Genomic DNA, 56,817 nt, shown 5'->3' with positions numbered 1-56,817 from the left:
CGCGTCCCGTCCGCTTCCAGCGCTATCGCACCTTCCGCGCCGAGTGTGCACACGGCCAGACGGGGGCCCTGTGCAAGGCAGGCGCTCATGAGCTCCCAAGGATCGTCTGTCCGGTCGCCGTTCATGAAGACCGTGTCGGCCGCCCGAAGGAATGGCTCATGGAACGCGGACGAGCCGTCGTAGTCATGAAGGTCCACCCATAACGGTGTTTGCCGGACCTCGTCGCGTTCGAGCAGCGCCAAGCCAAGTTCGCTCAGGTCCATCACGGCGAGATCCGCCGCAGCCACTATTGCCGCGACAGCGTCAAGGTCATCCCGCGGCGGCGGCGAAGCCACCGAAACGTAAAGCGATACACGGCCTCCGCCGTCGGTCATGAGGTTGACGTGGCGTTCCGTGTGGTCAGACGCAATCGCTTCGATCCTGACGCCGGCCTTGGCGAGGGCGCCGCGTACCCGGTCGCCGGCTTCGTCCTCGCCTAAAGGCGTGCATAAGCGCACGTCGACGCCGATATCCGCCAGGTGCAAAGCCTTGCCGGCTGAGGTGCCCCCGACCGTGTGCCAGGAGCGCCGGGCGAATTGCATGTGCGGGACTGGTTCCGGGAGATGGTCAAGGAGGATGAGGTGGTTCCACGAGGCGGGGCCACAGACAGCGACCATCGGCGAGACAGGCATTTCGTCAGCATATCCGGCCGACTTCTCATGGGCACCCGCTACGGCCCGCCGGTCAGGGGCGCGGGATGTCCATCTGGAACCCGCACCGGCACCGCAGGACGCGGGTCCGGAGGTAATCGCCCAGAAAATCCTGGGTTCCGGCGTGAGTGGAAACCGGCAGGTGCGCGCTGCGCCGCTCAGGGTCCACCGCGGACATCGGCTCCTGGCAGTGGCGGTAGGCGTCGTCGCGGGGCACGGCGGCGCCCGCGTTCCCGGTCCGCCCCGGAATGGTTGCGAGGAGGGCCGCGGTGGTGGCCATCACGTGCGAATTGCCGCACTTGGTGCAGCTGATGGCGGCGGCCAGGGTTTCCTGCTGCAGATTCATCATGGCGACGGAGTCCACGAGGAGGTGCCGGTCGGTGTCGCAAGTCGCGCACCATGGCCGGCGTCCCCGGGGCTGGTGCGCGTCCCTGGGCAGATACGTGTTGGACGTGATGGTCACTGTGTCAGACCAGACCCGGGTAGCTGGCCAGGATGTAATCCGCCGCGGCCGGCCCTTTCATGCGCAGACCGGTGCGCTTGGGATGGATCTGCTTCTTCTTCATGGCCGCCCAGAAGGCATTTTCGGGCCGGGGTGCAGCCCGGCCCAGGAAGCACCAGCTGGTGTAAAGGCCGTAGAGCGGGTCGCGGCCCAGGCCGCGGTCGGATGCAGGATCATCGGACGTGGCTTCCTGCAGGAATTGGTCATAGTGAGAAGTTGCCATGAGTGGCTCGTTTCCTCGCGGTGCATCGTGTGCCGCCATGTGGCTACAGCAGCTAACCTCTAGGCCGTGCACGCGGCGCTGAAGGATGTTTCCGGACGGCTGCGTCACCGCAGATCCGGGATAGAGCGTTGTAAGGCCGGACTCCACGTGCTGCGGAGACCGGCCAAAGCAAAAGCTCTACGTTGTAGACTCTAGGCGTAGACTACTTAATAAGCAACCTCCCTATTTTCCTGGGAGGGTGGCTTGTCCGCACCGATCCGAACGGAAGACCATGTCGCCCGAAGCCAATCCGGCGCCCCCAGCAGCGGCTCCCGCACCCCCAGCGGTTCCCGGCAAGAAGCGGCTCAGCCGCGAGATTGTTCTTTGCGCTGCCCTGGCCCTGGTGGACGCCGAAGGACTGGACGCACTCACGATGCGCAGGCTCGGGCAGGAGCTCGGACGGGACCCCATGGGCCTGTACCGCTACGCCGAAAACCGCGCAGCACTGCTGGACGGAGTCTCCGAGCTCGTCCTGAATGAACTGGCCATCATCCCCGATGACCCCGACTGGCAGGCCCAGCTCCGCCGCATTGCCCACGACCTGCGGCACCTGGCCCTCCGGCACCCCAACGTCGTGCCCCTACTGGTCACCCGCCCCCTGTCAACGCCCCTGGGCCTGCGGCCGCTGGGGACGCTGCGGCCGCTGGAACAGATCCTGTCCCTGCTGATCGATGCCGGGTTTGGCCCCGAGGACGCGCTGCACATTTACCGCGCCTACTACGGATACCTTTACGGGCACATCCTCAACGAGTTGCAGGAGTTCATCGTCGACCCCGACGAAAACGAGGCCCTGCTGCGGCTGGGCCTGCACCGTTTGCCGCCGAAGGAGTTCCCGCGCCTCCGCGCCCTTGCCCCGGTCCTGGCCGACTACGACGGGATGGCCGAGCTGGACGAAGGCATCACCATCCTGCTCTCGGGCCTCGCAGCCCGCCTCCCCCACCCGGGAGCCCAGACCAAACCCTGATCCGGACATCCCCTGGAAAGGCACCCGCCATTTTTCTCCTCTTCGGCCTTAAGACCGTCCTGCGCGACCTTCCCGGGCGGGCGGCCACGTGTCAGCGCTGCCGCCAACTCGTCCAGCACCGGCTCCAGGAACGCGCAACAAAATTCACCCTGTTTTTCATCCCCGTCTTCACGGCCTCCAGGGCCTTCAACATCACCTGTTCCAATTGCGGGCAGCACTCAATGGTCAAGGCCCGGCTGAAGAACGCCCTTTTGCGCTAGGAAGGCGGCGCGGCAGGCCGCACGCCCTAGACGGTGTTGTGCCAGGGTACGACGGCAGCCAGCAGCAGGTGCCGGGCGTCTAGATCGGTGGACGAACGGCGCCGTAGGGATTCGGCACCGCATAAGGATTGACCGGCCGATCCTCGTTGGATGAGGAGGCCTCCCTGGTGTCGTACGTGCGCGCCGTGCGCAGGTTCCGCGACTGCTTGCGCAGACCCACGGCGATAAAACCGAGGCCACCAACGAGAAGACCGAGCCCGACGACGAACATCACCGCCGCGCCCTGTCCTGCGATACCCGTAAACACCTCAGCCAACGGCATGGGCAGGACGAACATCGTCGCCGCCAGCAATATCGAGCCGACCGTAATTTGCCATGTCCTCTTGGACTGCATGGTTCCCCCTCCATGATTTGCACCTCAGTGTTGCAGCCCAGTAAACCGACGCGGGCTCCTATAGAAAGAGCGGCACCGGGCCCCGGGCGGACGACGGCGGGGCTCCCGCCGTCGTCCGTTTGCGTTTGTTGCCGTTTACCTAGGGAGCGCCCGCGCCCGAGTGGTTGTGACGGTTTCGGTTTCGTCCGAGTTCAAGATGCGAGCACCGCCGGCACCGCCACCTCCGCCGCCGCCGCCGCCCTCATTAGTCAGAACATCGCTAATTGCGTCCCAAGCGCGACCGGTGAGGTTCTCAGCCGCGTCCCATATACCCGACAGACTGAACGCAACTGCGTCAAACCCAGGACCCGCTGCCCCTGGGAGACCTGGCGTCTTGCCTTCCGCATCGCATTCGGCTGTCAATAGTGCGGTCCGAGCGTGCACCATTGCACGAATTCGATCGCACTGGCCGGACGCTAAAGGTTCAGATGTAAAAACACCGGGCGCATCCGCAACCGGCTCAAAGGAAATGTTAATCATCTTCTCTCCGTTAATCCCCAGCTTCGGAGTTGTTTAACAGATGCGAAAGCATGAGCTCCGCATACTCGACATTCCGCCGCAGCCCAATATTTGGCGCGGGAATAATCGGCACACATGCATATTTTCGGCAGGTCAGTCTCTGAGATATGCCCCCCATCCATCGACTTTCACTCGCCATGGTCCTCGCCGGAGAAACGGAAGTCAACGGCCATTAGTCCTTATTGACCCGCGTGTCCAGAGCGAAATGGCGGAAGGGGGCAGCGCGTGGAACCGAAACTGGGCCGCCGCTCTCCCGGAGGCCACTCGGTTATCGAACCCGACGACGATGTTCAATGAAGGTTATTGGTGGTTATGATTCGGTCATGCCGAATCCGCGATTGCAGCTCGCTCTGGAAAGGATTGGCCGGGGAGACTGGGAGATATTCGAAAACTTCGCATCGGAGTTCCTAGCCGTCGAATACCCGGCCCTGCGGACGATGGCAGCCCCGAACGGAGACAAAGGCCGGGACGCCGAAATATTCACAATTGACGGCGTGCCGAGAGTTGCTTTTCAGTACTCCGTCACGGCGAACTGGAAGACAAAAATTACGAGCACGCTAGACACCCTCCAAAAGAACTGCCCTTCGGTCAGCACCATGATCTACGTGACCAACCAGGTGATTGGTCCGGCTGCCGATGAACTCAAGGAAGAGTCCCGCCGTGACCGGAACATCACCGTAGATATCCGGGACCGGTCGTGGTTTGTGGACCGCGAGTCGTCCCATCCGCAGCGACGAGTGGCAAGTGAAGAGCTGGCAAAGAGATTCGTCGATCCGCTCCTGTCCAAACGCGGGGTCATCGACAGAACAGCGACCCTGACCGCGGATGAGAGCAAGGTCGCCGTGCTGCACCTGGCACTCGACGGCGAGGATCAGGCAACCGATCAGAGCCTTACCAAGAGCTGCTTCGATTCATTGGTCTTGGCGGCCCTTCACGATTCGGACGCAGATAACAGGCTCAGCCTGGGCGAAATCCAGGACGGCGTCGCCCTCCGCATGCCCGTGGGGAAGCGGGGGCAGGTCGATGCCCTGACCCTGAGCGCATTGACCCGCCTGTCCCGGAAGGGACCGGTCAAACAACACAAATCAGCGTCCGGATCTGAGGACACGTACCATCTGAGTTTTGAGGAGGCCAAGAGGATAAACGATCAGACCGCCGGATTCCTTCTCGATGAGGCTGCCCTGGATGCGAAACTCACTGCGGCGGTTCGGGCCCTCGAAGTACCGGAGGCACTGGGCGACGCCCAGGTGACGGAGGTTTCCCGGCAACTGCGCACGGTGTTGGAAGAAACGCTCCTGGAACGGGGTGAGTCGTTTGCCGAAGCCGTGGAAACAGGAGAACCGTTCCAGCTCAGCCCGGTAGCCATAGCCGACAGAATCACCGCAAACGGCGGCATCCATGGGCTCAGTTCTGATGCCGCGGCCGCGGCCATCATGCATGTGTGGTGGAGCAGCCTTCGCCCCAAACACAGTCCCACCTCCGCCGGCTGGCCGACGCCTACACGCTGTTTGCGTTCCTGAAACAGACCCCGGACGTCCAGAAAGTCATGCTGAACGTCTTCAGTGAAGGCGACATATGGATGGACACCACCGCGATCCTGCCGCTTATTGGCGAGAGCCTGGTGGACGATCCGGAAGAGCGCCACTTTACGATTCTGATGCGAGCAGCGGTGGACGCCGGGTTGCTGCTGTTCGTGACGGACGGCGTCGTGGAAGAAGTTGAAAGACATCTCAACCTGGCCGTGGCTTACGGCCACAACAGAACGTCGGCGTGGACGGGACGGGTCCCGTTCCTCTACTCGGCCTTCGTGCTCTCGGGCCGGCCGGAGAATGAATTCTTGGACTGGCAACGGAACATCTGTGGACGCGAACAGCCGTTGCAGGACGTCAGTGACTACCTCGCCGACGAATTCTCCATCGAGACCAAGAGCCTCCTGGAGTACTCCGACGCCGCATCGCTCGAACTTCGGGGCGCGGTTCAGGAGCTGTGGAATGAGACTCACGAGCGAAGGCGTCAACGCGGTGATTACGGGGCCGAGCAAGGGACGCGTTCCCGGCTGGTTGCCCACGACGTTGAAAACTCGGTCGGCGTCATCGAGTATCGGCGGGCGGTTGGACCATCCCCCATGGGCTACCTCGCGTGGTGGCTGACGTTCGATGGGACCGCAATGAAAATGAAGGACCATCTGCGGGAGCGCCTTGGCCCCCAAGCGCCCGCGTCGCCGGTCCTGAGTCCGGATTTCCTCACTCAATTGCTTCGCCTGGGCCCACTCCGGACTGCCATCGAGCAGGACCTGAGAGTGCAGTTGCCCCTGCTCACGGACATGAGCGTCAATCACTACGCGCCGCACGCTCTGCTCGACTTGGCCAGGGAAACGAGAGAAAAGTCGTCGAGTCAGAATGAACGGGTGGTGCGGCGCGAAGTCCGCGACGCCGTGAACCGCGCCAGGCAGCAGATGGGTCCGGCGGCGGTAGGTGGCGTTCGAGCCATGGAGGACCGAATTTCGGCTTCCATCAAGCGCCAGTCACCGGGCTGACTCCGGCAGACGGACACCCCGGCCGGCGCAGGCGTTGAAGCGGTAGAAGGCCTATCCGGTTGCGCCCGGCACGCGGGTATCCTGCGCTTTCCGGTCCCGCAGCCACGGGATCAGGCCACCGGCCAGGAGCATCTCAACCTGACGCGTTGAGAGCGTGTGCCGGACGGCATAGTCCTGGTCCCGGGTCTCGTTGCGCACGCGGATCTCCTTACCGGTCCGGAGCGCGTCCCGCAGCCCTGTCAGCAGGAGCACATCGCCTTGCTGGATACGGCGATGATCGGCCGCATCCGTGAACTCCAGCGCCAGCACCCCGAAGTTGGCCAGGTTCTGCCAGTGGATCCGGGCGAACGAGACGGCCAGAACCACCCGCAGCCCGAGGAACTTCGGCGTGATCGCGGCGTGCTCCCGGGAGGACCCCTGGCCGTAGTTCGTGCCGGCAACCACAATGTGGCCGGACGTATCCCGGGTTTCGAGGACCCGTGCCACATAGGTTTCGTCGATCTGGGCAAAGGTGAATTCGGCCAGCTTCGGGATGTTGCTGCGATAGGGCAGTGCGCGCGCCCCGGCCTGCAGGATCTCGTCCGTGGAGACGTCGTCGCCCAGGACCAGCGCGACCGGTGCCTCGATGCGGTCCTCGAGCGGCTCGAACACCGGAAGCGAGGAGATGTTTTCGCCCTTGACCAAGGTCACCTCGGCAGCCTCCTCCGGAGCCAGCGGCGCCTCAAGCATCGAGGTGTTCACGCTCGACACCGCGGGTAGTTCAAGCTTCGGATACTCAAGGCCGAAAAGTTCCGTCAGGTCCCGCGGGTCCGTGATGGATCCCGTCAGGGCGGCGGCCGCCGCCGTCTCAGGCGAGCACAGGTAGACCGAGTCTTCCTTGGTACCCGAGCGGCCCGGAAAATTGCGCGGCATGGTGCGCAGGCTGTTGGTGCCGTGAGCCGGGGCCTGGCCCATCCCGATGCAGCCCATGCATCCGGTCTGGTGCAGCCGGGCGCCCGCGCGGACCAGATCGAAGGTGGAGCCCATCTTGGTGAGGTCCTGCAGGATCTGGCGGGAGCTCGGGTTGACGTCGAAGGAAAGCCCGGGCGCCGACTGCCGTCCCTTGACCATCGCGGCCACCATCGCGAAGTCCCGCAGCCCGGGATTCGCGGATGAGCCGATCACCACTTGTGCTACCGGCCTGCCTGCGACCTCCCTCACCGGAACCACATTGCCCGGCGAGCTGGGGGCGGCGATGAGCGGCTCGACCGTGGAGAGGTCGATCTCCTCGGTGAGGTCGTAGCTGGCATCGGCGTCGGCGAGGAGTTCGGTGAAGTCGGCCTCCCGCTGTTCGGACCGTAGGAAGGCCCGGACCTGCTCATCTGCAGGGAAGACCGTGGAGGTCGCCCCCAGTTCGGCGCCCATGTTGGCGATCACATGCCGGTCCATCGCGGTCAACGTCGCCAGGCCGGGGCCGAAGTACTCGAGAATGCGATTTGTGGCGCCGTGGACACCGTGCCGGCGCAGCATTTCGAGAATCACGTCCTTTGCGCTCGTCCACGGAGGCAATTCGCCGGTGAGCCGTACACCCCAGATCTGCGGCATTTTGAGGTAGAGCGGCTCCCCCGCGATGGCCGTGGCAACCTCGGTGCCCCCGACGCCGATGGCGAGCATCCCGAGTGATCCTGCGGCCGGGGTGTGGCTGTCCGAGCCGACCATGGTCTTGCCCGGGACGCCGAACCGCTGCATGTGGGTCGGATGGGATACCCCGTTGCCGGCCTTCGAGTACCACAGGCCGAACCGGCGGCAAGCGGAACGAAGAAATTCATGGTCCTCCGCGTTCTTACTGTCGGCCTGCAAAAGGTTGTGGTCGACGTATTGCACAGACACTTCGGTCCGTGCCCTGTCGAGTCCGAGTGCCTCCAGCTCCAGCATGACCAGGGTTCCGGTCGCATCCTGGGTGAGTGTCTGGTCAATCTGCAGACCAATCTCGGACCCCGGAATCATGCTGCCGGAAACCAGATGGGAGGCGATGAGCTTCTGCGCGACGTTGTATGCCACGGTGATCTTCCTTAACTCAATGGCACTGGACCTCAATGGCACTGGGCAGACGCCTGAGCCGGCAACGAACCGGCCTCCGGGGGCAATCCGCTTACTTCAAAACTAACCCCGCGCAGGCGCCGGGAACAGAGCCGGATTCGCCGTCGCAGGTTCTTGACCGCGCTGTCGTCGTCCGTGATGCTTGGCGCATGCCAACTCGAGACGTTCTGGGCATCGCCACTGCGGCCACCGCTTTGGCGGTGTTGAGTGGATGCGCGGCCCCGGCAGCGCCGCAAAGCAACGTCCCGACCAGCCCGACAACCACCACCGTCTCGAGTATCCCTTTCGCCCTCTTCACGCACTGTGGCATCCACGAGGCACGGGTGCGGGACACATTCTTCGCCGCCGATCAGCCGCTGGACGACGGCCACGGCAATCCCCCGGCAGGCTGGGGCAATCCCTACCAGTCGGGAACCATCACCGTCGAAGGCTCACGGGCGGTCTTCCGTGACGGTAGTGGTCACACCGTGGCCTTCCACGAACGGCGCGGTGCCACGAGCTTCCTCAAGACTTGCTCCTGAGACGCAGGCAAGGGTTCGGGCAAAGAAGAGCCCCGCTGCTATTGGGGGATGCAGCGGGGCTCTTCAGGTATAAACCTTTCCATCTGTGGGAGGACTCCGCAAATCGTGACGGTTGAGGCGTCAGCCGCGCAGGGCTGCCAAGGCCGCGGCGAGGGGCATGGCCAACGCGGGGCCGTGCCCCGGAAGGATGATCGATGCCTCTACACCGTCCAGGGCATGCGTTGCGGACAATGCGGTGTCCGGCTCGGAATGGTACATCGGATGGAGCATCTGCGGGCCTACATGTCCGCTCAGCGGGTGTCCTGTAACAAGGGAATCGCCGGTGGCGATCACCCCGGCGTCCCGGAAATAGATGGAGGCGTTGCCCGGCGTGTGGCCGGCCACCAGAATGGCCTCAGGGGCGCCCGGGAGATCCCGGAGCCTCTCCGCAGTCCAGGCCCGGGCCTCGGTGGCCGGATCGGCGTTCAGCGCCCCCGCGCGGATCGCGTGCCTCATCCAGCACAGGACGCGTGGGCGCCAGGCACGGACCATAACCTCGCCCAGGCCGACCTGGTGTTTTTCATGTCCCTGGACGTGTGCCAGTTCTTCGGGGCTGCACAGGATCGGGGTCCCGAACGTGCGGGAAAACAGGGCCGCCTGTCCGGTGTGGTCGACGTGGCCGTGGGTGATGAGGATGGCGCGGGCATTGGCCGGCTTCAGCCCGGCATGCTCGATGGATTTCAGGACGAGGTCAGTGTCTCCGGGGTAACCGCTGTCAATGAGGATGAAACCGGATCCGTCCCGGACGATGATCCAGTTCGATGCCGGGCCTTCGACAAAGAAGAAGCCCGGGGCCGGTTCGGAAACCTGCAGTGAAGGCTGCCACGCAGCATGGCCGTTGTGCGGAAGGTGGTCGGGCAAAGGACTGTACTCCTGAAGATATTGATCAGATGAAGCGTTGTACAGCCGGCCGGGCATCCGCCAGATGGGCTTGGTACAGACATACTGCCAAGTGCTTCAGGCAAACTCAAATCGGCAAATCAGATGTGACATTCACGTATCGCGACCTATATCCCGGGCGCCGTGGATACCCCGGAAAATATGACTTAATCCAATGAATGGTGGAAGATGGCCCGGTCCTCTGCTAGAGGAACGCGTTCCGGCGTCATGATGGGACGGCGACACGATCCCAACCTGAACGACGGGCTCACCAGTCATGAACACGATCAGCAGCACACAAAATCGATGGGTCCTGGTGGACTACCTCAACCAGGACCAGCCATGCCTCCTGAGCATCGGTCCGGTGAACTATTCCGGATCCAGTGTCCGCAAAAACCTTGATCTCCTGGGCCGCGAGCTGCTGATGGACCGGATCAAAGCTGTCGCTGAGACGGGACACGAAATCCATGACGCTGTCCATCACCGGGGCGTCAATTACCGTGTTCTCGCCTTGCCGATTAACTCTCCGATGACCAACACCGTCCTTGCGGTGCTGGCCATTTACACCGCGGACGGCGAGGGCCTGCCGCCGCGCCCGCCGATCGGCGCCCTGGAGTGGACGGTCTCAAAAACCGGGCACATTGAAACGTCGTGGAACGATGACCTGTTCGCCATCTACGAGATCGACCGTTCAGGGCAGAGCCCCACCGGGGACATGAACCAATGGGTCAGTGAACTGATCTCCCCCGAGGACAGAACCCGGATGAAGGTGACCATCGACGCGGCCATAACTTCGATGAACGCACAGCGGTATCTGGTGCCGTACAAGATCATCACCCGCTTCGCGACTGCTGTGCCCGGGTTCAAGAACCTGGAGGTCTCCGGCCGCGTGATCCCGGACGAACGGCGGCAGGGCAAGTGGCTGCGCGCCATCACGCGTGAGGTCCACGAGATCACGCCGGCCCCGATCACGCCGGGCTTCGGGGACTTCCACTCCAGCAGTCTCCTTCGCGCCGTCTTCGAACTCGCCGAAGAGCAGGTGCTGATGGCCGTCGACACCAGCTGCTGGCAGACCTTCATGACCTCCAGCACCTGGCAGCGGTTCGGCATCCAGTCACCGAGATTCGGCTACCTCCCCCACGTCATCCACCCCGACGATTACCGCATCTTCAGGGACACCGTTGAAGAGTCCCGGCCCTCCAGGCGTACGATGGTGCGCCTATTGCACACGGACAGCACCTACAGGCTGTACACCGTGCGTGCCAGCAGCGGCCACGATGAAGACGGCACCCCGGGCCGCTACGCCGTTGTCATGATGTCCCCCATCACGGGCCCATGAGGCGGCCCCGTGGGGGTTTCGGGCTCGTCGCAGGACATTGGAACTTTTTGGCCACGGGCAGGTTCACATCAAGCGGACGGCGGCGGGACTGCCCGACGTCGTCCGCTTGCGTTGGGTGCCGCTCCCCTACCGCGCACGGACCGGCCGCCGTCGGACGCGAGGTTGGCGCCGTCGACGCTGAGCGGCTTTCCTGCACAATTTTGGCTAGCGAAATTGTGCAAAGACGCGGATGGGTTCCGGACTGAAGTTCGACCCCTCGGTGAAGCCCAGCTCTTCATAGAAGGCGCGCTGTCCTGGCTCATCGTCGGTGATGAGCACGGTCTGGCGGACATGCCGGTACTTCTCGAGGACCCGTGTCAGCAAAGCCCGGCCCACTCCGTCCTTCTGGAATCCCGGCCGCACCAGGATGTCCTGGAGGAAGCAGATGGTCGCGTCGTCGGAGACTGCCCGGGCGAGGCCGATCAGATCACCGGCATCATTCCGGGCCGTGACGACGAACGCGGAGTTTCGGATCGCTCTCACGAGCAGCTCCGGGTCCTTGGTATAGGCGGACCAGCTCACGGATTCGTACAAGGAAAGAACTTCGGCATCGGAGAACTCGCTGGAGCGGAGATGTTAAACCCGGGCATCGGACCAGTGTTGCATGGCCCGCGTTCTCACAACCGGAATCACTCCTCCGGCGCCGTTCGCCGTTCAGTACTACGCCTTGGCCTGTAAGGCGGATTCGGCCCGATCGAGGCGGCGTAACCGGGCCGCGACGGCAAATATCCAGGCCATGATCGTGACCAGGATGACGCGTTGCACCAGGCCCTTCCACTCGAACAGCCCGCTCCCCGGCTGCTGGCTGACCTTAAGCAGGCCAATCCCGACCGTCAGGAGAACGCCCGCAGCCAGTGTCCATCCCGCCAAAGGGCGCCAGGCCCGGTCGCTGCGGAAGCGCCGGTAGAAAACGAAACAGCTGACGGGCGCGAGCGTGAAGAAGATGGCCCCGAAGATGCCGTGCACAACCCCGTGCGCGCTGGCCTGGTCGAACATCGCAGACGGGTCGGTGGCAAACAGTCCGGACACGATCAGGCTGACCCCCATGCACTGCACCAGTACCGGCCCGGTCCGGGACGCCGCCCCGGCGGTGAAGTGCGCTGCGAGGCCGCGGCCGAAGACGACTACCAACGCACCGGTCAGCAGGAAATTGAGCATCTGGACCCAGCCGTAGGGGCCAAGGGACAGCTCGCTGACAAACATGCTCGCCGGGGAATATCCCGGGCACAGCCACCCGTAAACGGTGAAAACGGAGACAAAAAGGACAGAGCCTGCCATCCCCGCCGCGGCCCCCTGTCCGACGCGCCGGCGTCTGGTCGCTGCATTGCCGGGGACTGAACTCGAGATCACAACCGAAGCCTAGTGCGTCAAGGGCGGAGGCAGCACCGCAAGCCAAAAGGCGGCGTACCTTTCGAACCTTTCATTGGATGGGGATGCGCCGCATGATAGGCGCATGACTGAAACCGCATCCGCCGACGAATCCGCTGTTGCCAAGGCACAACGCGAACTCGAAGCGGCGGGCGTCCGCAGCGTGATCGGCACGGTGGTGAATGCTTCGGGCATCACCCTGGCGAAGAGCGTTCCCTTAGTCCGGCTCAAAGCCTTTCACCAGGCCGGGATGGGCGCTGCCCCGGTCTGGCATGTGTTCGCCATCGACGGCGGAATAGCGTTCACGGACACCATCACCACCGTTGGCGATATGCGTCTCAAGATCGGTCTCGCGGGACTCCGCATCCTGCCGGGCGGCCGGGCCTGGGCACCAGGCAGCCTTTTCGAACAAGATGGAACCGCGTCTCCGGCCTGTGCCCGCGGTATTCTGGCCGACGTCGACGGCAGCCTCCTTGAGGCCGGATACGAGGCACTCGTGGGCCACGAACTTGAATTCTTCCTCGTCGCCCCGGACGGGTCGGCGCTGGAAACCACACCCTGGGTTCCCTACGGGGCAACCGGACTCCTGGACCAATCGGCATTCCTCGATGACCTGCTATCAACGCTGAACCATGCCGGCATTCCGATGGAGCAGATCCACGCCGAGTACGGCAGAAACCAGTTCGAGTTTTCCCTTCCCCCTGCTTCGCCGGTTCACGCCGCGGACACCGTGGTCCTTTCCAAAGTCATCGTTGGCATCGTCGCCCGGGCCCACGGCATGCAGGCCTCGTTCTCCCCGTTGCCCTTTCCCGGCACGGTCGGAAACGGTGCCCACCAGCACCTTTCGCTCCACAAGAACGGCCTGCCGCTGTTCTCCGGCGGCAGCGGACCGCACGGGATCCGCGCCGAGGGAGGCGCGGCCATTGGCGGAATCATTGCCGGACTCCCCGATATTCAGGGTTTCCTGACCGGATCAGTCTTGTCCGGAACCCGCTTGACGCCCGGCACGTGGTCGGGTGCCTACTTATGCTGGGGCCTGGAGAACCGGGAAGCCTCGGTGCGCTTTCTGAGCGAGGGCCAGAGCAACCCCCACGGAGCCAACGTCGAGGTGAAAATCATCGACCCGTCGGCCAACGTGTATCTGGCCTCCGCATCCATCCTCGCGCTGGCCCTTGACGGCATCAGCGGCGGGCGGAGGCTGCCGGAAGAGATCCCGGGTGATCCCGGACGGCTTTCAGAGGGCGAGCGGCAGCGGGCCAACGTCCTGCTGCTCTCAGACTCCCCCGCCGCCATTATCGACACGCTGGACAAGTCACGCCTTGCACGCGGGCTTCTGGGAGACGCCGCCGTCGATGCCACGGTGGCCGTCCGGCGCTACGAACAGCGAATCTCCGCCGACCTCGCGCCGGACGAACTTGCTGAACGCTTTCGACTTGCCTGGTCCGTCTGATGGCGGCCGGCGCTTTCCCGGACTTCGTCGAACAGGTCGGCCTGATTGATCACCACGTGCATGGCGCGTTTCGCTCCGACGGTGATGAGGCACGCTTTCAGAACTCGCTCAACGAGGGAAACACCGAACCACTCGCACACCCCGAGGACACCTACAACACCCAAATCGGGCTCGCCATCCGGCGGTGGTGCAGCGGCATTCTTGACCTGCCGCGGCACGCCTCGCCGTCGGACTACTGGAACCGGCGCTCCGAGCTTGGAGAACTCGAGGTCAGCCGGCGCATGACCCGCGCTGCCGGCGTGGGCGACTGGCTGATCGATACAGGACTGGATGCCGCTGACTACCTCAGCAGGGCCGACATGGCCGAGGTCTCCGGCGGGCGAACCCACGAGATCGTTCGGCTGGAAATGGTCGCCGAGTCACTGATCCAGGAGATAGCCAACCCGTCGGAATACGTCGACGAGTTCGGTCAGCGGCTTCAAGAGCTCACCCGCAGCGCCGTGGGCTTCAAGACAGTTCTCGCCTACCGCGCAGGATTCGACCAGAATCTCAGCCGGCCTGCACCGGCTGCGGTGGTTGAAGCAGCCCGCCGCTGGCAGGAGAACACCCGCGCCGGCACCCACGCCAAGCTCACCGACTTGACACTCATTGCCCACGGCATCTACACGGCGACGTCGATGAAGCTTCCGCTGCAATTCCATGTTGGATTCGGTGACCGCGACCTGGACCTCCACAAGACCAATCCCCTGCACCTCTTGGATTTTCTGCGGTCCCCCGAAGTCCGGGAGACACCCATCATGCTGCTCCACTGCTATCCGTTCGAACGCGAAGCCGGCTATTTGGCCCACGCCTTCGAAAACGTCTACATCGATGTGGGCCTTGCCGTGAACTTCACCGGGTCACGGAGCCGGGATCTGGTGGCCCGCTCATTCGAACTGGCTCCCTTCACAAAGATTCTGTACTCCTCCGACGCCTTCGGCCCGGCCGAACTCCACTACTTGGGCGCGCGATTGTGGCGGACCGCAATCACCAAGGTCATGAGCGGATGGATCGACGACGACGACTGTTCCGAGGCGGACGCCCGCAAGATCGTGCAACTCGTCGCGCACGAGAACGCCCGCCGCGTGTACGCGCTCCCCTGAGCGCCGGCCCGTTGCCTTGCCGCTGAGCAGGAAGGTGACGGAAGGGCGCAGGGCAGCGGGCCGGAACTCGGAGCGCCCATCCTACGCCGCGATGAACAGTGCCCAGTCGGGAAAGGGATCCACCGGTAATGGCGGCCCGGCCTCGCCGCGTCCGACGGCACCTGCAACTACGTCCGGCCAGTCGGGCGGTTCCGTTTCACACTCGGGCGGTTCCGGCTCCCAGCCTTCAACGGCGCCGCCGAGCTGAAGCGGCCAGTGCGGTGGTTCCCAGTCTTGTTGTTCGCCGGGATACGAGCGTCCCGCAGGTGAGATCCAGCCGGGCGGCTGGTCCCGGGTGGCGTCAACCGGTCTCCATGCTGTGGTGTGTTTGAGCCGGTGGTGCCGCCGGCATGGCTGGCCCAGGTTGGTGATGCCGGTGCCCCCTCCCTCGGACCAGGCCAACAGATGATCCGCGTCGTTATCCAGGGAATGGTTATTGCAGCCCGGAAAATTGCACCGGGCATCCCGGAGCCGCAACCATTGGCGCATCGCCTTCGGAACCCTGTAGCTGGTCCGTCCGATCTCCAGCGGCGCTCCGCTGCGCGGATCGATCAGCACCCGCAGGAAGGACGGGGCGCCATCCCCCACAATCCGGCGGGCCATGCTCGGCGGAATGGGACCATAACCGTCCAGTGTGGCCGGTTCCGAGCCGGTGCCCAAGAGAGACAGCACCGGCACGGTCACCAGGACCTGGGCCTTAGGTGACGGGGTTCCTTCCGCCACCCCCGCCAGCAGCCATTCAGCGGCGACGTCCGCACGGAGCTGGGTCAGGGTCCGGGATTCGTCCGGCTCCTGCAGGGCACGCGCCGCCTCCGTGGCACGGGACCAAACACCCACCGCCACATCCGCAGTCAGATAGGCCGAGAGCCAGGCCATGCCGTCCCGGTCCGGCACATATTCCAGCCGACGGTCCTCCACACCCTTGCGGTGGCGCGCCTCGATGCTGACAGGATGGTGCAGCTCACGCCATCGGCGCGCTTTGGCCCGGAACCTGCCCGGCACCAGCTCCCCCGCCGGGCAGCCACGCGCGGCAAAGGCAGCTTCGGGGTCCAGGAAATGAGCCTCCAAAGCAGCCGCCCCGGCGGGGTCCAGACCGGACGTTTCATCACACATCACCCGCGCGTGTTGCCAGGAAATGCTTCCTGCGTGCAGCGCAGACAGCGTGAGGGGCAACCCGGTGGTCAATTTGGCTGACTCCGCCAGGAGCGCGGCCGCCGATCTTTCACTCACTGTCAGGACACAGGCCACCTCTGCTGTCATCGCCATTTCCTGGGCGGTGCGCTCCTGCGGGGAAACGGCCGGAGGCGCCATGGCGGCGGCAGCGCGGGAATAACCGGCGGCGAAGTGCACCTTCAGCGCGGCAAGCCTGGCCTCCATGCGGCCCACCTCAGCCATGCCGTCCAGGCACGCGTCCGCCTCGTCGCGAAGAAGGTCAGCGCCGGTCGAGGCCGTGTTCCTGTCTCCGCGACCGGCAAACACAGCCACCGCAGCGAGGGAGGCCTCCATGGCCTCCAACGTCTCGGCAACTGCTCTGCCTTCCATACCCACAGAATGGCAGGAGGCACTGACATTTAACGCCGGTAACGCCGCCGTCAGCGTCAGCGTCAGCGTCTCAGGCTAAGACCGTCACCCAGGATCTGCCTGATCCCAAACTTCCCTACGGCGAGCATCCGCGGATTATCGTCGGAGTTGCTCAGCATGGCGGTGGACAGGATGAGAGCCCAGCCGCGCGCCCTCATCCAGGTGTCCCCGTCCACTGCGGAGCCAAAGGCGCCCATGAAGCGGCGGCGAGTGCCGGCGTCGAACATCAGCCACCCCACCGCAAGATCGACAGCCGGGTCCCCTACCCCGACGTCGCCGAAATCGATGACGCCGGCCAGGGAGCCGTCGTCCGCCAGCAGGATGTTGCCGGGGTGGAGGTCCCCGTGGAGCATCATCGGCGGCCCTTCCCAGGCCTTGGCGGCAAGGGCCTGCGCCCACACTGCTCTCAGCGCTGCCGCCTGCGGGTAGCGTTCGTGGTCCCCGAGCCGTTCCACCAGCACAGCGTCACGGCCTGTCAGCGGCACACCCCGGAAAGGGTTCACCGGGACGCCGGATTCGGCCGGCAAGTGAAGGGACAGCAGGAAATCGGCCAGGCCTTGAGCCGCCTGCCCGCGGCCTGCCGGACCGACGTCGGCTGCAGCGGCTCCGGGAACCCACCGCACGATGCTCCACGGCCAGGGAAAGTCCGGCGTCGGCCGGCCGGCATGGACGGGGACGGGAACCGCGACCGGGGAGCGGCGAGCTTTGTCGGGAAGGTAACGCTGCTCATGCAGTATCAGCGGAACGGCCTCCGCCCTGCGCGGCAGCCGGACGGCCAGGCCGTCACCGAGCCGGAAGGTGGCGTTGTCCCAGCCGTTCGCAACCCGCGCTAAAGGACAATCGCCGAGGTCGGGCCGCTGGTCCCGGACGAGGCGCCGGACCACGCTGGCACTCACTTCCACCGTGGCGCGCGGCATTTCCGCCATCCAGAAACCCGCCTTCCTTGTGCCTGCAATGCAGTCCGAGCCATTCCCTTGTCCGAATATAGTTCAAGACCCCCAAGTGCGAACGGGGAGCGGAACGAGGTCAACGTCTATCGGTGCGAGGTGACCGATGCGGCGTCAGGGACTGACACGGTGTTGCGGCGCAGGGATTCCCGGCTCCGTTCAAGCCCGGGCCGGCACTTCACGTCAACGCGGTGGCGTTCGCGGGTGACCCGGTTCCTCCGGTGATGTTGAGCGGTTTGATGGTGATGAAGGCGTCCCAGTTGCCGGTGGTCTTCATGTGCCGGCTGAGGGGTCCGAGCCGCCACAATTCGCCTAAGGGCATGCCGAGTTTGGCCAAGAGTTGTTGGTGCATCATGCCGTGGTCGCTCGGCGCGCTGTTCAGGAAGGGGCTTCCGGGTACGGCGGGCAGGCACTCGAGGGCGAAGTTATCAGCCGCAAGCAGCGCGACGCGGTGGTCCCAGGCCCATGCGACGAAGTCCTGTGATTGGGCGATGCCGGTGGCACGGCGGTTGTCGCGGGTCTGTTGCTTCTCCTCCAACGTCAGGGCAAGGAACCATTCGCACCAGCCAGTGTGGAGCATCAGGATGTCTCCGGGGCGGATGCTCAGAGATTGGGCCGCTACGGCCGCCTGGATGAGGTCGAGGCTGAGGGGTTCCCCGGCTGTGTGGTCGATGGGCTCGCCCAGGCCGGTGCGGTACCCGTCGAGGTCGACCAGCACTCCCCTGCCAACAATGGGGTTGTCTGCCCATTCCTGGATGCCGAGGTCCGGGGTGCCCTCCGTGATCCGGTCATCGGGGGTGCCGTTGTAGAAGCCGATGTCGTCTGCCCGGCGGTGCCGGAGCCCGTCGATCTGTGTGGAGCCCTGGAGGTAGTAGCCGTCGAGGTAGTCGTCGCGGTGGGCGGGGTGGGAGGAGTAGATCGTGTGGCGCGGTGCGCTTCGTTTTAGTGACATTCCGGGGTCAAACGCTTCGGCGGGATAGTCCAGGCCGAAGACGGTGCCGGTCCTGATGCAGTTTCTGGCTTGCAGGATGGGGTCCTGTGTGATGAACGACGGCGTTCCGCGGTCCGGTTGGGGAAACAATCCCCAGGAGGTCCCGGCTAGCCCACCCTCCCTTTCAAGCAGTTGGGCAAATGTCGGGTAGGTTCCGTCCCCGGCATGGGATGTCATCGCGTCGCTGCTTCCTGGGGCGCCTTCACTCTTTGCTTCTGGTGGGTTTTGTAGCTGAGGAGGAAGCCTGCGATCGCGCACACAGAGGCCACGATGCACAGCGGGGGGTTGACGGATTCATTGAAGAATTGGAGCCACGCGCTTTGGCCGGCGATGAGGGCGATGGCCTGTCCGGTCACGACTAGGACGCCTCCAATGAGGAGGGCGACGAGGGTCAGGACGAAGATGACCTCGATGACTCTTCTGATCTTGGGCATGTCTTGGTTCCTTTAGATCGGCAGGACGCCGACGATGATCAGCACGCCGATTCCCAGCAGCGGCAGGGCGTAGTGGGTGAGCAGGCGGGAGAAGGTTTTGACCGGGTTCACGTCGGCGATGCCGCAGGCGACGTAGAGCGGTGCGCCTCCGGGCGGAACCGCTGCTTCGCAGGAGGAGAAGATCAGCACGGCGACGGCGGCGGTGGTGGCCGGGACGCCGGCGGCGACGAGTGTGGCGACACCGACGGTTCCGACGGCGGCCATGGTGGCCGTGGCGGAGAGCGGGGCTGCGACGGCGATGACGATCAGTCCGATGAGGATGGCGAGCAGCCACAGGGGCAGGTTCAGCTGGTTAAGCAGTGCGGTCATCTGTTTGGGCAGGCCCGTGGCGGCGAGGGCGTTGGCCCCGGCAAAGGCGAAAACGACCGTTACCCCCACGATGCCGAATCTCGGGGCGGAGTCCCGGAGCAGCGCCCACCAGGCGTGGCCGCTGCCCGGGAGCCGCTTCCTGCCCAGCAGGGCGCCTGTGATGATGAGGACCACCGGGATCCAGATGATGACGCTGACAGTTTTGGTGATATCGCCTCCGGTCCAGTCCGACAGTGCCGTGGCGATGGCGCCGGAGGTGATGATGAGCGGGATGGCCACCACAATGAAGAGCAGCAGCGTGGCCCAGCCGCGCCCGAAGGCTACCCGGGCAGTCAGCCGGTGCGCAGGATCCAGCGGCGTCATCCCGCTCTTGCGGATCAGCAGCCAGGTGACAATGAGCCGGTGCAGGAAGCACCATAGGCCGCCGATGAGCAGGGGAAGTAAGAGCTCGTTGACGTTCAGCAGGGGCCCGACGGTGGCGGATCCGACGAGGACGAACATGGAGGCGCTGAACGGGAAGGTGATGCCCATTCCGGCGTTTCCGGCGACAAGTGTTGCGGCCGCGGGTTTGTCGAGCTTGGATTTTTCCATCCAGGGGATGGTCACGGAGCCGACGGTCGCGGCGATGGCGGCTTGGTTGTGGACCACCCCGCCGAGGCCGGCGGACGCCACGGTGGACACCCAGGCGGGGCCGCCTTTGACGCCGCCGATCATGGAGTTCAGCAGGTCGATGAGACGGTCTAGCACTCCTGTCTTGTCCAGGAGGTAGCCCATGAAGACGAACGCCATGGTGGCGTAGACGATTTCGTCGGTTGCCGCGGAGTAGAAGGAGGCCCAGCCGATCTGTGCCGCGGCGGCCCCCGTGAAGGGGAGAACGGCCAGGAAGCCGAGGATCATGGCTTCTCCGACGCTGCGTTTGATCGCTGTGGTCCAGAGCAGGATGACGGCCAGGTAGGCACCAAGGGCCCAAATGCCGATCATGCGGTAGCTCCTGGTGGGGTACTTCTTAGTGGATGATTCATCGTTGATTCCTGTAAATGATTCTGCCTGATGCCGGGGTCAGCGCAAGATGGGGGTCAGTGCAAGGCCGGCGCCATCGGCGCCGTTTCCTGGGCCATGCGTGTCAGGGCGGTAGCTGAAGCTGACGTCATCTCGGCGGGTACTCCGAGGTCGGAGAGGTAGTTGGCGGTGTCCTGCATCTCCTGGGAGCGGCGCAGGGCGTGTTTGGCAGTGCCGGTGAGGAACCTGTCGATGACGGCCTGGCCGTCGCCGGCGAGCTGCCGGGCGACCTGGCCGCGGATCCAGTCCTCCAGGCCGGCGGCCCGTCCGGCGGTGACCGCTTCGACGACGACTGAGGCCATGCCTTTCATCAGAACGCTGCGGAGCAGTTTGTGGGCCATGGCGGCCCCGGGTTCGCCGTCGGCAATTTCGACGTCGGCGCCCAGCGGGGACAGGAGCTCGGCCACGGCCCGGGAGCCGGGGCCGCTGACCATTAGGGGAGTTTTTGCTCCCTGGGTGGGGACGGGTCCGAGGATAGCGACGTCCGCGAAAAGCGCCGCGCCGGGCAGCTGCCCGAGTTCCTGCATGACCTGCGGTGAGGAGGAGGTGAAGTCGGCGTAGCAGCTGCCGGCGCGCAGGACCGGCAGGCATTCCTGGGCCACGTTTCGCGCGGCGCCTGCCCCGGTGAGGACCAGGACGATATCCGCGCCTGCACAGGCTTGTGCTGCGGTAGCTGCCCGGGTGACGCCGGCCGGGGTGGAAGGGGCGACGGGATCGAATCCTGTCACGGTGTGGCCTGCGGCGACCAGGGCTGAGGCATAGGTCGCCCCGGCTTCGCCGAGGCCGATGACGGTGCACGCTGTCATTTTTCTGGTGTCTTTTCTGTTAGTGGCGGGCCGCAATAATGGCGGCCCGGCGGCTGGTTTCGTCAGCGAAAACGGCTTCGGCCGCGTCTGCGACGTTGGCCGCCTGTTCCCTGGGAATGACGATGACGCCGTCGGAATCGCCGATGATGACATCGCCCGGCAGGACGGGAACACCGCCGAAGGAAATCGGCGTGCCAAGGCGGGAGGGGCCGTTCTTGTAGGGGCCCGCCGGGGTGATGGCACGGGCGAAGACGGGCATGCCAATCTCGGCGAGGGCTTCGGCGTCGCGGGCAGCGCCGTCCAAGGCGAAGCCGGCGAGGCCCAGGTTGATCGCACGTTCGCCGATGAGCTCGCCCAGCAGCGCCCGGGATTCGTCCCCGCCGCCGGAGACGACGATGACGTCTCCGGGGCGGGCGACCTGCAGTGCGCGGTGGATGCCCTGGTTGTCCCCGGGGCGTGTCCAGACGGTGAAGGCCGGGCCGGCGAGGCGGGCGCCGGGCCAGATGGCCTGGATGGCTGAGTCCGCGATTCCGAGGCGGTCCATGGCGTCACCGATGTTGGCGGCCGGCAGTTTGGCGAGCCGGTCGATCACGTTCCGGTCCGGGCGGGCGAAGTCTGCGTCGATGTCCTCAAGGACTGGAGTTGTCATGGTCGGTTCTTCCGTGGGGGTTGGCGTTGGAGGATCAGTCTTTTTTCTGGACCAGCGGGAGGACCTTCTTGAAGTCCGCTTCCTGGCCGGCCCAGAACTTCTCGTAGTCAGTGCCGGAGAGGTAGCTGGTCTGGAGACCGAGTGCGCTCATCTTTTCCTTGACAGTGGGGTCCTCGATGGCCTTTTGGAGGGCAGCTTCGAGCTTCTTGGCGATGGCGTCAGGCAGCCCGGCCGGTGCCGAGTAGCCGCGGACGGTGCCGGCTTCGACGTCGTAGCCGGCTTCCTTGAACGTGGGAACGTCCGGCAGCGAGGGTGAGCGTTCGGCGGTCATGATGCCCAGGACGCGGGCCTTGCCCTGTTTGGTCAGGTCGGTCACGTCGCTGACGTTGGCGACGAGGACGTCGACGTGCTTGCCGAGGAACGCGGTGGTGGCCTGGGAGGCGCCCTCGGAGAAATGCACCGGAGCGAACACCGAGCCGGTGGTTTCCTGGATCTGGGCCAGGGCGAAGTGTTCGCCGGTCTGCAGGCCGGTGGTGCTGGCGGTCATGGATTTCGGGTTTGCCTTGGCCGCGTCGAGGAGGTCCTTCAACGTCTTGTAGGGGCTATCGGGCTGGACGGCGATCACGGCGGGGTCGATGACCTGCCGGCCCAAGGGTTCAAAGCTGGCGCGGGTGTATTTGGCGCCGCGGGTCGGGTCCAGCGGTGAGACGACCACTGACGGTGAGCCGGTGGCGCCGATGGTGTACCCGTCGGGCTTGGCGCCGGTCAGAGCCGTGTAGCCGATCTGTCCACCGGCGCCCGGCTTGTTGATGACCTCGACGTTAGTGCCGAGTTCCTTCTCTAGGATCGGCTGGACGAGGCGCGCTGCGGTGTCCACGGCGCCGCCGGAGCCGAAGGCCACGATTAGGTCAATGGACTTGCCCTTCTTGGGGAAGTCGTCCCCGGAGGCGGGGTTGTTGGCGCTGGCGTTGGCGCCGCAGCCGGTGAGGGCGATGAGGGCTGCTGCGGCGATGGCTGCGGTGATTTTCGTGCGTGACAAGGGTCTTCTCCTTTGAAGAAATGCATGGGATTAGAGGGTTGGTAGGTGGTCGGGCGTGGAGTTGAGCTGGGTCTAGGCTTCGGGGTCCTCGGTGAGGGCCTTGGGTTTGTGGAACTTGAGCAGCGGGCTGCAGATGATCAGCACGCCGACGCCGATCAGCACGGCGGAGATGGGGCGGCTGGTGAAGACGCTGAAGTCGCCTTGGGAGATTTCCAGGGATTCGCGCAGTGAGCGTTCCATCAGCGGGCCCAGTACCAGGGTGAGGACCATCGGCGCCAGCGGGATGTCCAGGTTTCTCAGGGCCAGGCCGAGCAGGCCGAAGCCGATCATGACGAAGACGTCGAAGACGCTGAAGTTGATGGTGTAGGCGCCGATGACCATGAACAGCAGGATCACGGCGGTCAGGATGGGGGTGGGGACGCGCAGGATGGAGGTCCAGAGTCCGACCAGCGGGACGTTGAGCAGCAGCAGCAGCACGTTGCCGATGAAGAGGCTGGCGATGATGGCCCAGGCAATCTCGGAATGCTCTGTGAACAGGGCGGGCCCGGGCGTCAGGCCCTGCTGGAGGAAGGCGCCCATCAGCACGGCGATGGTCGGGGATGCCGGGATGCCGAGGGTGAAGAGCGGGATCAGGGCGGCATTTGCGTGGGCGTTGTTGGCTGTTTCGGGACCGGCGACGCCTTCGACTGCGCCCTTGCCGAGTTGGTGACGGAAGCGGGAGAACTTCTTTTCCGCGGCATAGGACAGCAGAGACGAGACTGATCCGGTCATCCCCGGGATGAGGCCGAGTCCGAAGCCGACGCCGGTGCCCCGGGCTATGGCGGGGGTACTGCGGCGCCATTCTGTCCGGGTCGGGAGCAGGGAGCGCATGCCGGGGGCGTGAACCAATGGCGTCTCCGCGTTCTTGCGGTAGGAAAGGATTTCGGAGAGCCCGAAGACGCCGACGATGACAGCCACGAAACTGACGCCGTCCAGAAGCCGGTCCATCCCGAAGGTGAAGCGCGGGGCGCCGGCCACGGGGTCGATGCCGACCATGGAGATCAGCAGGCCCAGTGCACCGGAGATGATGGCCTTGACCATGGACTTGCCCGCAAGTGCAACCAGCAGGGATATGCCGACGACCATGAGCGCGAAGAACTCCGGGGGCCCGACGAGCAAACCCAGCTCACCCAGGGGTTTGGCGGCAAAGACCAGGCCGATGGTGGCGACGGTTCCGCCGACGAAGGATCCCACGGCGGCCAGGGTAAGCGCCGCACCTGCCCTGCCGAGTTTGGTCATTGCGTAGCCGTCGATGGTGGTGATCGCCGACGACGCCTCACCAGGCGTATTCAAAAGGACGCTGGTGATGGTGCCGCCGTACTGGGTGCCGTAGAAAATGGCGCACAGCATGATGATCGAGCCGGCGGGATCCAGGTTCAGGGTGAGAGGGATGAGCAGGGCCACGCCGGCGACGGGGCCGACACCGGGAAGGACTCCGATGATGGTGCCCAGCAGGCAGCCCAGGAAGGCAAAGAGCAGGTTTTGCCAGGTCATGGCGGTGGCAAAGCCGCCGAGCAGTTCGTTGAGGGTGTCCATGCCTAGAGTCCGATCAGGTTCAGCGGAGTGAATGCCGACACGGGGAGGGCGACGTTCAGGCCGTAGTTGAAGGCGTAGAACGCGCCGACGCTTCCGGCGAGGGCGATGACCACTGAGGTCATCCAGGTCCTGCGGCCGCGCAGTTTCAGGTGATAGAGCAGGAACAGGAACATGCTCAGCTGAAAGCCCAGCAGATCCATGACGGACGCCAGGAGAACGAGGCTGACCACAACGGAGACCACCATGCCCCGGTCGATGCCCTCGGCCTTCTCGCTGGGCCGGCGCAGTTCCTGGACCAGCCAGAGCGCCGACATCGCGACCAGCACCCCTCCCATGGCGAACGGGAACAGGCCGGGGCCGGGGCCCAGCGAGGTCCACAGGCCGAGGTCGACCGAGCTGACCAGTACATAGACGCCGACGGCGGTGAACGCGCCGATGCCGGCAAGCACCGACGGAGCGACGCGCTGGGCGCGCTCGGGTTTCGTCAGTAGTGACTCCGTTGTCATCGTTTCCTTCTTACGTTCCGTGATCATTCATTTCATACAATGAAAGAATGTTTCGTCTGAAGAAATAGTGACAGGCGACACAGGACCTGTCAAGCACAAGGAAGTTACATAGAATGAAAGGATGACCGTGACTTCCACACACTCAGCCGGCTCCGCCGAAGAGGGCAGCCCCAAAGCCGGGAACATGCGCTCCCTGTCCCGGGCGATGGAGGTCTTCGCCGAACTCCAGCGCGCGGAGCGGCCGCAGCGGCTGAGCGACCTGGCCAGGACCTGCGGCATGAGCCTGCCGACCACGCTGCGGATCCTTCGGGTCCTGCAGGATTTCGGCATGGTCAGCCAGACGGACAAGTCATACCGGATCGGGCCGGCGGTCCTGCCTGCGGCCCGCAGCTATCTGGAGAATGATCCCCTCGTGGTGGCAGCCCGGCCGATCCTCCAGCAGGTCGCCTCCCAGACGGGACTGACGGCATCGCTCTACACCAGGCTGGGCTTCGAGCGGATCCTGGTCGCACGGGTCGACGGCGAATCGCCTCTGCGCTACGACCTGCCCCTGGGCAAGCGGCTCCCCCTCACGGTCGGGGCGGCCGGGAAAATTCTGCTGGCTGCACTCTCCGAGGAAGAACTGCAGCAGGCGGCCGCCGCGGCCATCGCGGCCGGTCATGAGAAGAGTTCGTTTACAGCCGAGGAGCTTCGTGCTCGCCTGCCCGAACCCGGCACCGATTATGCATATTCCGCCGATGAGCGCGCTACCGGCGTGCTCTCGGTCGCCGTTGCAGTCCCCAACAGGGCCGGCCGTCCCAGCGAATCTCTGGCCCTGACCAGCCCCGTCGAGACGGCCACCGAAGCCGGCCTTAAGGCCGGTGTTCCGGAACTCCGGCGGGCAGCCGGCCGGCTCTCAGAGATCTTGGAAGGCTCCGTCTACTAGCCGGCCTTGAGATCCGCCGACCAGCCGCCGTCGGAGGCGAGGATGGCGCCGTTGACATTGGTGCCGTCGTCGCTAGGCAGGAAGGGATGGAGGCTGCGAGCTGCGCCGCGGTGGCGGGCGTGGGAACGGTGGCCTGCATCAGAGGGCCCAGGCGTTCGGCCGCGAGTTGGGAACCCCAACACTTGTCAATGAGCGTCTCCGGGTCGAGGGAGTACGCGACATGGAAGTATTCACTTATGACTATCGACAATGATGATGCCAACCTCCCGGCGCAATTGGACTCCCACGGCGTAGACGACTCCGCCGAAGTCAGCCGTAGCTGGGACCACATCGGGGCCATCATTGTCGATGCCGCCTTGCAGCGGCGACAGAACTACCACGCGACCGTCAGGCCGCGAGTTGTCGCCCTGGTCGAGGCGTGGCCGGATGCCGCCACGACCAGCGGATTCCGGCGGCGCCTCGATACCGGGACGCTTTCCGAAGTTATCGACTGGCCGTCCCCTGGCCGCGTCGCCCAGGTAGAGGACATGACGCGCGTGTTGGAGAGCCAGGGCATCGAGACGGTAGCCGAACTCCGAGCAGCGCTTGGCGCCCCCTCCGGCAGGGCCGTTCTCCGGGAGGCTCTTGGGGCCGTGCGGCATGTCAGTCCCAAGACGCTGGACTACATCGACACCCTGAGCGAAATATCAACGGACGCTGTCGAAGAGTAGACCCGGGGAGGTCCCGCCTGCCGCCTCGGGGACTTCCCCAGATCTGGGGTAGGGCCTCGCGTGTAGGCTGCAGATCGAGATTGAGGACGCTGCCCCGCTCGCCGCACCGCCTGTTTTTAACGCTGCTGAGGTTGAACTGTATGATCCTGTCCGGGCTGTCCTCGCTGAGCTTCAGGACTCGAACTTCTACGTCGTAACCGTCAATGACAGCAGAGGCAGAACACGCCTCATACATGCCCGTGACGTTTGACGGCAGCGGAGAAGTCTCGCAGTCGCCCTTCACTTTCGCACCGTTCAAAGCATCGTCACCGATGCGCTGCACGTCAGCAGGCGTCACTTTCTGTTCCGTCCGGTAACTGCGCCACATGCTGTCACAGTCCACGTCGTAGCGGATGCAGAACGGTCCGCCCGTAATGTTCTCCCCCTCCCCGTTCCATCCCGGAGCCGGGTGCATACGGTCTGCGATCGCAACCATCGGTGCCGTCGCAATAACGTGGGTCACCTGAAGGATTGCAGGAATGCCAAAAATGACTGCGAGCACAATAAGGACTACCTTCAGCCACGTCGGAAACCATCGCCTCTTAGGCTGCGGTGGGCTGCCAGAACGAATCTGCATGCCTTATTGTCGCCTCTGTTTGTGATTCGCAGGATTTTCCATTCCCGTGTCCGTTGAAGCGAGAGACTCCGAACTTATTCAGTGGCGTCCATAGACGATTGGTGGCGCCGGCCGGGAGGGTGCTGTAAACCGATCTCATGTTCTTCCGTCAACTTGAGTACATGGTGGCCTTGGACCGCGAGCGTCACTTCCTGCGGGCGGCCCAGTCCTGTTCGGTTTCCCAGCCGGCATTGTCGGAGGGGATCCGGAAGCTGGAGGAGGAGCTGGATGTTCCCTTGATCCACCGGGGCAACAAATTTGAGGGCCTGACAGCCGAAGGGCAACAGATTGTAGTCTGGGCCCGGAGGATCCTCGCGGACCGTGACGGACTGAAAGAGGAGATCGGCGCGATGCGCGCCGGGCTCAGCGGACGGCTGCGTTTTGGGTCCGTTCCGACCGCTTCGATAGCGGTGTCCTTGCTCACAGCTCCATTTTGCGCTCAGCACCCGCTGGCGCGGGTTCAGGTTGTGTCTGACCTGAAATCCGAGGATGTTCTTCGGCGGCTGCAGAATTACGAGATCGATGCCGGCATCACCTACATCCGGGATTCCGTCCCGGGCGAGTTCCAGGTGGCCCACCTATACATGGAGAAGTACGTCCTGCTGACGGCCGCCGACACCGGGACGGGGGGCGAGTCGGCAACCTGGGCGGCTGCCGCTGCCCTTCCGCTCTGCCTGCTGGATCCAGTGATGCAGGGCAGACGGCGTCTCGATGACGTGTTTGCCGAGGTGGGTGTTATGCCGTCACCCCGGGTAGAAACCGACTCGGTGTCATCGCTCTTCGCGCAAGTAACGACGGGGCCGTGGGCAACCGTCGTGCCGGCGGCCTGGCTTCACGTCTTTGGCGTCCCAGCCGGGATGTGCGCGTTGCCCCTGGTGGAGCCGGAGCGCGCCATACCCGTCGGACTTGTCACCCTCGCCTCGGAACCGGGCTCCGTTATGGCTCGCGCCATGGCCGCCGTCAGTCGCATGACGGACCTCACATTCCTGGAGGATCTCCCTCACGAGCAGGCGCCATAGACGCCGCCTATTGTGGGATCGTTTTTCCTTGTTTGATACCTATGATGCATAGGCGGAAGGTGGATCTCAGGCGGCTACCGTCTCGGCCCGCCAGCCTTCCTACCATTGGAGATCCCGTGATTACCCAGAACCGAAATCCGACCATTTCGGGGAGTCACTCCGCCGCTTCGGCGACTGCTGAAACTCCGCTGACAGGCCGCTACGCAGTATCCGGTCGTTACACCGACGTGGACACGCTCGTCCGGGGCGACGCCCGCCGCGCCGTCCGTCCGGGCAGCTACACCGACGTCGATACCCTCACCCGCCCGAAGTCCGACATCGTCCGCCCGGGCAGCTACACCGACGTCGATACCCTCACCCGCCCGAAGTCCGACATCGTCCGCCCGGGCAGCTACACCGACATGGTGCTCCCCTAGGCCAGGTCTCCGGCCCCGGGCGTACCGGAAGCTACACAGACTGCAGCGCGGGATAAGACGCCCCCAGCATGCTCCCCAAAGGCGCCCTCCCAAGGACGTGTGCGCAGCTGGCCGGCCGCTCCCCTCCATGCAGGCCTTCCATCAACACACGACTTTGGCACTCTCGGTACCCTTTGCCACTGGGGCGTCCTGCAACACTATGCTCATCCGCGGATAGACCTCGCCGCTCGTCACCGCCCACGAGAAGTAGGTTCACACCAAACGGACGACGGCGGGACTCCCCGCCGTCCGCTCACGTTTAGCGCGGTGGTTACAGCGCGGACCAACCGCCGTCGGAGGCGAGGATGGTGCCGTTGATGTTGGTGCCGTCGTCGCTGAGCAGGAAGGTGATGGAGGCGGCGAGCTGCGAGGCGGTGGCGGGGATGGGGACGGTGGCCTGCATCAGCGGACCGAGGCGTTCGGCCGCGAGCTGGGATCCCCAGGTGGCCACGATGTTGGTGATGGTGGGGCCGGGGGCCACGGCGTTGAAGCGCAGGCCCCTGGGCCCGTACATCACGGCGGAGTTCTTGGTCAGGCCGACGACGGCGTGTTTGGACGCGGTGTAGGCGGCGCCGGCGGCGGACCCGCGCAGGCCGGCCTCGGAAGCGACGTTGACCACGGAGCCGGTGCCGGCGTCAAGCATCAGCGGCACCACGGCGCGGGTGAGGCGCATGAGGGCGGTGACGTTGATCCTGAAGACGCGGTCCCAGAGGTCGTCGTCCACCTCGTGGATGGGGGCGAAGTTGTCCATGATGCCGGCGACGTTCGCCAGGGCGTCGATGCTCCGCCGGCGGCAGCGACGACGGCGGCCACGGTCTCCTCGGTGGAGATGTCGCCGACCACGGGGACCAGGTCATGCCCGGCGTTCTCGGCCACGAGGTCGTCCAGGCGTTCCTTGCTGATGTCGGCGGCGATGACGCGGCCGCCTTCCTTGGCGATGCGCAGGGCGGTGGCCCGGCCGATGCCGGAGGCGGCGCCGGTGACGATAACGGTCGTGCCGGCGAATCGGCCGGCGGCGGTGGCTTCCCGCCATGAAGCTTGGTTGCCGAAGATGTCTCTCCCGACGCTGCTGACGGTGATGCGATCCGACTTATGACGTTCTGCTTCATTCATGAATGGATGAATGTTGGCGGGATGCCTTTGGACGCATTGAAGACCACCGTTCCCTGCTCCACCGGGCGCCCGGTGACGAATGATCCCGACGCAGTGGCCGCCATGGCGCTGCGGCTGTTCGCTGAGCGAGGCTACGAACAGACCTCCATGGAGGACATCGCGCGCGCGGCGGGGATCGGGCGCAAGAGTCTGTACCGGTACTTCGCCAGCAAGGCCGAGCTCGTCTGGGGTGGCATGGAACCGGTGATCGAGGCCTCGGGTCTCGTGCTTGATTCAGCGCGCGCTGCCGGCGGGGCCGACGGCGACGTCCTGGCGGGGCTGAGGGATGCGGCTGTCGCCGGGGTTGCCGTTCTGCCGGACCTCGCGGTCACGCGCGGCCGGCTGCGGCTGATCGCCGAACACCCCGAGCTGGCCAGCCGGAGCTACGAGTCCCTGGCGCCGTAACGCGAGCGGACCCGCGCGTACCTGGTTTCGGCCGGCGTCCGGGAGGACGTCGCGGGGTATTTGTGCGCCGCGTTGATCGGCGCAACGTTCGAGGCCTGGATGCAGTAGGCCGCGGGAACGGACCCGGATCCAGTGCCTTATTTGGTGGCGGCGGTTGGGGTGTTGCGGGCGCCGGTGGCGTAGGTCGTCAGGCTGCAACCCAATTGGCTCCGGTTCCCGAAAGAGGATCGCACAATTGACGACTCTCGGGCCGTGTCGTGCTCTGCTGGAGCCTGACGAGTCCGCTACTCACGATGGACGGCTATGTGCTCCTTGCCCCCTCGGTTTCAATTCGAAGCTCGACCGCCCGCGCAATGATCTGACGATTAGTTGTGCTCGCACCAAGGATCGCAATCCGATTGGCGTACTCAGTCTCCCCGAGCTGCACAGCAAGCCTGCCCAAAACCTCGTCGGCGAAACTTGACGAGATCGTGTCCAGATGGGTCATGTTCAGAACGATCTGCGGGACACCTGCACTTAGGTAGTTCATGATTCGGGTCCGGATTTCGCTCCCCTCTTTTCTGGAGCCGATAGAGCTCTCGAGTTCAGCGGCGTCGAGTTCGTGGAAGCCATCAATCGTCTCGATGGACTCGAGAAGGTCACTGGATGAGAACCGAGAACCCAAGGCCTCACCGATACTGACTTTCGTTTCACAGTTCAGTTGCCAGTCAACTGTCGTTCCGTGGTGAGACTCCAAGTCCAAGAGCGGTCTGTGAGCGTCGGAGATAGTGGCGGCTACCTCGTGTTCCTTAAAAGTCCAAGTGCCCTTTCCGGAGTGGATGCTGAGTGAGCCTCCGTTGAGATCGACAGACCGGCTAAGGCCGAACAGTCCGTTTCCTTGGTTCAGCTTGCCCTTACTGGTAATGCCTTGCTGGACGGCCAAACCAATCGCCTGGTCTGCTGTCTTGATTGATTCATAGGAGAATCTGCCGGCTTTGGCTCCCATCCCCATGGCTCGGTGAATGCCGATGCCCGAATCACTCACCGAAATGACGCACTGTCTTGTGAGTGTGTGGAGTTGCATCATCACGTAACCGCACGAGGCTTGACTGTGCTGAAAAACGTTGTCGAGGACTTCATAAATGCACCAGTTCAGAGTGTCGTATACGCCCTCTTCGCAGGGCATTCGATCAAGGAGGGAACCCATGAAGCGCCGAGTGATTTCTCCGGCTTCCTTCTCGTTCCGATACTTCCATACAACGTCCGTGAGCTGCGCGGTGTGATCAGGGTCATCAGCAACGTCTACCGGGTTGAGGACATGGGCCAGTGAACGCTCATGCCCCGCTTTGCCAATGTGAAAGGTGTGTCCGCGTTCCTTTAGAAAATCGAGGGCACAAGCAAAGGGCACAGCTCCGTTGGGATACACCTTGTCTGTATGTTCGAAGTCCAAACCTATCGATTGCTCGAGTGGCTTGGCAGCTACCCAGGAAATGAGTCTCCTGGCTGCAGCGGGACCTGACAAGTCTCTGACAGCGAAGTCGCGGTTCTCCCTAATAGGTGGGCGTTCGCTTGTTTCTGGCAAGTTAGGTCCTCTGTGTCGTCATGGATATTGAGGAGCCGAGTGTAACTTGAGGCCCGCCCCGTCAGCCGACGAAACTCCGGCCGCCCGCCTCCTCGCATTTCCCTGTTGGCAGAGAGCTCCATGCGCAGATCAGTTCCCGAGACTCACGCCGACAGGACGGTTTGGCTCCGTCGGGCTCATTCCACGTCCGATGCCGGGAACATCATCGAAGACCTCACGAAACGGAACGTGAAGCTCGTCCTCGTCGGAGTCATCCACGACCCCACCGACCCCGTCAGCCTGCTGCTCTTCAAGGTCTTGGCCATGTCCATCGAATTCGAATCCGACGTCATCCGAGCCCGCACCCGCCAACGCATTACGTCCGCGATCGCCGAACTGTTCAGGGTCGTCGCAGCACGGTGCACCGCATCGTGCTCCGACCGCCTGCCTGACAAGCGGTGCAATCGCAAGCAGAGTTCCCCACGGTCGCCCCACCATGCGAAACACATGAAAAACGTCTTCATACCGCTAGTCTGCTGAGATGCAAGGGATTACTGGGGAAGCGGTACAGGCCAAAGGCGCCGATGGCGCTAGGCGAGCGAAACGATGGCTGGAGTCCACCACGCGAGTCAATGCGCAATGGGTCAACCCCGACCCACCCGCCCTCGCCAAACTTACTTTTTCGTGGCCCCACGGCGGTCAAACTTTCTCTTTCGATCTTGGGGGAACACTAAAATACGGGGATCTAGAAGGCGAGATGTTCTTCGCGGAGTCAAAAAACTACGCCAAGGCCTCTGATCTCCCAACTCACTACGAAAAGTATCTTGCGCAGTGTTATGTCGCTTATCTCGATAAGCCCGGCTACTGCGACCACTTCATGTGGATTGCCTGGAGTCCTCACGGAACTACTACTTGGGACACATTACTTACGGCCGAAGCGGTCCAAGCAGCGGTCGTCCGACACCGGAAGAATGTATTTGGTGTGGAACTAGTGAAGGACGCGGAGTCGCTTGTTGACTTCACGACGTGCAAAGAAGTGGCGATGCGTCTCTGGATGATCATCCTCTCGGAGCGCCAAGAGAAGTTGGTTATTTCCCCGGAGCACCGAGGCGTAATCGAAAAATATGAGATCACGAAGGCAGGCTAGACATGGGTCCATCTCATTACAGTTCGCTGATAACTGAAGGGCTTTACGACCCTTCACCCAAGGAGTCCGCTTTCCGTGTGAAGAACGCCGTGTCTCTGGAGTTGAAAAACCTCGACCCAACAGCCAAGATTCACCGGACTGACTATTTCAACCACACATTCGCGCCCGACTTCGTCATGTCCTGGCCAGATCAAATTGACCGGCATGTCTACCTTCGGTTCACCTATGACTTGGGATCCGTAGCGGATGACGTCAGTTTGATAGACCGGAGGAACGCTCTTATCTTCGGCCTTACCCGGCCAGAAGATGACAGAGCCGGACTCGACTCCATAGCTGTCGCCGCGTCCGCACATGACGCTATGTTTACGGATGCTGACGCTCTTGAAAATCTAATCGATCGCAAGAAAACCAGCGCGACCGTCAACATGTTGAATAACGCCTTGGCACAAGGCGGCAAGGGCATTCTCTTAGGTGAGCAAGCGAACGATCTCGCGCGTACGATCGAAAATGAATTCTCCGGCGCTGAACAGATTGAGATCGCGCCTACATCGAACGCCGTGCTCGCGATCAGAGCAAATCTCGACACACCACAGGCATGGCGCATGAACCGGGTGCTTCAAGCTGTGTGGGAAGGCAGCTCTGGCGCGCTGGAAGCATTTCCCGGCGAACGCGACCTATCCGGCAAACTAAATTCCGACGCTCTTCAGTACCTTGTTTCATATATGGAAACTGAAGATCTAGGTTTTTGGCGCCGTGTTGGTCGTACCTTGAGGATCTCTCAGATCGAGACCCTAAAAAAGGACGGGGAGGCCAGAAATGTAGACCGGCTAATTAGTGCCAACTTGGACGTTATTAGAGCCCGTGCCTATGCAGTGTTTCAGGACCCGCTCGGTGTGGAGAAGTCAACCACCGCCGACCATCAGAACTTCCGCTGGTCTGTCAGAAATGAGCAACTTCGGCTTTCCGGCCCCAGGTTTTACGCGACGATAGGTGAGACTAAGTCTGAACTTAGACACGAATCCGCAGAGGGCCGGCCCGGCATTACGGTACCGACGTTCGTGGAAAGGTCTTCCGAAACGAAGCTCAATGAGGTCACGATTCGCAGTGATCGAGACGTCGTCATAGCTAGAAATGAGGACGGCGCCCTGGACAAGAATCGCCTGTTGGGCTTGTCCTCTCAGCTTGGCCCTGGTGCAGAGATTCTGGAAGCAACCGTCCAGTCCGGGACGGGGCGTGTTACGGCCGACTTCCGGACCTACACCGGCACCGGTCAGACCCGTAGCAATGTTCTTCTTGCCGACTTAGTGTTGTCTTCCCTGCCGTTACTGCAGGACTTTTCGGAGGAAGACAAGGCAAGCCTAAGGGATTTTCTAACCTATACGGTTCATGATGAAGCTCAACGCAGCTTGCCTGGTTTCGAAGACGACTCGTATCCCAACGACGAGTAAGCGGGAAATTCATTAGACACAGGTCGGAATCTCCGAAGAACCGACGGCAGCTCGCATGAACCAACCCAGCTTCTCGCCAGCGTAGATGTCCGTCCCGATATAGAAGTAGGCGAATCGCCAGCATCCCTCGGCTTCGCGGCGAAGATTGCAGAGCAGCAAAGGCAGGGCGCCGGAACGCGGAGGACTCGAACGCCAAGATCCGAAAGGAGAGGGACCGCCAAGGGGTCCCTCCCCCTTGCCTCACCGGAAGTATCATTTCTCGCTTATTTCTGACGTCAGAAGAGTAAGACATTCCGCAGCGCCGGCGTGCCCTCTATCCGCCGCTTGCTTCAGGCGCTGGAATGCCTTGTTGTGGTCGCCTTGATCAGCTGCTCTCCTCCCGGACTCACAAATTGCGTCGAGATCCCCAAGAATCGCTGCCTCCTCCAGAAGATTGGCTGCTTCCCCGATGTCCCCGGTCTTTCCGCCCAGAAACAGGGACTCCGACAACAGGTACATTCCGGTCGCGGATCCTAGATCGGCTGCCTTTCGAAACAGGGCTTGAGCCTCGTTGAGCCTTCCTTCATGGATAAGAAGCTCGCCAAGATTATGGAGTGCATCATCGTCGCCGGCTGCAACAGCCAGTGCGTATTGTGCCTTAGCCGCTTCTATGCGGCCAGTGTTCGCGTAAAGGACGCCCAGGTCAGTTATCGCCCATGGCAGCTGCTCCGCTATCGCTCTCTTGAACAGCTTTTCCGCCTCGTCGTACTTCCCTTCCCCAACTAGTTTCCTTCCGACCATGGCAAGTCCCACCGCTCCTCCTCGATCGGCTGCCCCCTGAAACAGATACTCTGCTTCTTCCTGCTGGCCTTTTGCAGCCAGTATTGAACCCAGCCAGCCCATGGCTGAGGGATTCCTCCGCTTGACAGCTTCGCGCAAGAGGGGTTCCACTTCGTCGATCTTGCCTTGCTTTTCGGCCAACATGGCCAATTGGAAGAGGGCTGCTCCCGATCCGTCGCCTTTGCTCTGGGCCTTCCGGTACCACGCCTCAGCGGCGGCAGAGTTGCCCTGCAGCTCCAGCTGCAGGCCGTAATTGGTCATACCGAGGGGGCTCCCTGCCTCTGCAGCCCGTTTGTGCCAATTAATGCCCTCAGCCGTTTCACCACGGCCAATGAGTATGTGGCCGAGATTGGTCATTGCAGATCCTTCACCAGCATTGGCTGCCTGCCGGAGAAGCTTCTCGGCGCCCTCCGTTTGTCCTTCCCGCAGCAATTTGACCGCGAAACCGGTCAATCCGCCTGGGTTTCCGGCCTCAGCGGCTCTGGTATCCCAGAACTTCGCTTCCTCGATCCGGTCTTGTCGTTCCAGGCTGATTGCGTAATTGACCATGGCGTTCGCGTCACCTAATCGGGCCCCACGTTCAAAGAACATCGAGGCGATGGCATCGAGCCCGGCGAGCTGGGCAGTGACGCCCGCATTTGTCAGCAGCTCGGCCGGGGCATCAACCTCGGCGGCGGCCTGCCACACCTGCAACGTTACGGGCTTATCGGAGGAGGCAACATGGTCCACGAGGTAGTCAAAGGGACGGAGATTCCCATTTGGGGTCGGTTCCAGCAGGCTAAAGAGGCCGCCGCCGACAACCTTCGCAGTGGACCACTTCAAGCCAGCGTCGATTTCTTCAGTGGTCGGCTGAGGCTTGGTGTTACCGATGTATGTCCGAACGAGGGCCCGGGCCGTAGTCTCCGGGATTGCCTCGCCGATTCCCGAACGCTGCCAGTCAATGGTTGCCAGCACGAGAGCCCTTCCGACGGGGCTAGTGGAACGACCGGCATCCAACCGCTCTACGGCCAGAAATCCTCCACCCAAATAGGTACCCAAACCATAGTCCAAGATTCCCTTGCTCAGCTGCGTGTTGCCGCTAAGACTCGCCAGTCTATGGCTTTCAGAAGATTCGTCGGTGAGATAAACCCTCGCGAAACATTGCAGGATCTCCCACTGGGTTCTGGGTTGATCGCTATTCGGCATGAACGCTTCGAATAGGTTTGCCCGCATAGTGGCTATGACGACATTCTCGGTCTTCTGAAGGTCATCAATCCACCTCGTCTTCAAGTTCTTTGAGTCCTGAAGATACCTCTCGAGATCATCGAGCCAGACCACATGCTGTCTTGGCATATCGCCAGCGTTCATAATGTTTGCTAAGCCGTCCGGAGGATCCGGCATGAACACCTGATTGTCGGGAAAGAGCTCTTGAACAAGTTCCGCCGCCATCCGAGTTTTCCCGGCCATCGAGGAACCCAAGATGAGGACCGGTTTCAGTAGCGCGAGGGCCTGCTTGACCTCGTCTTCGGCATCCCGGCGGAGATAAGCGACGTTGACCCGTGACTCGTGCACGCCCCACGCGTTGAGGGGGATGTCCGTTGCCGCCAGACCGGCCATCGAATCAGGTCCACCGGTACGCATGTTTTGCTGGCGGACGGCTACCTTAACATCTGTGGCCTTTGCTCTGTCTTTCAAGAAGGCTAAAACGACCGCCAAAACGACGCATGCAATCATGAGGGTCCCCAAGATCCATGGATCCCATCCGACGCGGCTCAGAAATGCGTTAGCGGCTCCGACAATGACGACGAAAGCAAGCAGCCAAAGACTAAGTTCGCGGCGCTTCCGTGAGCGCCAAGATGAAGGCAAACGTTCCCCCTGAAGATCGTTGCTGGACGTCTCTAGTGAGTGTCTCTGCCAGAAGTTTAGACGTAATTCATACGGTCCTTACCGTTTCGGACTGATTCGGTGACGGTCTCGATCAGGGCAGTGACGAGCGGGCCGGTGCGGGAAGTCTGGCACCCTCGGGGCGGGCATGGACGACTCACCACATGTCGTGACCGTAGGCTGATACTGGTTGAATCCTGGACCGGGGGATTTCCTTGATAGATGGTCCGCTGAATGATCCGATGGAGAGCATTTTCGGCGTGATGGCCGACGAGGACTTCACATCTGAGTACATGCCGTACTTGCACTACGACGGGAATTCAGTCCTAGGCAGTTTCACTGAGGCGGTTAATGACCTGGGATCTGAAATCAATGTGGAGCAGCTTCTTGGCAACGCATTGACGGGCCGCGCAGGAGGAGGAGAACCAGAGGTTCCGTGAGCGTGTGGCCAGATCCTCCGCCGAGATCAAAGTGTCGCTGTTGCTATCCCTGTCCGTCCTGACCGTGCTGGGCATCGGCACCGCGACGGTGGCGGCGAAGGAGCTCAGCCTGTCCATTGTGGTGGGGTCTATCCTCCTGCTGGTGCTGGTCAGCATCGGCCTGGCCAGGGCAACTAAGAAGATCTCCGCCATCGTCTTCATTTCCACGATTGGCGCTTATATATCTAGGCCGTGGTTCTTCGCCGCCGGAGCACTGAAGGCCGCGGTCAAGACGGTGGACTTCCTTTCCATCGCCACGGTGATGGTGACCTTGGCCGGCCAGTCCTTGGGCAAGGACATCCCGCTGCTGAAGAACATCGGCTGGAAGATCATCCCAGCGACGGCGGGAAGTTCCCGCCGTCGTCCGCTTTCATCTTGCAGGATGGGCGTTTCAATTCCCCTACCCGTAGCTTTTGCGCAACAATGCCGCATGGGCGGTGAGAACTTTTGGCGGGGCTATGCGGATTGTTGCTCGATGGCGGTGACGATGGCCTCGCCCACACAGGTATGTAAATAATTCAAACACACTATGCGCTATTGCACAGTCCGATAGCTCTACGCGTGAGTGAGATCAATTATGAAACAGTAGAGAATACCTACGATGCCCAACAGGCACGCCAAGCTCAACTCCTGAATCGTGCCAACCTTGATAAGGAATGCGACCGTAAGCAGGAGTCCTAGCAGTCGGATCGACCACGCCCACCTCCCGCTCAGCGCTGCAAGGCGTCCCAGCGAGGCTGAGATATGAGAATAAGCTAAAGCGGGAAAGAGGATAACAACACCGGTCGCGAGCGGATAGTCACCCCGCCTCATCGCGTCGAGTGCCACCCATATGGTTGCTATTCCGGCAAAGCAAAAAACTATCGTGGATACAATCTCTCGTCCTGTAAAAGCTTTATCCGACACCAAGTTAGTAGCCAATTGAATCTCTCTAAAATTATGTGGTCATTTCCGAAGGAAACTATCGCATACTTTGAGCGGATAGAGAAATGTGCAGGGCTCTATGTGGTTTTCCATTGCCACCGGTGTTGGTGGATTCCGCGACAGAGGCAGTAAAGGGTTTGTAACCATGTACCTAAACCTCCGCCACCGGGGCCGCGAACTGCGCGGCGTACAGCGCCGCGTACGCCCCGCCTGCCGCCAGCAAGGAAGTGTGCGTCCCCTGCTCGACGATCTGACCGGCTTCCATCACCAGAATGAGGTCGGCGTCGCGGATGGTGGAGAGCCGGTGGGCAATGACAAACGAAGTCCGGTCGCTCCGCAAAGCACTCATGGCCTTCTGCACCAGCACCTCGGTCCGGGTATCCACAGAAGAAGTCGCCTCGTCCAGGATTAGCACCGACGGCCGGGCCAGGAACGCCCGGGCGATGGTCAGCAGCTGTTTCTCCCCGGCGGAGACGTTGCCGCCCTCGTCGTCGAGCACGGTGTCGTAGCCCTCCGGCAGGGACCGGACGAACCGGTCCACGTACGTCGCCTTCGCCGCCTCCAGGATCTCGGCTTCAGTCGCACCGGGCCGGCCGTAGGCGATGTTGTCCCGGATGGTCCCGCCGAACAGCCAGGTGTCCTGCAGCACCATGCCCATCCGCGAGCGCAGCTCGTTGCGGGTCATCGCGGTGACGTCCACGCCGTCGAGCGTGATCCGGCCGGCGTCGAGCTCGTAGAACCGCATCATCAGGTTCACCAGGGTAGTCTTGCCCGCCCCGGTGGGGCCCACGATGGCGACGGTCTGCCCCGGCTCCGCGACCAGGCTGAGCGACGAGATCAGCGGCTTGTCCGGGGAGTAGGAGAAGGAGACGTCCTCGAACACCAGCCGCCCCCGGCCCCCGTCCGGCGCCACCGAAGGAGAGGGGTCAGCCGACTGTTCCTCGGTGTCCAGGAGCTCGAACACCCGCTCGGCCGAGGCCACCCCCGACTGCAGCAGATTCGCCATGGAACCCAGCTGGGCCAGCGGCTGGGTGAACTGCCGGGAGTACTGGATGAACGCCTGCACATCGCCCAGCTGCATGGCCCCGGAGGCCACCTGCAGGCCGCCCACCACCGCGATCCCCACGTAGACCAGGTTCCCGATGAACGTCATGGCCGGCATGATCAGCCCGGAGATGAACTGCGCGCCGAAGCTCGCCTGATACAGCTCCACATTCTTCTCCCGGAACCGCTCCTCCACCTCGCGCTGCCGGCCGAACACCTTCACCAGGGCGTGCCCGGTGTACGTCTCCTCGATCTGCCCGTTCAGCTCGCCGGTGTGCCGCCACTGCGCCACGAACAGCTTCTGCGAGCGCTTGGCGATCACGGTGGTGGTCACGAGGGTCAGCGGAATGGTCACCAGCGCGATGATGGCCAGCGTGGGCGAGAGCAGGAGCATCATCACCAGCACGCCCACGACGGTCAGCAGCGAGGTCACCGCCTGGCTGATGGACTGCTGCAGGCTTTGGGAGATGTTGTCGACGTCGTTGGTCACCCGGCTGAGCAGCTCGCCGCGCTGCACGGAATCGAAATAGCGCAGCGGCAGCTTGTTGATTTTCGCCTCGATCCGCTCGCGCAGCCGGAAGACGGTCCGCTGCACGACACCGTTGAGGATATACGCCTGCATCCAGCCGAACGCCGAGGCCAGCACGTACAGCACCACCGCCCACAGCAGCACGGTGGCCAGCGCCGTGAAGTCGATCCCGGTGCCCGGGGTCAGCGTCATGGCGCTGAGCATGTCCGCCTTCTGGTTCTCCCCGGCGGCGCGCAGCTGGGCGATCAGCTGCGCCTGGCTCACCCCGGCGGGCAGCTGCTTGGACACGACGCCGGCGAAGATCAGGTTGGTGCCCTCGCCGAGGAGCCGGGGCCCGATCACCGAGAAGGTCACGCTCACGACGGCGAGCAGCAGTACCAGCGTCAGCCACAGCCGCTCGGGCCGCAGCTCCCCCAGCAGCCGCCGGGCTGAGGGGCCGAAGTTCATCGCCTTCTCCGCCGGGATGTTCATCCCGGCAAACGGTCCGCCGCGGCCGGGTCCGCCCGCGGGGCGGGGAATCCGCATGGGGGTCTGGGCGGCCGAACCGCCGGCGGCGGAAGCCCCGGAACCACCAGCGGCGGAAGTGCCGGCAGAACCGGCGGCGTGGGCCGGCGTCGGGGCCTTGTCCGTGCGGCTCATACCGCCTCCTCCGCTGCGAGTTGGGAGTTCACGATCTCCTGATAGGTCTCCGACGTCGCCAGCAGCTCCTCATGCGTGCCGTGCGCGACGATCCTGCCGCGGTCCAGCACCAGGATCTGGTCCGCGTCCGCGATGCTGGAGACCCGCTGGCCGATGATCACCATGGTGGCCCCGGCGGTGTGCTGTTTGAGCGCCAGCCGCAGCCGGGCGTCCGTGGCGGTGTCCAGCGAGGAGAACGAGTCGTCAAAGATGTAGAGCTCGGGCCGTTTCACCAGCGCCCGGGCGATCGCGAGCCGCTGCCGCTGGCCGCCGGAGACGTTGGTGCCGCCCTGCGAGATCGGCGCATCCAGGCCGCCCTCCATTTCCCGGACGAAGTCCTCCGCCTGGGCGATCTCCAGCGCCTGCCAGAGCTCCTCCTCGGTGGCGTCCGGTTTGCCGTAGAGCAGGTTGCTGCGCACGGTGCCGGAGAACAGGTAGGGCTTCTGCGGCACCAGCCCGATGTGCCCCCACAGCAGGTCCGGGTGGAGCTCGCGCACGTCCACGCCGTCGATCAGCACCGAACCGGACGTCGCGTCGAAGAGCCGCGGCATCAGGTTCACCAGGGTGGTCTTGCCGGAGCCGGTGGCCCCGATGATCGCCGTCGTCTGCCCCGCCCGTGCGGTGAAGCTGACGTCCGAGAGGACCGGCTGCTCGGCACCCGGGTAGGCGAACCCGACGTCGTGCATCTCCAGCTCGCCCCGGGCCGCCCGTCCGGCCGCGCGCGACACCGGGTGCAGCGGCGGCCGGACGCTGGATTCGGTCCCGAGCACCTCGCTGATCCGGTCCGCCGAGACGGAAGCGCGCGGGATCATGATCGCCATGAACGTGGCCATCATGACGGACATCAGGATCTGCATCAGGTAGCTCAGGAAAGCGATCATGGTGCCCACCTGCATGGAGCCGTCCTCGATCCGGAACGCGCCGAACCAGATCACCGCCGCGCTGGAGACGTTGAGCACCAGCATCACGGTGGGGAACGCGAGCGCCATGAGCCGGCCGGCGCGCAGCGCGGTGTCCGTGACGTCCTCGTTGGCGCGGGCGAAGCGGGCGGTCTCCACGTCCTCGCGGACGAAGGCCCGCACCACGCGGATGCCCGTGAGCTGCTCGCGGAGCACCCGGTTGACGGTGTCGATCCGGGCCTGCATGAGCCGGAACAGCGGCACCATCCGGATGATGATCGAGCCCACCCCAATCAGGAGCACGGGCACGCTGACCGCGATCAGCCAGGACAGCTGCAGGTCCTGGCGCATGGCCATGATTACCCCGCCGATGCAGAGCATGGGCGCCGTGACCATGAGCGTGGCGGACATCAGGACCAGCTGCTGGACCTGCTGGACATCGTTGGTGGAGCGGGTGATGAGGCTGGGCGGGCCGAACCGGGTGACTTCCTGTTCGGAAAACTCGGCCACCCGGGTGAAGATGGCGCCGCGGACGTCCCGGCCCAGCGCCATCGCGGCCTTCGCGCCGAAATAGACGGCGGCGATGGTGCAGGCGATCTGCAGCAGGGTGACCATGAGCATCATGCCGCCGATGCGCAGGATGTAGTCGGTGTCCCCCTTCGCGACGCCCTGGTCGATGATGTCCGCGTTCAGGGTGGGCAGGTACAGCGAGGCGATGGACGCCGCCAGTTGGAAGACGACGACGGCGGCCAGCAGCCGCCGCTGCGGCCTCAGGTATTCGACGAGCAGTTTCCAGAGCATCCGGTCTCCCACTTCACGTGCCGCGGGCACTTTCACACAGAACGATGTGAGGGCCAGTTTACGTCCGGATGCCGTGAGCGGACCGGGTTCCTCTCAGGGCGAATCCGTGGCGGTGAGCTGCCCCCGCGGCGCGAAAGCGGGGTCCGTGCCGGCGTAATTCCCTGACGAGATCTGCCGCTTGACCTGCTCAAGCTCTTCCTGGAGCACGTCAACGGTGGCCCGGTACTTTGCGAAGTCCGCCGCGCGGCGCCTGGCCACGGCGAAACTGATGGAGGCAGCCAGAATGGCAAGCGCGAAGGACACCAGCAGGGCCCAGCCGGACGCGGCAAGGAAGTCCATCGCTATGGGAAGCGCCCGCTTGAAGGCCAGGAACTCGTTCACCCCGCCCACCACGCCGTTAAGGGCGGCATCCAGGGGGCCCAGGAACTGCCCCACCACAGGCGTCCCGGCAAAAGACGGGGCGCTCAGCGGCGGCTCTCCCCCCGGAGACCAGCGCGGATCTTCGAAATGGTTCAGGACGTAGATCCCGGCCCCCACGTTGAGGGCGGCGAAGAGCAGGACGGAACCCAGCGCGGTCCAGTGAAGCCTGCGCGGCCGCCACACGCCGGCCGCAACCGCGAAGATGGCGGCCGCTACCCAGGAGAGGGTGCGGAGTTCGTCGCGGTTCATGCCGCCCAGTAAATCCAAGGAATGCCCCGCCCGTTAGGTTTTAGGTTGGAACCGATGCCTGTTCCGGTCCCGGGCGAGCTTATCCCAGTCGCCCCCTCCGGGATGCCGCGGCGGTTGCCGGGCTGCGGCTGCCGGCAGGTGGCCAACAGGTTCTGCGTGGTGGACACCGCCGGGACGGGAAACTCACCCACGCCCTGCTAGGGCGGTCCGCCCGCACCATGTATTCCGTGTATAGGATCTGGCGGTATGGCACTGCGACTTGTCCAGGTGAACTTCAAGGCTCGGGATGACTCGGCGCTCGGCCGGTTTTGGGCGGACGCGCTCGGCTGGGGTGTTTCCAGCGAGGGACCCGGCGTGACCAATGTCGAACCCGTGGGCTTCGTCTGGCCGGACCCCGACGCCGTCTGCATCGACGTCGTCACCGTCCCTGACCCCGAGACGGTGAGGTACCGCGCGCACCTCGATCTCAGCACCACCTCCGCCGCCCATCAGGCGGAGCTGGTGGCGCACCTGTTGGAGCTCGGCGCCACGCCCGCCGACGTCGGCCAGGGTGATGTGCCGTGGACGGTTCTGGCCGACCCGGAGGGAAACCTGTTCTGCGTGCTGGAACCGCGACCGATCTACCGGGACACCGGGCCGATCGCCGCGGTGGTGGTCAGCTGTGCAGATCCGCGGGCCATGGCCCGGTTCTGGGGCGAGGCGACGGACTGGACCCTGCACGAGGTTACCGACGATCTCGCGAGTCTGCGTGCGGCGCAGGGCGTCGGGCCGTATCTGGAGTTCGTTCGCTCGCACGACGTGAAGGCCGTTGGCCGTGTCCATCTCGATCTGAAGCCGTACCCCGGAGATGATCAAGCGGCAGAGGTAGCCCGGCTCCGGGTGCTGGGCGCCACCGACGCCGACGTCGGCCAGGGCGAGGTGCCATGGGTGTGCCTCGCCGATCCGGAGGGCAACGAGTTCTGCGTCCTCACCGCGGGCTGACGCGGTTCCCTCTCAGCCGTTCAGCCGCCCAGCACCACGTTTGCCGGCGGTTCGCCGGCCAGCATGAGGTCGATCTGCCGCTGCAGGAGCTTCCCCATCCGGGGGCGCATGGCCGAGCTCGCCCCGCCCACATGCGGGCTGATGATGACGCCCGGGGTCCGCCACAACGGGTGGTCCTGCGGCAGCGGCTCGGGATCGGTGACGTCCAGGGCGGCGCGGATCCGGCCCGAGCCGGTGTGCTTCACCAGGGCCTCGGTGTCCGCGACCGGTCCACGGGCCACGTTCACCACCAGGGCGCCGTCGGGCATGGCCGCGAGGAAGGCGTCGTCAATCAGGTGCCGGGTGGCGTCGCTGAGCGGCACCCCCACCACCACGACGTCGTGCCCGGGCAGCAGGCTGTGCAGCTCGTCGATGCCGTGGACGTGGCCGCGCTCGTCCGTCCGTGCCCTGCTGGCCACCCGGGTCACGGCGGTTTCGAACGGCAGCAGCCGGTCCTCGATCGCCTTGCCCACCCCGCCGTAGCCCACAATGAGGACGCGGCGATCGGCCAGGCTGGCGGTGGGCCGGGCATCCCACCGGCCCTCGGCCTGGTTCTGGATGATCCGGGGCAGCTCACGCTGGCTGGCGAGGATCAGGGCCAGCGCCAGCTCCGCGGTGGAGGTCTCGTGCACGCCGGCAGCGTTGGCGAACACCCGGCCGGACGGCAGGAAGTCCGCCACGCCGTCGTACCCGATCGACTGGCTCTGGACCAGCACCGTTTCCACCGCTTCCAGGCTCCGCAGGACCTGCGGGCCGCCCATGTACGGCGGCACCACGATGTCGATCCGCGGCCGCGGCGGCGCACCGGCGAAGTCCCACTCCAGGACGGTCACGTCCGGGTGAGGCTGAAGGTATTCCCGCAACAAGGCGTCCGGCAGGCTGACAGTAATTTTCCGGGTCATGAATGCCAGCGTAGTAGCCGACGGCGGGGCCCTCCGCGAGGCAGCACCGTTCGCCGACGGCGCAGGGCCGCGCGCAGGCTGTTAACACGCTGAAAATCAACCCTAAACGGGTGGCGCACTCATCCTTGTAGGGGCAGGATGAAGATAGCGGGAATAGTATCCGCCGCCCCTGTCCGAGGGACCCTTACGATGCGGGTCCGTCCTCTGGGGAGCACCAGATGGCCATTCCTTCTGAAACACGATCCTGCCGTCCCGCCGAAGCCTGGATCCCCGGTCCGGCACGGCCGGCCGCGCCGCCCTGACCGGAATGCACCGGCCAAACCCCCGGGCCCCGTGGCGCCCGGTTCCGGGCTGTTCCCAGGGAGGCATCTTGATCCGCATCCTCATCGCAGAAGACGAAGAGCGCATTTCCCGCTTTATCGAAAAGGGCCTGCGCGCGGCAGGCTATGCCCCCACGGTGGTCGCCGACGGCGTCACGGCCGTGGACTACGCGGCAAGCGGCGAATTCGATCTGCTGCTCCTCGACATCGGGCTCCCCCGCCTGGACGGCTTCGCCGTGCTGGCGGCCCTGCGCCACGGCCAGGTGGGCATCCCGGTCATCTTCCTGACCGCGCGCGGCTCGTCGACCGACACCGTCGCGGCCCTCGAAGGCGGCGCCGACGACTACATCGTCAAGCCGTTCCACTTCGAGGAACTGGTGGCCCGCATCCGGGCGCGGACGCGCCGGGGGGACCCGGGCGATCCGACGGCGGGGAGCATCCTGCGCTACGGTCCCCTGGAGTTGAACCTGCACACCCGCACGGTCAGCGTCGAGGGCCGGATGGTGGAGCTCTCCGCCCGCGAATTCGCCCTGGTGGAAATGTTCCTGCTGCACCCGGGGCAGGTCCTGAGCCGGCAGCAACTCCTGAGCCACGTCTGGGGTTACGACTTCGACGGCACGTCCAACGTGGTGGACGTGTACGTGCGGCAATTGCGGATGAAGATCGGCGCAAACCACATCCTCACCACGCGCGGCGCCGGCTACCGGCTGGGATAGCTTCGGCCGCCGCCGGCCAACAGCGCGTGTCAGCAGCCAGTCAGGCGCAGCCTGTGTCAGCAAACAGCGGCTGTCAGCAGAACATGAGGACCGTCACCGGAAGGGGAACATGGTGACCATCTCGGATGAGCAGCACGGCGGGAAAGATCAGGCCGGCCCGGCGCCGACCTCCCCGGCGGCGGAAGCACAGGACCCCTCCGGCTGGGGGGCAAAGATCCACTCGGTGCGTTTCCGGGTGGTGGCCGCGATGCTGGGCATGATGCTCGCCGGGATGGTCATCGCGGGGCTGGTCACGTTCGTGGTCCAGTTCCAGGATTCCGACGCCCGGATTGACCAGGCGATCCTGGACAAAGCCAACTCCGTGGTCAAACTCGTGCAGACCAACAAGGAGACCTCCGGGGACTACGCCGACACCAGCTACATCAGCGCGCTCCACGAGGCCGCAGAGGACATCCAGCCGCGCGGCAACGAGGTCATGGCCGGAATCGAGAACGGACGGGTGGCCTGGACTGTTGAGGGCAGCAAGGAAAACCCCCATCTGAACACCGCCCTGTTCGACGACGCCGCCGGACTCAGGGACGCGGCCGGCGCGGCCTTCGGCGAACTGAACGCGGACGGCCGCCCGCTGCGGACCTTGGTGCTGCCCGTTCAAGGCGCCCCCGGCACCTTCTTCCTGATCGGGCGGGACGCGGGTGATCAACGCGAACACAACGTCACCTCCGTCCGGACGTATGCGCTGGTGGCCCTCGGCATGCTGCTGGCGGCCGCGCTGATCGGCGGCCTCGTTGCCGGCCGGCTGCTCTATCCGCTCCGCCGGCTGCGCGAGGCGTCCAGCGCGGTCAGCCCGGAGGATCTCACGCAACGGGTTGAAGTCCGCAAAGGCGAGGACGACGTCACCCTGCTCGCCAAGACCTTCAACACCATGCTGGAACGCCTGGACGAGGGCGCCCAGCAGCAACAGCAGTTCCTGGATGACGCCAGCCACGAGCTGCGGACCCCGCTGACCATCCTGCGCGGCCACCTCGAGCTCGAGACGGTCGATGACCCGGAGGATGTCATTGCCACCCGGGACGTGCTGCTGGACGAGGTGGACCGGATGCAGCGCCTGGTGGATGACCTCCTGCTGCTCGCCAACTCCGGGGACCCCGGCTTCATCCGGCGCGAGCCCGTCCCGATCCCCGAACTCCTGGACCAGGTCATGGAGAAGGTGCGCGTCCTGGCCGACAGGCAGTGGCTGATCGATGAAAAGGCCGACTACGTCGTGGAAGTAGACCCGCAGCGGCTCACCCAGGCCCTGGTCCAGCTCTCCGCGAACGCCGTGAAGTACACCGGCCCGTCCTCCACCATTGCGCTCGGGTCCCGGATTGAGGGCCCGACGGCGGCCGACGGCACCCCGTTGCCGGCGTCGGACACCCTCCTGCTGTGGGTGCGCGACGACGGCATCGGCGTCGCGCCCGAAGACCAGCAACGGATCTTCGAACGGTTCGGCCGGGCCCACACGGGCCGCGGCGAGGAAGGCTCGGGATTGGGCCTGGCGATCGTCGCGGCAATCGCCCAGGCCCACGGCGGCCTGGCCACCGTGGAATCCGAATACGGCCATGGCGCCACGTTCCTGATCCGGATTCCGCTGCAGTCCGCCAGCGTCCGGGTCTGACCCGGCGTGCCGGTGACAGGGCCTTGGATGAAAAACCCTTAATCTTCCCCTCATCCCGTCCTCACTCTTCGGGCGCAGGCTGATAACTATCATCAGAGCGCGCCAGCACCGGACCCGGCGGCCACTACAGCGCCGTCCGGAACGCCGTGCCGGGGGAGGAATCGCCGTGGAGCCGATGCGGATAGTGCTGTATTCCCACGACTCGGTGGGTCTGGGACATGTGCGCCGTAATTTGGCCCTCGCCCATGCGCTGAATAATCAGCTTCCCGGGCTTACCGGCCGCCCCGTGACCGGAATCCTCATCACCGGCACCGCTCTGGCACCGGCGTTCGAGCTGCCCGAGGGATGGGACTGGGTGCTACTTCCCGGCGTCGGGAAGGGATCCGAGGGCTACCTTCCCCGGAACCTGACGTTGACCATGCAGGACCTCGTGCCGCTCCGGGCCAAACTGCTGAAGGCCACGCTGGCCGGATTCCGCCCCGACCTCGTGATCGTGGACCGCCACGCGACGGGCGTCCACGGCGAACTCGAAACTGCCCTGCGGCGCGCACGCGCCGGATCGGCGCGGGTGGTGCTCGGCCTCCGGGAGGTCTTGGACTCGCCCGCCACAGCCGCCACCGAATGGGCCAAGGTGGGCGGCCCGCGCGTGGTCAAGGCCTTGTTCGATGCCATCTGGGTCTACGGCGATCCCGCCGTCCATGATCCCGTGGCCGCCGGCGAGATACCGTTCGCCCTCCGCAAGCTCATCCGTTACACCGGCTACCTCGCCGAGGGACGCCCCTCGGCCGGCGGGACCAGCTGCATGCCCGGGCGGTACTGCCTGACCACCGTCGGCGGGGGCTCGGACGGGTATGCCCTGGCCAGGATTGCCGTCGCCACGCCGATACCGGACGGGCTGGGCCATCTGGTGGTCGCCGGACCGCAGATGCCCGCCGAGCAGCTCAGCGACCTTCGGGACCGGGGCCGCCCCGGCGTCAAAGTCGTGTCCACGGTCGATGACATCGTGTTCCATATCCGGCACGCCGCCGCCGTCGTTTCCATGGGCGGCTACAACACGGTATGCGAGATCATGAGCAGCTCTGTCCCCGCGCTGATCGTGCCCCGCACACAGTCTCGCGCCGAGCAACGGATCCGGGCCGCGTCCCTCTCCGCGGCAGGATACCTGGAGCAGCACGAGATCGGCACGCTGACGCCGGCAGTCCTCGCCGACTGGCTGGCCTCCCGCCTCGGAACCACCGTGGACCGCCGTCGGGCCGTCCTCGACGGGCTGGTCCGCGTTCCGCAACTTGCCGCCGAGTTACTGCAGCCGAAGGCCGATTCCAATCAAGTCGGTCCCGACAAGGTCAGCGCAAATCACTTCCGGGCGGACGAAAGTGTTGCCGCAGGCCGGTCGAAGGGCGGTGCGAGCCGTGTCGCCGTCTGAACCGGGGACCGCCTACGTCCTCAAGATGTATCCGCGATTCTCCGAAACGTTCATCGTTGCGGAAATCCTGGCCCGCGAAGCTGCGGGGGACCGGATCGAAATCTTCTCGCTCCTGCCCACCAACGACGCCCGATTCCACCCCGAGCTCGCCCGGGTCCAGGCGCCGGTGACCTACATTGACCGCCCCATCAAGACGATTGCCCTGTGGGAGGCCCTTCAGTTGGCCGACGAGGCGGGGCTCACGGCCGCCATCGGCCGGAACTTCGCCGAACTCGCCGCCGCCACGGCGGACGAAGCCGTCCAGGCCATCAACCTGGCCACCGCTTTGCAGGGCCGGAACCTCCGGCACATGCACGTCCACTTCGCGTCGGGCGCCACAACGGTCGCCCGGCTGGCGTCCTTCATTACCGGCATCCCCTTCTCGTTTACGGCCCACGCGGTGGACATCTTCCATGAATCGGTCCGCGACGACGATCTGCGGCTCAAGCTGGAGCAGGCCCACCATGCCGTGACCATCAGCCAGTACAACCTGCGTTACCTGCGCCGCCGCTTCCCGGGCTCGACGTCCCGGCTCCACCTGGTGCGCAACGGCCTGGAGCTGGAGCACTTCCCGTACCGGGAGCCCCGCCCGCTCGGACCTACCCTGCGGATCGCGGCCATCGGTCGCCTGGTGGAGAAGAAAGGCTTCCAGCATCTGCTGCCCGCGGCCGCCGAACTGCTGGACCAGGGGGTCAAGTTGGACCTCCGGATCGCCGGGACCGGGCTCATGGCCGACGAACTGGAGGCCAGCATCGATCAGCTCCGGCTCGGTGAACATGTCCGGCTGCTGGGCCCGCAGACCCAGGACCAGGTCCACGAGCTTCTGGACTCCGCCGACGTCTTCGTGGCGCCGTGTGTGGTCGGCGCCGACGGCAACGCCGACGGCATGCCCACGGTGCTGCTCGAGGCCATGGCCACAGGCGTCCCTTGCGTCAGCACGTCCGTCACCGGGATCCCCGAAGTGGTTCGGAACGGCAGCACCGGGGTCCTGGTCCGGCCGGGAAATCCGCACGCACTGGCCCGCGGCATCCGCACCCTCGGCTCCCCCGCCACGGACCGGGTTGCCCTGTCCCGCAATGCCCGGGCCGTGATCGAGGAGGACTACGACGTCCACCGCCAGGCCGAGCTCCTGAGATCCCTCTCCCGTTCTGAAAGGAGCGCCGCATGACACGCGTGGCCTACCTCTGCGCTGATCCCGGCGTGCCTGTTTTCGGCACCAAGGGCTCCTCAGTGCACGTCCAGGAAATCGTCCGGGCGTGGCGCGGGACCGGCGCCACCGTCACGGTCTACTGCACCCAGCTCGGCACCGAGCGGCCCAGCGATCTTGTCGATCTCGACGTCGTCGAGGTCAGGCCGGAATCCGTCCCGGGCCCCGCGCGGGAACGGGCCGTGCAGGACGCCGCCCTGGGCCTGGCGGACGAGGTCCTGCGCAACGGCTGCGGGCTGTTCTACGAGCGCTATTCGCTCTTCAGTCCGGCGCTGTCCGTGGTGGCCCGCGTCCTGGACGTGCCGTCAGTACTCGAGGTCAACGCCCCACTCATTGAGGAGCAGCAGCGGTACCGCCAGCTGCTGGATGTGAAGAAGGCCGACACGGTGTTCCGCCGCAACGCGGCCACGGCCGACGTCGTGGCCTGCGTCTCGGATCCCGTGGTGCACTGGGTGCGGGCGCGGGTGCCGACCGCCAGGACCGTGCTGGCAGCGAACGGCGTGAACGTCGACCGGATTTCGGCCCGCCGCCCCGGGCGCCGAAATCCGGACCACCTCACGGTCGGGTTTGTCGGAACGCTGAAGCCCTGGCATGGCGTCCCCGGCCTGCTGCACGGTGTGGCCCTGGCCAACCAACAGACACGTGACCCCGGTCTGCGCTGGCAGGTCCAGGTGGTCGGTGACGGTCCCGGGCGGGCGGATCTCGAACGCCTCGCCGAGTCTCTCGGCGTGCCAACGGTGTTCACCGGCGCCGTTCCGCCGGCTGCCGTGCCCGCACTCCTGGCAGAATTTGACGCCGCGGCCGCACCCTATCCCCCGGACGCCCCAGGCCAGGACGATTACTTCTCGCCGTTGAAGGTCTTTGAGTACATGGCGGCCGCGCTGCCCGTGATCGCGAGCGCCGTGGGCCAGATCCCGTCCATCATTCAGGACGGCCGCACCGGAATCCTCGTCCCGGCCGGGGAGCCGGCCGCACTCGCCGACGCCCTCGTTCGGCTCGGCGAAGACCCGGGTCTGCGGGACAGGCTCGGGCGCGAGGCCCGCAGTGACGCTGTGCAGAAGTTCAGCTGGAGCGGGGTGCTGTCCCGGATCACCGGGGCACTCCCGCCCGCACGCAGACTGGCAATGCGATGACCACCGAGGCCAGGCATTCGCACCCCCGTAGCTGGCGAACACTGTGGCGCAGGGCCGGCACCAGCGAGCCGGCCGAACCCACTCCGATGCAGCGAACCTTGCGGTGCATCCGCCCGCATCTGCGCGGGCACAGGATGCTCATCACCTGGGGATTCATTGCCATGGCCGTGGAGATCCTCTTCCGGCTTCTGGAACCGTGGCCGGTGAAGATCGTCCTCGACTCCGTCTCACACTCACTCGGCGCCAATCTGCGCAGGTCCCCGCTCAGCGTGGAGGCTAGCTTCCAGGTGTTGCTTCTCTGCGCCGGGGCAGTGGTTGTCATCAGCCTGGTCCGGGCCGTGGCAAGCTACCTGTCCTCGATCTCGTTCGCCCTCGTGGGTACCCGCATTTCCTCCGAATTGCGGGCCAGGACCTTCCGCCACCTCCAGAGCCTCTCGATGCGCCACCACAGCCACGCCTCCACCGGCGACACGGTCCAACGGCTCGTCGCGGACGTATCCCGGCTGCAGGACGTGGCCGTCACAGCAGGGCTCCCCCTCATCGGCAACGTCGTGTCCCTGATCGCCATGATGATCATCATGCTCTGGCTCGATCCTTTTATCGCCCTGGTGACGTTCCTGTCCATCGGGATATTCATTTTGTTTTCCCGTAAGAGCTCGGGATCGATTACCACCGCGGCCCGCACGTCACGCAAGGGCGAAAGCGCCCTGGCCACCACGGCCGCACAAACCTTGGGAGCAATGCGCGAAGTCCAGGCGTATGGACTCGAAGACACCCTCAGCTCGGGTTTCGGCAAGAGCAACCAGGCAGCGTCTGGCTCGGGGGTGGCCACGCTACGGCTGTCCGCCAGCCTGCAACGGAAAACCGACGTCCTGACCGGAATCGCGACGGGGGTGGTCCTGGCTGCCGGCGGATGGAGGGTGATGCAACATGCGATGACCCCCGGAGATCTGACCGTTTTTCTGTTTTACCTGAAAACCGGGATGAGGCCGCTCAAGGATGTGGCCCGGTACACCAGCCGTATCGCCCGCGCGACGGCCTCCGGGGAGCGGGTGGCGGACCTGCTCGATGCCCAGAGTGATGTGCCCGAGGCGCCCAATGCCGTCCCGCTGGCGAGCCCGCACCCCGACGTCGTCTTCGACAACGTCTGGGCCGGCCACTTCGACGGGGCTTCGGTACTCAAGGGGATCAACCTGACCATACCGGCGGGTCAGCACTGCGCCGTGCTGGGGCCCTCCGGGGCCGGGAAGTCCACGCTGGCGTCCATGATCCTTCGGATGGTGGACCCCTGGGAGGGGAGTGTCAGTCTCGGAGGGAAGGACCTGCGGGGCCTGACCATCGCTTCCGTGCGTGCCCACGTCTCAATCCTGCTCCAAGACTCCGTGCTGTTCGGAACGTCGGTCCGGGAAAACATCAGGTTCGGCCGCCTCGATGCCACCGATGAGGAGATCGAAGCCGTGGCCGTCCTTGCACAGGCCGACGGCTTCATCCGCGCACTGCCCGAGGGCTACGAAACTGTCCTTGGGGAGGCGGCCAACGATCTTTCCGGCGGACAGCGTCAACGGCTGGCCGTGGCCCGCGCCATGCTCCGCAAGGCCCCCATCGTGATCCTGGACGAGGCGACCGCGGGCCTTGATCCGGCCTCGCGGGATTCGGTCCTCGAGGCCCTGGACACACTCACCGAGGGCCGGACCTCCATCACAATTACCCACGACGTCAACTCGGCCCAGTCGAGCGACCGGGTGATCTGGCTCGAAGACGGCGAAATTCTCGAAGATGGAGCGCCGCAGTCATTGCTGGCCGATCCGGACTCCCGCTTTGCCGACTGGGTCCATCGGCAGCAGACCGCAGAACCGGGTGAACTGTTCAAGGTGCCGAAATGATTGCCGCCCTGCAGACGCAGCGGCCGCCGGGACAGCGCCTGCAGACCCAGCGGCCGCCGGCGCAGCGGCCGCCGGACTGGCATATCCGCCGAGCCCTGGAGTTGATCGCATGAGCTGGCACCCGCCGGTCCCGCGGTCCGCCGTCGACTCTTCCGGGCAAACCTGGCGGATCCACCGGGTATGGCCGGACAGCACGGTCGGCGACTACATCCTGGAGGTCGTCGCGCCGGGGCAGGCCGGCGTCCAGGGCGGCGTTCTCCGTGGCGGAGCGTTCGAGCTGTTGTCTGAGGACGATCCGGGGCTTCCGTCCCTGCGTGCGGAGGCCCGGCACGGGGAATTGGTGTCCTACCGGCCGCACATGCGCGCCGTCGTCCGGACCGATGCTGGCTACATCAAGGTCTTCCCGCCCGGCGGTGCAATCGTCCCCGCGGAACGCTGCGCGCAGACCGAGCTCCTCCTGGCCCCCGGGACCTTCACCGCACCCAGGGTGCTGCGGAATTCTCCGGACGTGATCGTCTTCAGCGCCGTTCCCGGCCGGCCCCTGGGGGATTTGGGCGACGACACCGCGGGTCTCAGCGATGGGGAGCTCGACCGGCTGTGGGAGAGATGGCAGCACGCCTGGACCGCGCAGGTGGGTAGCACCGCCGGGCACGCAGCCCTGGCCGCCCTGCCCGTCCATTCCCCGGAGGTGGAGGTTGCCGATCTGCGGCGCTGGGTGAACCGCTGGCTGCGGCACCACAACGACATCCCGGAAGCCTCAACCCAACGCGACGCCCTGAGCGCCCGGGCCGACGAGGTGACCCGGAACCTGCTCCGGACCGCGCCGGATCCGCTGGTCTGGGCGCACGGGGACCTCCACGACAAGCAAATCCTCGCTGCCGGCGGCTCCTCGCCGCTGGGCCTGCTGGATTTCGACGATACCGCCCAGGCCGAGGCCGCCCTGGATCTGGCCAACCTGGACGTTCATCTGGAACTGGGTGCCCGCGTAGCCTGCATTTCGCCGGACCGGTATGTGGCGGCCCACACGCGGATCCTGGCTGCGGCGGAAGAGCTGCACGTCAGCCCGGACCGGTTCCATGCTTATTCCGACGGCGTCTGGCTGCGGCTGGCCTGTTCCCCGTTTCCCAAGCGTTCGGCCAGAGCCCTGGCCGTACTCGACGAACGTGCCGCGCACATTCCGCTGGCGTCCGGCTACGAGTCCGGCCCGCCTGTCCTGCTTGGCAGGCAAGGCTAGGAAACCCGGGGGCCGCTGACCGGGGCTGGATTTGCTCAGCCTTGATGGCCGGCGGCGGCCCGCCTGTCCTCCTTGGCAGGCAAGGCTAGAAAAACCGGGGGCCGCTGACCGCGGCTGGATTTGCTCAGCCTTGATGGCCGGCGACGGCGGGCTTCCTAGCGGCCGAACAGCTTGGCGAAGAAGCCGGTCTTGGTGCCGGTCGTGGTGCTGGTCTCGCCCTCGTGGCCGCGGCAGCGGTCGGCGTTGGGGACGCCCCGCATTACCTGGTCAACGTGCTGGCCGCACCCGGCCCAGGTGGTCTTTCCGCACTTCTTGCAGGCAACTGCACGGCACATCCGGGTTCTCCCTTGTCAGCGGTTCTCGGTCGGTGGTTCTCGAATCTCTAGCATACCCCCAGGGGTATGCGCGCCGGAAATCCGCTACGCCCGCGGGTTTCCGCGCCGGTTTCGGACGGTCGCACCGCGGATCCGGGGCGCGCCCGTCGGATTCCGGCGCGGATGTCGGCAAGCGCCGCGGAAACGGGCAGGCGGTTGACACCCAGGGCGCGGTAGGGTTCAATTTTTTGCATATGCTGAAATAACAGTTCCACGATACGAATATCTTGCCCGTATAGCCCTACGCCGTGGATGCCAGCATTGACACAAAGGATCTGACACATGCTGTTGGAAGACTTTAACGCGGCCGGACATGCCGAGGCCGCGGCCGCACTGCGTCCGTGCCTGGACATTGAGCGGTGGATCGAGGAGATCGTTCAGGGCCGGCCCTTCGGGAACGCCGCGAGCCTCATCGAAGCCGCCAACCAGGCAGCAGAACCCTTTACCGGGCAGGAGGTTGCGGCCGCATTGGCCCACCATCCGCGCATCGGCGAACGGGCCGCAGGAAACAGCACGGAGGCCCGGCTTTCCCAGTCGGAGCAGGCAGGCCTGGGCATTCCGGACCCGGCTGTTGCGGCAGCCATCACCGAGGGAAACCGAAGTTACGAAGAAAAATTCGGCCAGGTCTTCCTTATCCGCGCCGCCGGCCGCAGCCGGGAGGACGTCCTCGCCGCCCTCAACGCCAGGCTTGCGCACACCCTGGAACAGGAACAAGCAATCATCGGCCAGCAGCTGCGCGAAATCGCGGTGCTCCGACTCGAAGGACTGATCGGCACATGAGCCCCTCCCACGTCACCACCCACGTCCTGGACACCGTCACCGGCAAGCCCGCAGCCGGTGTCGCCGTCACCTTCCACAAGCTCGACGGCGAGCGCTGGACCAAGATCGCGGCAGGCGCCACGGACGACGACGGCCGAATCAAGTCTCTCGGGCCGGACAAGCTTTCGTCCGGCACCTATCGGCTGGGCTTTGACACCGGAAGCTATTACAGGGCGGCCGGAATCGAAACCTTCTTTCCCGAGGTCACACTGACCTTCGCGGTGTCCGAGTCCCAGGACCACTACCATGTCCCGCTCCTACTGAGCCCCTTCGCTTACTCCACGTACCGCGGCAGCTAACTACACGCTCGGGCCGCCGTTGGGTGCATGCTCGCCCCGTCATCCACCCGGAATCACACCGGAAGGTCTCCGTCGCCCGTGCTTGACTCGGTGGCCGTGACGCTGTGGCACTGCCCCAAGATGACCGGGGTCCCGCTGCTCTCCAGGCATTGAGGCAGGCTGCTCGCCACGGCCTGAGCGACGCCCCGGTTACCAAGCGACGCCCCGGTTAGCATGCAACGCGGGGTCAGATACGGCCGGTGCCGTGCGGCTCAATGGGCCATATCTGACCCCGCGTTGCTTGTGGGGCCGTTCCGACCGATTGTGACTGCAGAGCCGTGGTGATGCGCCGCTGGTGTTGACGTGCCCCGAGCCGCATCGATAATCTCGAATTGCAAGAAAATTTTCTCACTCAATGAAAACTTGAGCCAACCATTCAACGATGAAGAGAGGCTGGACGTGGCTGCAGGAGAAGATACCTCCCATATCCTCAGCGGGTTGACAAACCAGCTGCCTGATCGTGATCCGGAAGAGACCGCCGAGTGGCTGGAGTCCCTGGATACGCTGATTCAGGAACAGGGCACGGAGCGTGCCCGGTACATCATGCGCAGCCTGCTTCAGCGGGCCGGCGCGCAGAG

At 64.6% G+C, this 56,817-nt stretch carries 52 protein-coding genes and 2 pseudogenes (1 of these 54 only partly in view); 27 read left to right on the top strand and 27 right to left on the bottom strand.

All coding sequences use genetic code 11. The features are described from left to right. The 3 genes in view from C8D78_RS18050 to C8D78_RS18040 are tightly spaced (at most 52 nt apart) and all read right to left on the bottom strand, a layout consistent with a single transcriptional unit that may run on beyond the window. Positions 1-671: the 5' portion of a carbohydrate kinase family protein gene (locus C8D78_RS18050; RefSeq protein WP_120955244.1), read on the bottom strand. Its footprint begins 184 nt before the window's first position; the window shows 671 of its 855 coding nt (coding positions 1-671); its start codon is at positions 669-671; its stop codon lies off the left edge, out of view. Positions 672-723: 52 nt separating this feature from the next. Continuing rightward, positions 724-1,152, bottom strand: coding sequence for a hypothetical protein (locus C8D78_RS18045; protein ID WP_147429647.1), 429 nt, complete (start codon positions 1,150-1,152; stop codon positions 724-726). Positions 1,153-1,156: 4 nt separating this feature from the next. Continuing rightward, positions 1,157-1,414, bottom strand: a complete 258-nt coding sequence (locus tag C8D78_RS18040) for a hypothetical protein (RefSeq protein WP_120955242.1) — start codon at positions 1,412-1,414, stop codon at positions 1,157-1,159. Positions 1,415-1,685: 271 nt separating this feature from the next. Between C8D78_RS18040 and C8D78_RS18035 the strand changes: the two genes are divergently transcribed. Continuing rightward, positions 1,686-2,417: a TetR/AcrR family transcriptional regulator C-terminal domain-containing protein gene (locus tag C8D78_RS18035; RefSeq protein ID WP_167467954.1), complete on the top strand. Its 732-nt coding sequence runs from the start codon at positions 1,686-1,688 to the stop codon at positions 2,415-2,417. A 339-nt stretch (positions 2,418-2,756) separates the two neighbouring features. Here C8D78_RS18035 and C8D78_RS18025 read toward each other — a convergent pair whose 3' ends face one another. Further along, the gene (locus C8D78_RS18025) at positions 2,757-3,071 is read right to left on the bottom strand and encodes a hypothetical protein (protein ID WP_120955241.1); all 315 of its coding nucleotides are present in this window, start codon (positions 3,069-3,071) and stop codon (positions 2,757-2,759) included. Between the two features lie 1,052 nt (positions 3,072-4,123). On the opposite strand from C8D78_RS18025, the gene C8D78_RS18020 reads away from it, so the two are divergent. Together C8D78_RS18020 and C8D78_RS18015 are read left to right on the top strand one after the other, a co-directional pair. Then, positions 4,124-5,149, top strand: coding sequence for a hypothetical protein (locus C8D78_RS18020; RefSeq protein ID WP_167467953.1), 1,026 nt, complete (start codon positions 4,124-4,126; stop codon positions 5,147-5,149). Beyond that, positions 5,071-6,165 carry a hypothetical protein gene (locus tag C8D78_RS18015; RefSeq protein WP_147429645.1) on the top strand — a complete coding sequence of 365 codons (1,095 nt, stop codon included), beginning with the start codon at positions 5,071-5,073 and terminating at the stop codon, positions 6,163-6,165. The genes C8D78_RS18020 and C8D78_RS18015 overlap by 79 nt, the downstream gene beginning before the upstream one ends. 51 nt (positions 6,166-6,216) lie before the next feature. On the opposite strand, the gene C8D78_RS18010 is transcribed toward C8D78_RS18015, so the two are convergent. Next, the gene (locus C8D78_RS18010) at positions 6,217-8,205 is read right to left on the bottom strand and encodes an aconitate hydratase (protein ID WP_120955238.1); all 1,989 of its coding nucleotides are present in this window, start codon (positions 8,203-8,205) and stop codon (positions 6,217-6,219) included. Positions 8,206-8,393: 188 nt separating this feature from the next. Here C8D78_RS18010 and C8D78_RS19595 point away from each other — a divergent pair, with 188 nt between their 5' ends. Beyond that, positions 8,394-8,765: a hypothetical protein gene (locus C8D78_RS19595; protein ID WP_147429643.1), complete on the top strand. Its 372-nt coding sequence runs from the start codon at positions 8,394-8,396 to the stop codon at positions 8,763-8,765. Between the two features lie 120 nt (positions 8,766-8,885). Here C8D78_RS19595 and C8D78_RS18000 read toward each other — a convergent pair whose 3' ends face one another. Beyond that, positions 8,886-9,665 (bottom strand): MBL fold metallo-hydrolase, encoded by a 780-nt coding sequence (locus C8D78_RS18000; RefSeq protein ID WP_341867127.1) that lies wholly within the window; start codon positions 9,663-9,665, stop codon positions 8,886-8,888. A 295-nt stretch (positions 9,666-9,960) separates the two neighbouring features. On the opposite strand from C8D78_RS18000, the gene C8D78_RS17995 reads away from it, so the two are divergent. After that, positions 9,961-11,022: a hypothetical protein gene (locus tag C8D78_RS17995; protein WP_120955236.1), complete on the top strand. Its 1,062-nt coding sequence runs from the start codon at positions 9,961-9,963 to the stop codon at positions 11,020-11,022. A 204-nt stretch (positions 11,023-11,226) separates the two neighbouring features. On the opposite strand, the gene C8D78_RS17990 is transcribed toward C8D78_RS17995, so the two are convergent. Beyond that, the gene (locus C8D78_RS17990) at positions 11,227-11,595 is read right to left on the bottom strand and encodes a GNAT family N-acetyltransferase (protein WP_120955235.1); all 369 of its coding nucleotides are present in this window, start codon (positions 11,593-11,595) and stop codon (positions 11,227-11,229) included. Between the two features lie 126 nt (positions 11,596-11,721). Further along, the gene (locus C8D78_RS17985; protein ID WP_120955234.1) at positions 11,722-12,339 is read right to left on the bottom strand and encodes a DUF998 domain-containing protein; all 618 of its coding nucleotides are present in this window, start codon (positions 12,337-12,339) and stop codon (positions 11,722-11,724) included. Between the two features lie 175 nt (positions 12,340-12,514). On the opposite strand from C8D78_RS17985, the gene C8D78_RS17980 reads away from it, so the two are divergent. Next, a complete protein-coding gene (locus C8D78_RS17980) occupies positions 12,515-13,879 on the top strand; it encodes a type I glutamate--ammonia ligase (RefSeq protein WP_120955233.1) in 1,365 nt (454 codons plus the stop codon). After that, the gene (locus tag C8D78_RS17975) at positions 13,879-15,021 is read left to right on the top strand and encodes an amidohydrolase family protein (protein WP_120955232.1); all 1,143 of its coding nucleotides are present in this window, start codon (positions 13,879-13,881) and stop codon (positions 15,019-15,021) included. Before C8D78_RS17980 ends, C8D78_RS17975 begins: the two co-directional genes overlap by 1 nt. Positions 15,022-15,102: 81 nt before the next feature. Here the strand turns inward: C8D78_RS17975 and C8D78_RS17970 are convergent, their stop codons facing one another. The 10 genes from C8D78_RS17970 to C8D78_RS17925 form a co-directional block, all read right to left on the bottom strand. After that, positions 15,103-16,602 carry an HNH endonuclease signature motif containing protein gene (locus C8D78_RS17970; protein WP_244208478.1) on the bottom strand — a complete coding sequence of 500 codons (1,500 nt, stop codon included), beginning with the start codon at positions 16,600-16,602 and terminating at the stop codon, positions 15,103-15,105. A gap of 62 nt (positions 16,603-16,664) precedes the next feature. Beyond that, positions 16,665-17,567 (bottom strand): aminoglycoside phosphotransferase family protein, encoded by a 903-nt coding sequence (locus tag C8D78_RS17965; RefSeq protein ID WP_120955230.1) that lies wholly within the window; start codon positions 17,565-17,567, stop codon positions 16,665-16,667. 199 nt (positions 17,568-17,766) lie between these two features. Further along, positions 17,767-18,756, bottom strand: a complete 990-nt coding sequence (locus C8D78_RS17960; protein ID WP_120955229.1) for a cyclase family protein — start codon at positions 18,754-18,756, stop codon at positions 17,767-17,769. Continuing rightward, positions 18,753-19,013: a hypothetical protein gene (locus C8D78_RS17955; RefSeq protein WP_120955228.1), complete on the bottom strand. Its 261-nt coding sequence runs from the start codon at positions 19,011-19,013 to the stop codon at positions 18,753-18,755. Before C8D78_RS17955 ends, C8D78_RS17960 begins: the two co-directional genes overlap by 4 nt. Before the next feature lie 12 nt (positions 19,014-19,025). Next, complete coding sequence (locus tag C8D78_RS17950) at positions 19,026-20,363, bottom strand: TRAP transporter large permease subunit (RefSeq protein ID WP_120955227.1); 1,338 nt, start codon at positions 20,361-20,363, stop codon at positions 19,026-19,028. A 95-nt stretch (positions 20,364-20,458) separates the two neighbouring features. Further along, a complete protein-coding gene (locus tag C8D78_RS17945) occupies positions 20,459-21,247 on the bottom strand; it encodes an NAD(P)-dependent oxidoreductase (RefSeq protein ID WP_120955226.1) in 789 nt (262 codons plus the stop codon). 19 nt (positions 21,248-21,266) lie between these two features. Then, positions 21,267-21,896 carry an RraA family protein gene (locus tag C8D78_RS17940; protein WP_120955225.1) on the bottom strand — a complete coding sequence of 210 codons (630 nt, stop codon included), beginning with the start codon at positions 21,894-21,896 and terminating at the stop codon, positions 21,267-21,269. Positions 21,897-21,930: 34 nt separating this feature from the next. Beyond that, positions 21,931-22,935, bottom strand: a complete 1,005-nt coding sequence (locus tag C8D78_RS17935) for a tripartite tricarboxylate transporter substrate binding protein (protein WP_120955224.1) — start codon at positions 22,933-22,935, stop codon at positions 21,931-21,933. A gap of 72 nt (positions 22,936-23,007) precedes the next feature. Continuing rightward, positions 23,008-24,510 (bottom strand): tripartite tricarboxylate transporter permease, encoded by a 1,503-nt coding sequence (locus C8D78_RS17930; RefSeq protein WP_120955223.1) that lies wholly within the window; start codon positions 24,508-24,510, stop codon positions 23,008-23,010. 2 nt (positions 24,511-24,512) lie between these two features. After that, the gene (locus C8D78_RS17925; protein WP_120955296.1) at positions 24,513-25,016 is read right to left on the bottom strand and encodes a tripartite tricarboxylate transporter TctB family protein; all 504 of its coding nucleotides are present in this window, start codon (positions 25,014-25,016) and stop codon (positions 24,513-24,515) included. 121 nt (positions 25,017-25,137) lie between these two features. On the opposite strand from C8D78_RS17925, the gene C8D78_RS17920 reads away from it, so the two are divergent. Continuing rightward, complete coding sequence (locus C8D78_RS17920; protein WP_120955222.1) at positions 25,138-25,941, top strand: IclR family transcriptional regulator; 804 nt, start codon at positions 25,138-25,140, stop codon at positions 25,939-25,941. Here the strand turns inward: C8D78_RS17920 and C8D78_RS20000 are convergent. Further along, positions 25,938-26,113: pseudogene (locus tag C8D78_RS20000) on the bottom strand (short-chain dehydrogenase); the annotation flags it as partial. The gene C8D78_RS17920 and the pseudogene C8D78_RS20000 sit on opposite strands and share 4 nt — an antisense overlap. A 64-nt stretch (positions 26,114-26,177) precedes the next feature. Between C8D78_RS20000 and C8D78_RS17915 the strand changes: the two are divergent. The 3 genes from C8D78_RS17915 (at position 26,178) to C8D78_RS17905 (ending at position 28,741) form a co-directional block, all read left to right on the top strand. Further along, the gene (locus tag C8D78_RS17915) at positions 26,178-26,651 is read left to right on the top strand and encodes a hypothetical protein (protein ID WP_120955221.1); all 474 of its coding nucleotides are present in this window, start codon (positions 26,178-26,180) and stop codon (positions 26,649-26,651) included. Between the two features lie 753 nt (positions 26,652-27,404). Next, positions 27,405-28,325, top strand: a complete 921-nt coding sequence (locus C8D78_RS17910) for a LysR family transcriptional regulator (protein ID WP_120955220.1) — start codon at positions 27,405-27,407, stop codon at positions 28,323-28,325. A 116-nt stretch (positions 28,326-28,441) separates the two neighbouring features. After that, positions 28,442-28,741, top strand: coding sequence for a hypothetical protein (locus C8D78_RS17905; RefSeq protein WP_120955219.1), 300 nt, complete (start codon positions 28,442-28,444; stop codon positions 28,739-28,741). A 310-nt stretch (positions 28,742-29,051) separates the two neighbouring features. On the opposite strand, the pseudogene C8D78_RS17900 reads toward C8D78_RS17905, so the two are convergent. Continuing rightward, a pseudogene (locus C8D78_RS17900) lies at positions 29,052-29,893 on the bottom strand (SDR family NAD(P)-dependent oxidoreductase). A gap of 21 nt (positions 29,894-29,914) precedes the next feature. Here C8D78_RS17900 and C8D78_RS17895 point away from each other — a divergent pair. Then, complete coding sequence (locus tag C8D78_RS17895) at positions 29,915-30,337, top strand: TetR family transcriptional regulator (RefSeq protein WP_244208477.1); 423 nt, start codon at positions 29,915-29,917, stop codon at positions 30,335-30,337. Positions 30,338-30,638: 301 nt separating this feature from the next. Here C8D78_RS17895 and C8D78_RS17890 read toward each other — a convergent pair whose 3' ends face one another. Next, positions 30,639-31,766 carry an ATP-binding protein gene (locus tag C8D78_RS17890; protein WP_147429641.1) on the bottom strand — a complete coding sequence of 376 codons (1,128 nt, stop codon included), beginning with the start codon at positions 31,764-31,766 and terminating at the stop codon, positions 30,639-30,641. 360 nt (positions 31,767-32,126) lie between these two features. Between C8D78_RS17890 and C8D78_RS17885 the strand changes: the two genes are divergently transcribed. From C8D78_RS17885 to C8D78_RS17875, 3 genes are all read left to right on the top strand, one after another. Beyond that, the gene (locus C8D78_RS17885) at positions 32,127-32,417 is read left to right on the top strand and encodes a hypothetical protein (RefSeq protein ID WP_244208476.1); all 291 of its coding nucleotides are present in this window, start codon (positions 32,127-32,129) and stop codon (positions 32,415-32,417) included. 1 nt (position 32,418) lies between these two features. Then, the gene (locus C8D78_RS19590) at positions 32,419-33,024 is read left to right on the top strand and encodes a hypothetical protein (RefSeq protein ID WP_147429640.1); all 606 of its coding nucleotides are present in this window, start codon (positions 32,419-32,421) and stop codon (positions 33,022-33,024) included. Between the two features lie 77 nt (positions 33,025-33,101). Beyond that, a complete protein-coding gene (locus C8D78_RS17875; protein WP_120955215.1) occupies positions 33,102-34,472 on the top strand; it encodes a hypothetical protein in 1,371 nt (456 codons plus the stop codon). Between the two features lie 252 nt (positions 34,473-34,724). Here C8D78_RS17875 and C8D78_RS17870 read toward each other — a convergent pair whose 3' ends face one another. Continuing rightward, positions 34,725-37,004 (bottom strand): tetratricopeptide repeat protein, encoded by a 2,280-nt coding sequence (locus C8D78_RS17870; RefSeq protein ID WP_120955214.1) that lies wholly within the window; start codon positions 37,002-37,004, stop codon positions 34,725-34,727. Between the two features lie 392 nt (positions 37,005-37,396). On the opposite strand from C8D78_RS17870, the gene C8D78_RS17865 reads away from it, so the two are divergent. Continuing rightward, complete coding sequence (locus C8D78_RS17865; RefSeq protein ID WP_120955213.1) at positions 37,397-37,594, top strand: hypothetical protein; 198 nt, start codon at positions 37,397-37,399, stop codon at positions 37,592-37,594. Between the two features lie 4 nt (positions 37,595-37,598). Further along, positions 37,599-38,150 carry a hypothetical protein gene (locus tag C8D78_RS17860; protein ID WP_244208475.1) on the top strand — a complete coding sequence of 184 codons (552 nt, stop codon included), beginning with the start codon at positions 37,599-37,601 and terminating at the stop codon, positions 38,148-38,150. 558 nt (positions 38,151-38,708) lie between these two features. Here C8D78_RS17860 and C8D78_RS17850 read toward each other — a convergent pair. The 3 genes from C8D78_RS17850 to C8D78_RS17840 all read right to left on the bottom strand — a co-directional run bounded on the left by C8D78_RS17850 (position 38,709) and on the right by C8D78_RS17840 (position 43,177). Then, positions 38,709-40,655 carry an ABC transporter ATP-binding protein gene (locus C8D78_RS17850; protein WP_208642005.1) on the bottom strand — a complete coding sequence of 649 codons (1,947 nt, stop codon included), beginning with the start codon at positions 40,653-40,655 and terminating at the stop codon, positions 38,709-38,711. Between the two features lie 110 nt (positions 40,656-40,765). After that, a complete protein-coding gene (locus C8D78_RS17845) occupies positions 40,766-42,508 on the bottom strand; it encodes an ABC transporter ATP-binding protein (protein WP_120955210.1) in 1,743 nt (580 codons plus the stop codon). 93 nt (positions 42,509-42,601) lie between these two features. Further along, positions 42,602-43,177: a hypothetical protein gene (locus tag C8D78_RS17840; protein WP_208642002.1), complete on the bottom strand. Its 576-nt coding sequence runs from the start codon at positions 43,175-43,177 to the stop codon at positions 42,602-42,604. A gap of 246 nt (positions 43,178-43,423) precedes the next feature. Here C8D78_RS17840 and C8D78_RS17835 point away from each other — a divergent pair, with 246 nt between their 5' ends. Continuing rightward, complete coding sequence (locus tag C8D78_RS17835; RefSeq protein ID WP_120955209.1) at positions 43,424-44,158, top strand: VOC family protein; 735 nt, start codon at positions 43,424-43,426, stop codon at positions 44,156-44,158. Between the two features lie 20 nt (positions 44,159-44,178). Here the strand turns inward: C8D78_RS17835 and C8D78_RS17830 are convergent, their stop codons facing one another. Continuing rightward, positions 44,179-45,099, bottom strand: coding sequence for a 2-hydroxyacid dehydrogenase (locus C8D78_RS17830; protein WP_120955208.1), 921 nt, complete (start codon positions 45,097-45,099; stop codon positions 44,179-44,181). A 370-nt stretch (positions 45,100-45,469) separates the two neighbouring features. On the opposite strand from C8D78_RS17830, the gene C8D78_RS17825 reads away from it, so the two are divergent. The 7 genes from C8D78_RS17825 to C8D78_RS17795 all read left to right on the top strand — a co-directional run bounded on the left by C8D78_RS17825 (position 45,470) and on the right by C8D78_RS17795 (position 54,708). Beyond that, positions 45,470-46,135 carry a response regulator transcription factor gene (locus tag C8D78_RS17825; protein ID WP_120955207.1) on the top strand — a complete coding sequence of 222 codons (666 nt, stop codon included), beginning with the start codon at positions 45,470-45,472 and terminating at the stop codon, positions 46,133-46,135. Between the two features lie 109 nt (positions 46,136-46,244). After that, positions 46,245-47,789, top strand: a complete 1,545-nt coding sequence (locus C8D78_RS17820) for a sensor histidine kinase (protein ID WP_120955206.1) — start codon at positions 46,245-46,247, stop codon at positions 47,787-47,789. 175 nt (positions 47,790-47,964) lie between these two features. Beyond that, entirely contained in the window at positions 47,965-49,212 is a 1,248-nt protein-coding gene (locus C8D78_RS17815; RefSeq protein ID WP_120955295.1) for a glycosyltransferase family protein, read from the top strand. Beyond that, positions 49,199-50,419 carry a glycosyltransferase family 4 protein gene (locus C8D78_RS17810; RefSeq protein ID WP_120955294.1) on the top strand — a complete coding sequence of 407 codons (1,221 nt, stop codon included), beginning with the start codon at positions 49,199-49,201 and terminating at the stop codon, positions 50,417-50,419. The genes C8D78_RS17815 and C8D78_RS17810 overlap by 14 nt, the downstream gene beginning before the upstream one ends. Further along, on the top strand, positions 50,416-51,591 hold the full coding sequence (locus C8D78_RS17805; RefSeq protein ID WP_120955205.1) for a glycosyltransferase family 4 protein: 1,176 nt from the start codon (positions 50,416-50,418) through the stop codon (positions 51,589-51,591). Before C8D78_RS17810 ends, C8D78_RS17805 begins: the two co-directional genes overlap by 4 nt. Before the next feature lie 134 nt (positions 51,592-51,725). Continuing rightward, complete coding sequence (locus tag C8D78_RS17800; protein ID WP_244208474.1) at positions 51,726-53,474, top strand: ABC transporter ATP-binding protein; 1,749 nt, start codon at positions 51,726-51,728, stop codon at positions 53,472-53,474. Between the two features lie 109 nt (positions 53,475-53,583). Then, positions 53,584-54,708, top strand: coding sequence for a phosphotransferase (locus tag C8D78_RS17795; RefSeq protein ID WP_120955204.1), 1,125 nt, complete (start codon positions 53,584-53,586; stop codon positions 54,706-54,708). A gap of 155 nt (positions 54,709-54,863) precedes the next feature. Here C8D78_RS17795 and C8D78_RS17790 read toward each other — a convergent pair whose 3' ends face one another. Further along, complete coding sequence (locus C8D78_RS17790) at positions 54,864-55,043, bottom strand: hypothetical protein (protein WP_120955203.1); 180 nt, start codon at positions 55,041-55,043, stop codon at positions 54,864-54,866. A 321-nt stretch (positions 55,044-55,364) separates the two neighbouring features. Here C8D78_RS17790 and uraD point away from each other — a divergent pair, with 321 nt between their 5' ends. Together uraD and uraH are read left to right on the top strand one after the other, a co-directional pair. Beyond that, a complete protein-coding gene (gene uraD / locus C8D78_RS17785) occupies positions 55,365-55,862 on the top strand; it encodes a 2-oxo-4-hydroxy-4-carboxy-5-ureidoimidazoline decarboxylase (RefSeq protein WP_120955202.1) in 498 nt (165 codons plus the stop codon). Beyond that, complete coding sequence (gene uraH, locus C8D78_RS17780) at positions 55,859-56,200, top strand: hydroxyisourate hydrolase (RefSeq protein ID WP_120955201.1); 342 nt, start codon at positions 55,859-55,861, stop codon at positions 56,198-56,200. The genes uraD and uraH overlap by 4 nt, the downstream gene beginning before the upstream one ends. Positions 56,201-56,817: the final 617 nt, after the last annotated feature.

The organism is Arthrobacter oryzae (genome assembly GCF_003634095.1).
Lineage (GTDB): Bacteria > Actinomycetota > Actinomycetes > Actinomycetales > Micrococcaceae > Arthrobacter > Arthrobacter oryzae.
The sequence above is the reverse complement of the archived record's forward strand: the minus strand, read 5'-3'. Positions and strand labels throughout refer to the sequence as shown.

What these genes read in the sequence shown, in the direction of transcription:
- C8D78_RS17920 (WP_120955222.1), top strand. Translation starts at nt 25,138, where the DNA reads ATGACCGTGACTTCCACACACTCAGCCGGCTCCGCCGAAGAGGGCAGC.
- uraH (WP_120955201.1), top strand. Translation starts at nt 55,859, where the DNA reads ATGAGCCCCTCCCACGTCACCACCCACGTCCTGGACACCGTCACCGGC.
- C8D78_RS17840 (WP_208642002.1), bottom strand. Translation starts at nt 43,177, where the DNA reads ATGAACCGCGACGAACTCCGCACCCTCTCCTGGGTAGCGGCCGCCATC.
- C8D78_RS19590 (WP_147429640.1), top strand. Translation starts at nt 32,419, where the DNA reads ATGCAAGGGATTACTGGGGAAGCGGTACAGGCCAAAGGCGCCGATGGC.
- C8D78_RS17800 (WP_244208474.1), top strand. Translation starts at nt 51,726, where the DNA reads ATGCTCATCACCTGGGGATTCATTGCCATGGCCGTGGAGATCCTCTTC.
- C8D78_RS17870 (WP_120955214.1), bottom strand. Translation starts at nt 37,004, where the DNA reads ATGATTGCATGCGTCGTTTTGGCGGTCGTTTTAGCCTTCTTGAAAGAC.
- C8D78_RS18025 (WP_120955241.1), bottom strand. Translation starts at nt 3,071, where the DNA reads ATGCAGTCCAAGAGGACATGGCAAATTACGGTCGGCTCGATATTGCTG.
- C8D78_RS17975 (WP_120955232.1), top strand. Translation starts at nt 13,879, where the DNA reads ATGGCGGCCGGCGCTTTCCCGGACTTCGTCGAACAGGTCGGCCTGATT.
- C8D78_RS17845 (WP_120955210.1), bottom strand. Translation starts at nt 42,508, where the DNA reads ATGCTCTGGAAACTGCTCGTCGAATACCTGAGGCCGCAGCGGCGGCTG.
- C8D78_RS17915 (WP_120955221.1), top strand. Translation starts at nt 26,178, where the DNA reads ATGACTATCGACAATGATGATGCCAACCTCCCGGCGCAATTGGACTCC.
- C8D78_RS18035 (WP_167467954.1), top strand. Translation starts at nt 1,686, where the DNA reads ATGTCGCCCGAAGCCAATCCGGCGCCCCCAGCAGCGGCTCCCGCACCC.
- C8D78_RS17910 (WP_120955220.1), top strand. Translation starts at nt 27,405, where the DNA reads ATGTTCTTCCGTCAACTTGAGTACATGGTGGCCTTGGACCGCGAGCGT.
- C8D78_RS17940 (WP_120955225.1), bottom strand. Translation starts at nt 21,896, where the DNA reads ATGACAACTCCAGTCCTTGAGGACATCGACGCAGACTTCGCCCGCCCG.
- C8D78_RS17995 (WP_120955236.1), top strand. Translation starts at nt 9,961, where the DNA reads ATGAACACGATCAGCAGCACACAAAATCGATGGGTCCTGGTGGACTAC.
- C8D78_RS17865 (WP_120955213.1), top strand. Translation starts at nt 37,397, where the DNA reads ATGGAGAGCATTTTCGGCGTGATGGCCGACGAGGACTTCACATCTGAG.
- C8D78_RS17960 (WP_120955229.1), bottom strand. Translation starts at nt 18,756, where the DNA reads ATGACATCCCATGCCGGGGACGGAACCTACCCGACATTTGCCCAACTG.
- C8D78_RS17805 (WP_120955205.1), top strand. Translation starts at nt 50,416, where the DNA reads ATGACACGCGTGGCCTACCTCTGCGCTGATCCCGGCGTGCCTGTTTTC.
- C8D78_RS17950 (WP_120955227.1), bottom strand. Translation starts at nt 20,363, where the DNA reads ATGATCGGCATTTGGGCCCTTGGTGCCTACCTGGCCGTCATCCTGCTC.
- C8D78_RS17965 (WP_120955230.1), bottom strand. Translation starts at nt 17,567, where the DNA reads ATGGCGGAAATGCCGCGCGCCACGGTGGAAGTGAGTGCCAGCGTGGTC.
- C8D78_RS17790 (WP_120955203.1), bottom strand. Translation starts at nt 55,043, where the DNA reads ATGTGCCGTGCAGTTGCCTGCAAGAAGTGCGGAAAGACCACCTGGGCC.
- C8D78_RS17795 (WP_120955204.1), top strand. Translation starts at nt 53,584, where the DNA reads ATGAGCTGGCACCCGCCGGTCCCGCGGTCCGCCGTCGACTCTTCCGGG.
- C8D78_RS17970 (WP_244208478.1), bottom strand. Translation starts at nt 16,602, where the DNA reads ATGGAAGGCAGAGCAGTTGCCGAGACGTTGGAGGCCATGGAGGCCTCC.
- C8D78_RS17980 (WP_120955233.1), top strand. Translation starts at nt 12,515, where the DNA reads ATGACTGAAACCGCATCCGCCGACGAATCCGCTGTTGCCAAGGCACAA.
- C8D78_RS17985 (WP_120955234.1), bottom strand. Translation starts at nt 12,339, where the DNA reads ATGGCAGGCTCTGTCCTTTTTGTCTCCGTTTTCACCGTTTACGGGTGG.
- C8D78_RS17820 (WP_120955206.1), top strand. Translation starts at nt 46,245, where the DNA reads ATGGTGACCATCTCGGATGAGCAGCACGGCGGGAAAGATCAGGCCGGC.
- C8D78_RS18040 (WP_120955242.1), bottom strand. Translation starts at nt 1,414, where the DNA reads ATGGCAACTTCTCACTATGACCAATTCCTGCAGGAAGCCACGTCCGAT.
- C8D78_RS17925 (WP_120955296.1), bottom strand. Translation starts at nt 25,016, where the DNA reads ATGACAACGGAGTCACTACTGACGAAACCCGAGCGCGCCCAGCGCGTC.
- C8D78_RS17835 (WP_120955209.1), top strand. Translation starts at nt 43,424, where the DNA reads ATGGCACTGCGACTTGTCCAGGTGAACTTCAAGGCTCGGGATGACTCG.
- C8D78_RS17895 (WP_244208477.1), top strand. Translation starts at nt 29,915, where the DNA reads ATGCCTTTGGACGCATTGAAGACCACCGTTCCCTGCTCCACCGGGCGC.
- C8D78_RS17815 (WP_120955295.1), top strand. Translation starts at nt 47,965, where the DNA reads ATGCGGATAGTGCTGTATTCCCACGACTCGGTGGGTCTGGGACATGTG.
- C8D78_RS17830 (WP_120955208.1), bottom strand. Translation starts at nt 45,099, where the DNA reads ATGACCCGGAAAATTACTGTCAGCCTGCCGGACGCCTTGTTGCGGGAA.
- C8D78_RS19595 (WP_147429643.1), top strand. Translation starts at nt 8,394, where the DNA reads ATGCCAACTCGAGACGTTCTGGGCATCGCCACTGCGGCCACCGCTTTG.
- C8D78_RS17930 (WP_120955223.1), bottom strand. Translation starts at nt 24,510, where the DNA reads ATGGACACCCTCAACGAACTGCTCGGCGGCTTTGCCACCGCCATGACC.
- C8D78_RS17945 (WP_120955226.1), bottom strand. Translation starts at nt 21,247, where the DNA reads ATGACAGCGTGCACCGTCATCGGCCTCGGCGAAGCCGGGGCGACCTAT.
- C8D78_RS17850 (WP_208642005.1), bottom strand. Translation starts at nt 40,655, where the DNA reads ATGCGGATTCCCCGCCCCGCGGGCGGACCCGGCCGCGGCGGACCGTTT.
- uraD (WP_120955202.1), top strand. Translation starts at nt 55,365, where the DNA reads ATGCTGTTGGAAGACTTTAACGCGGCCGGACATGCCGAGGCCGCGGCC.
- C8D78_RS17955 (WP_120955228.1), bottom strand. Translation starts at nt 19,013, where the DNA reads ATGCCCAAGATCAGAAGAGTCATCGAGGTCATCTTCGTCCTGACCCTC.